General features: G+C 72.1%; 60 protein-coding genes (2 of these 60 cut by a window edge). 40 read left to right on the forward strand and 20 right to left on the reverse strand.

Translation table 11 applies throughout. The annotated features are described in order from the left end of the window. The 3 genes in view from J7E22_RS06915 to J7E22_RS06925 are tightly spaced (each overlapping or abutting the next) and all read left to right on the forward strand, a layout consistent with a single transcriptional unit that may run on beyond the window. Nucleotides 1–505, forward strand: the 3' end of a protein-coding gene (locus J7E22_RS06915) for an ROK family protein (RefSeq protein ID WP_214980151.1). 527 nt of this gene lie to the left of the window's left edge; only the last 505 of its 1,032 coding nucleotides appear in the window; the start codon falls outside the window, past its left edge; it ends in the stop codon at nucleotides 503–505. Further along, nucleotides 502–1,509 (forward strand): Gfo/Idh/MocA family protein, encoded by a 1,008-nt coding sequence (locus J7E22_RS06920; RefSeq protein WP_214980153.1) that lies wholly within the window; start codon nucleotides 502–504, stop codon nucleotides 1,507–1,509. The genes J7E22_RS06915 and J7E22_RS06920 overlap by 4 nt, the downstream gene beginning before the upstream one ends. Next, nucleotides 1,506–2,516: a Gfo/Idh/MocA family protein gene (locus tag J7E22_RS06925; protein ID WP_214980155.1), complete on the forward strand. Its 1,011-nt coding sequence runs from the start codon at nucleotides 1,506–1,508 to the stop codon at nucleotides 2,514–2,516. Before J7E22_RS06920 ends, J7E22_RS06925 begins: the two co-directional genes overlap by 4 nt. Nucleotides 2,517–2,941: 425 nt before the next feature. Here J7E22_RS06925 and mgrA read toward each other — a convergent pair whose 3' ends face one another. Beyond that, nucleotides 2,942–3,985 carry an L-glyceraldehyde 3-phosphate reductase gene (gene mgrA / locus J7E22_RS06930; protein WP_214980158.1) on the reverse strand — a complete coding sequence of 348 codons (1,044 nt, stop codon included), beginning with the start codon at nucleotides 3,983–3,985 and terminating at the stop codon, nucleotides 2,942–2,944. A gap of 186 nt (nucleotides 3,986–4,171) precedes the next feature. Here mgrA and J7E22_RS06935 point away from each other — a divergent pair, with 186 nt between their 5' ends. From J7E22_RS06935 to J7E22_RS06945, 3 genes are all read left to right on the forward strand, one after another. Beyond that, nucleotides 4,172–4,357 (forward strand): hypothetical protein, encoded by a 186-nt coding sequence (locus tag J7E22_RS06935; RefSeq protein ID WP_214980160.1) that lies wholly within the window; start codon nucleotides 4,172–4,174, stop codon nucleotides 4,355–4,357. A 46-nt stretch (nucleotides 4,358–4,403) separates the two neighbouring features. Next, complete coding sequence (locus J7E22_RS06940; protein ID WP_214980161.1) at nucleotides 4,404–4,961, forward strand: MarR family winged helix-turn-helix transcriptional regulator; 558 nt, start codon at nucleotides 4,404–4,406, stop codon at nucleotides 4,959–4,961. A 62-nt stretch (nucleotides 4,962–5,023) separates the two neighbouring features. Continuing rightward, nucleotides 5,024–5,638 (forward strand): TetR/AcrR family transcriptional regulator, encoded by a 615-nt coding sequence (locus J7E22_RS06945; RefSeq protein ID WP_214980162.1) that lies wholly within the window; start codon nucleotides 5,024–5,026, stop codon nucleotides 5,636–5,638. A 65-nt stretch (nucleotides 5,639–5,703) separates the two neighbouring features. Here the strand turns inward: J7E22_RS06945 and J7E22_RS06950 are convergent, their stop codons facing one another. The 3 genes from J7E22_RS06950 to J7E22_RS06960 form a co-directional block, all read right to left on the reverse strand. Continuing rightward, the gene (locus J7E22_RS06950; protein ID WP_214980163.1) at nucleotides 5,704–6,870 is read right to left on the reverse strand and encodes a glutamate--cysteine ligase; all 1,167 of its coding nucleotides are present in this window, start codon (nucleotides 6,868–6,870) and stop codon (nucleotides 5,704–5,706) included. A 131-nt stretch (nucleotides 6,871–7,001) separates the two neighbouring features. Next, nucleotides 7,002–8,111 (reverse strand): Gfo/Idh/MocA family protein, encoded by a 1,110-nt coding sequence (locus tag J7E22_RS06955; protein ID WP_214980164.1) that lies wholly within the window; start codon nucleotides 8,109–8,111, stop codon nucleotides 7,002–7,004. Continuing rightward, on the reverse strand, nucleotides 8,108–8,908 hold the full coding sequence (locus J7E22_RS06960; protein ID WP_214980165.1) for a sugar phosphate isomerase/epimerase: 801 nt from the start codon (nucleotides 8,906–8,908) through the stop codon (nucleotides 8,108–8,110). The genes J7E22_RS06955 and J7E22_RS06960 overlap by 4 nt, the downstream gene beginning before the upstream one ends. Nucleotides 8,909–9,064: 156 nt before the next feature. Here J7E22_RS06960 and J7E22_RS06965 point away from each other — a divergent pair, with 156 nt between their 5' ends. The 4 genes from J7E22_RS06965 (at nucleotide 9,065) to J7E22_RS06980 (ending at nucleotide 12,952) form a co-directional block, all read left to right on the forward strand. Beyond that, on the forward strand, nucleotides 9,065–10,273 hold the full coding sequence (locus tag J7E22_RS06965; protein ID WP_214980166.1) for an MFS transporter: 1,209 nt from the start codon (nucleotides 9,065–9,067) through the stop codon (nucleotides 10,271–10,273). A gap of 95 nt (nucleotides 10,274–10,368) precedes the next feature. Then, nucleotides 10,369–11,691, forward strand: a complete 1,323-nt coding sequence (locus J7E22_RS06970; protein WP_214980167.1) for a carboxylesterase family protein — start codon at nucleotides 10,369–10,371, stop codon at nucleotides 11,689–11,691. 58 nt (nucleotides 11,692–11,749) lie between these two features. Continuing rightward, nucleotides 11,750–12,337, forward strand: a complete 588-nt coding sequence (locus tag J7E22_RS06975) for a TetR/AcrR family transcriptional regulator (RefSeq protein ID WP_214980169.1) — start codon at nucleotides 11,750–11,752, stop codon at nucleotides 12,335–12,337. Nucleotides 12,338–12,511: 174 nt separating this feature from the next. Next, nucleotides 12,512–12,952, forward strand: a complete 441-nt coding sequence (locus J7E22_RS06980; RefSeq protein ID WP_214980170.1) for an NUDIX hydrolase — start codon at nucleotides 12,512–12,514, stop codon at nucleotides 12,950–12,952. Nucleotides 12,953–12,961: 9 nt separating this feature from the next. Here J7E22_RS06980 and J7E22_RS06985 read toward each other — a convergent pair whose 3' ends face one another. Then, the gene (locus tag J7E22_RS06985) at nucleotides 12,962–13,330 is read right to left on the reverse strand and encodes a VOC family protein (RefSeq protein WP_214980172.1); all 369 of its coding nucleotides are present in this window, start codon (nucleotides 13,328–13,330) and stop codon (nucleotides 12,962–12,964) included. A gap of 55 nt (nucleotides 13,331–13,385) precedes the next feature. Here J7E22_RS06985 and J7E22_RS06990 point away from each other — a divergent pair, with 55 nt between their 5' ends. Further along, nucleotides 13,386–14,084 (forward strand): nucleoside/nucleotide kinase family protein, encoded by a 699-nt coding sequence (locus tag J7E22_RS06990; RefSeq protein ID WP_308159169.1) that lies wholly within the window; start codon nucleotides 13,386–13,388, stop codon nucleotides 14,082–14,084. Nucleotides 14,085–14,107: 23 nt separating this feature from the next. Next, the gene (locus tag J7E22_RS06995) at nucleotides 14,108–14,947 is read left to right on the forward strand and encodes an SDR family oxidoreductase (protein WP_214980675.1); all 840 of its coding nucleotides are present in this window, start codon (nucleotides 14,108–14,110) and stop codon (nucleotides 14,945–14,947) included. Between the two features lie 113 nt (nucleotides 14,948–15,060). On the opposite strand, the gene J7E22_RS07000 is transcribed toward J7E22_RS06995, so the two are convergent. The 4 genes from J7E22_RS07000 to J7E22_RS07015 all read right to left on the reverse strand — a co-directional run bounded on the left by J7E22_RS07000 (nucleotide 15,061) and on the right by J7E22_RS07015 (nucleotide 19,295). Then, nucleotides 15,061–16,347: a CynX/NimT family MFS transporter gene (locus J7E22_RS07000; protein ID WP_214980174.1), complete on the reverse strand. Its 1,287-nt coding sequence runs from the start codon at nucleotides 16,345–16,347 to the stop codon at nucleotides 15,061–15,063. Further along, nucleotides 16,344–17,006 (reverse strand): HAD hydrolase-like protein, encoded by a 663-nt coding sequence (locus J7E22_RS07005; RefSeq protein ID WP_214980176.1) that lies wholly within the window; start codon nucleotides 17,004–17,006, stop codon nucleotides 16,344–16,346. Before J7E22_RS07005 ends, J7E22_RS07000 begins: the two co-directional genes overlap by 4 nt. 189 nt (nucleotides 17,007–17,195) lie before the next feature. Then, the gene (gene nucS / locus J7E22_RS07010) at nucleotides 17,196–17,891 is read right to left on the reverse strand and encodes an endonuclease NucS (protein ID WP_214980178.1); all 696 of its coding nucleotides are present in this window, start codon (nucleotides 17,889–17,891) and stop codon (nucleotides 17,196–17,198) included. A gap of 9 nt (nucleotides 17,892–17,900) precedes the next feature. Then, on the reverse strand, nucleotides 17,901–19,295 hold the full coding sequence (locus tag J7E22_RS07015) for an MFS transporter (protein ID WP_214980180.1): 1,395 nt from the start codon (nucleotides 19,293–19,295) through the stop codon (nucleotides 17,901–17,903). A 114-nt stretch (nucleotides 19,296–19,409) separates the two neighbouring features. On the opposite strand from J7E22_RS07015, the gene J7E22_RS07020 reads away from it, so the two are divergent. Then, nucleotides 19,410–20,540 (forward strand): LacI family DNA-binding transcriptional regulator, encoded by a 1,131-nt coding sequence (locus J7E22_RS07020; protein ID WP_214980181.1) that lies wholly within the window; start codon nucleotides 19,410–19,412, stop codon nucleotides 20,538–20,540. Nucleotides 20,541–20,643: 103 nt separating this feature from the next. On the opposite strand, the gene J7E22_RS07025 is transcribed toward J7E22_RS07020, so the two are convergent. Both J7E22_RS07025 and J7E22_RS07030 read right to left on the reverse strand, forming a co-directional pair. Beyond that, the gene (locus J7E22_RS07025; RefSeq protein ID WP_308159170.1) at nucleotides 20,644–21,978 is read right to left on the reverse strand and encodes an MATE family efflux transporter; all 1,335 of its coding nucleotides are present in this window, start codon (nucleotides 21,976–21,978) and stop codon (nucleotides 20,644–20,646) included. A 50-nt stretch (nucleotides 21,979–22,028) separates the two neighbouring features. Beyond that, nucleotides 22,029–23,366: a uracil-xanthine permease family protein gene (locus J7E22_RS07030; RefSeq protein WP_214980182.1), complete on the reverse strand. Its 1,338-nt coding sequence runs from the start codon at nucleotides 23,364–23,366 to the stop codon at nucleotides 22,029–22,031. 87 nt (nucleotides 23,367–23,453) lie between these two features. On the opposite strand from J7E22_RS07030, the gene J7E22_RS07035 reads away from it, so the two are divergent. Continuing rightward, a complete protein-coding gene (locus tag J7E22_RS07035) occupies nucleotides 23,454–25,418 on the forward strand; it encodes a M13 family metallopeptidase (RefSeq protein WP_214980183.1) in 1,965 nt (654 codons plus the stop codon). Continuing rightward, nucleotides 25,418–26,356: a serine hydrolase gene (locus J7E22_RS07040; RefSeq protein WP_214980184.1), complete on the forward strand. Its 939-nt coding sequence runs from the start codon at nucleotides 25,418–25,420 to the stop codon at nucleotides 26,354–26,356. The genes J7E22_RS07035 and J7E22_RS07040 overlap by 1 nt, the downstream gene beginning before the upstream one ends. On the opposite strand, the gene J7E22_RS07045 is transcribed toward J7E22_RS07040, so the two are convergent. Further along, the gene (locus J7E22_RS07045) at nucleotides 26,347–27,213 is read right to left on the reverse strand and encodes a phosphotransferase family protein (protein WP_251008749.1); all 867 of its coding nucleotides are present in this window, start codon (nucleotides 27,211–27,213) and stop codon (nucleotides 26,347–26,349) included. The genes J7E22_RS07040 and J7E22_RS07045 overlap by 10 nt on opposite strands. A 115-nt stretch (nucleotides 27,214–27,328) precedes the next feature. Between J7E22_RS07045 and J7E22_RS07050 the strand changes: the two genes are divergently transcribed. Beyond that, the gene (locus J7E22_RS07050; protein ID WP_214980185.1) at nucleotides 27,329–27,673 is read left to right on the forward strand and encodes a YciI family protein; all 345 of its coding nucleotides are present in this window, start codon (nucleotides 27,329–27,331) and stop codon (nucleotides 27,671–27,673) included. Nucleotides 27,674–27,766: 93 nt separating this feature from the next. Then, a complete protein-coding gene (locus J7E22_RS07055) occupies nucleotides 27,767–28,042 on the forward strand; it encodes a hypothetical protein (protein ID WP_214980187.1) in 276 nt (91 codons plus the stop codon). Between the two features lie 26 nt (nucleotides 28,043–28,068). On the opposite strand, the gene J7E22_RS07060 is transcribed toward J7E22_RS07055, so the two are convergent. Both J7E22_RS07060 and J7E22_RS07065 read right to left on the reverse strand, forming a co-directional pair. Next, nucleotides 28,069–28,509 (reverse strand): NUDIX domain-containing protein, encoded by a 441-nt coding sequence (locus tag J7E22_RS07060; RefSeq protein ID WP_285439860.1) that lies wholly within the window; start codon nucleotides 28,507–28,509, stop codon nucleotides 28,069–28,071. Continuing rightward, entirely contained in the window at nucleotides 28,506–29,828 is a 1,323-nt protein-coding gene (locus J7E22_RS07065) for a glutamyl-tRNA reductase (RefSeq protein WP_214980189.1), read from the reverse strand. Before J7E22_RS07065 ends, J7E22_RS07060 begins: the two co-directional genes overlap by 4 nt. Nucleotides 29,829–29,986: 158 nt before the next feature. On the opposite strand from J7E22_RS07065, the gene hemE reads away from it, so the two are divergent. The 11 genes from hemE (at nucleotide 29,987) to hemL (ending at nucleotide 39,951) form a co-directional block, all read left to right on the forward strand. Then, nucleotides 29,987–31,099, forward strand: coding sequence for a uroporphyrinogen decarboxylase (hemE, locus tag J7E22_RS07070; RefSeq protein WP_214980190.1), 1,113 nt, complete (start codon nucleotides 29,987–29,989; stop codon nucleotides 31,097–31,099). Further along, on the forward strand, nucleotides 31,096–32,475 hold the full coding sequence (locus J7E22_RS07075) for an NAD(P)/FAD-dependent oxidoreductase (protein WP_214980191.1): 1,380 nt from the start codon (nucleotides 31,096–31,098) through the stop codon (nucleotides 32,473–32,475). Before hemE ends, J7E22_RS07075 begins: the two co-directional genes overlap by 4 nt. Nucleotides 32,476–32,572: 97 nt before the next feature. Further along, complete coding sequence (locus J7E22_RS07080) at nucleotides 32,573–32,827, forward strand: hypothetical protein (protein WP_214980192.1); 255 nt, start codon at nucleotides 32,573–32,575, stop codon at nucleotides 32,825–32,827. Next, a complete protein-coding gene (locus tag J7E22_RS07085) occupies nucleotides 32,824–33,282 on the forward strand; it encodes a phage holin family protein (protein ID WP_214980193.1) in 459 nt (152 codons plus the stop codon). Before J7E22_RS07080 ends, J7E22_RS07085 begins: the two co-directional genes overlap by 4 nt. Before the next feature lie 32 nt (nucleotides 33,283–33,314). After that, nucleotides 33,315–33,545 (forward strand): DUF3618 domain-containing protein, encoded by a 231-nt coding sequence (locus J7E22_RS07090; protein ID WP_214980194.1) that lies wholly within the window; start codon nucleotides 33,315–33,317, stop codon nucleotides 33,543–33,545. Between the two features lie 91 nt (nucleotides 33,546–33,636). Beyond that, a complete protein-coding gene (gene hemQ / locus J7E22_RS07095; RefSeq protein ID WP_251008750.1) occupies nucleotides 33,637–34,413 on the forward strand; it encodes a hydrogen peroxide-dependent heme synthase in 777 nt (258 codons plus the stop codon). Further along, entirely contained in the window at nucleotides 34,410–35,645 is a 1,236-nt protein-coding gene (locus tag J7E22_RS07100; RefSeq protein WP_214980196.1) for a ferrochelatase, read from the forward strand. Before hemQ ends, J7E22_RS07100 begins: the two co-directional genes overlap by 4 nt. 95 nt (nucleotides 35,646–35,740) lie before the next feature. Beyond that, complete coding sequence (hemC, locus tag J7E22_RS07105; RefSeq protein WP_214980689.1) at nucleotides 35,741–36,727, forward strand: hydroxymethylbilane synthase; 987 nt, start codon at nucleotides 35,741–35,743, stop codon at nucleotides 36,725–36,727. Further along, nucleotides 36,675–37,568, forward strand: a complete 894-nt coding sequence (locus J7E22_RS18135) for a uroporphyrinogen-III synthase (protein ID WP_214980198.1) — start codon at nucleotides 36,675–36,677, stop codon at nucleotides 37,566–37,568. Before hemC ends, J7E22_RS18135 begins: the two co-directional genes overlap by 53 nt. Beyond that, entirely contained in the window at nucleotides 37,565–38,620 is a 1,056-nt protein-coding gene (gene hemB, locus J7E22_RS07115) for a porphobilinogen synthase (RefSeq protein WP_308159171.1), read from the forward strand. The genes J7E22_RS18135 and hemB overlap by 4 nt, the downstream gene beginning before the upstream one ends. Continuing rightward, nucleotides 38,617–39,951 (forward strand): glutamate-1-semialdehyde 2,1-aminomutase, encoded by a 1,335-nt coding sequence (gene hemL / locus J7E22_RS07120; RefSeq protein WP_214980200.1) that lies wholly within the window; start codon nucleotides 38,617–38,619, stop codon nucleotides 39,949–39,951. The genes hemB and hemL overlap by 4 nt, the downstream gene beginning before the upstream one ends. A 48-nt stretch (nucleotides 39,952–39,999) precedes the next feature. Here hemL and J7E22_RS07125 read toward each other — a convergent pair whose 3' ends face one another. From J7E22_RS07125 to J7E22_RS07140, 4 genes are all read right to left on the reverse strand, one after another. Continuing rightward, a complete protein-coding gene (locus J7E22_RS07125) occupies nucleotides 40,000–40,785 on the reverse strand; it encodes an ABC transporter ATP-binding protein (protein ID WP_214980202.1) in 786 nt (261 codons plus the stop codon). Between the two features lie 43 nt (nucleotides 40,786–40,828). Beyond that, nucleotides 40,829–41,512, reverse strand: a complete 684-nt coding sequence (locus J7E22_RS07130; RefSeq protein ID WP_214980203.1) for a GntR family transcriptional regulator — start codon at nucleotides 41,510–41,512, stop codon at nucleotides 40,829–40,831. A gap of 87 nt (nucleotides 41,513–41,599) precedes the next feature. After that, on the reverse strand, nucleotides 41,600–42,592 hold the full coding sequence (locus tag J7E22_RS07135) for an acryloyl-CoA reductase (RefSeq protein WP_214980205.1): 993 nt from the start codon (nucleotides 42,590–42,592) through the stop codon (nucleotides 41,600–41,602). A gap of 95 nt (nucleotides 42,593–42,687) precedes the next feature. Continuing rightward, nucleotides 42,688–43,716: a 6-phosphofructokinase gene (locus J7E22_RS07140; protein WP_214980207.1), complete on the reverse strand. Its 1,029-nt coding sequence runs from the start codon at nucleotides 43,714–43,716 to the stop codon at nucleotides 42,688–42,690. A 71-nt stretch (nucleotides 43,717–43,787) separates the two neighbouring features. Between J7E22_RS07140 and J7E22_RS07145 the strand changes: the two genes are divergently transcribed. The 4 genes from J7E22_RS07145 to J7E22_RS07160 all read left to right on the forward strand — a co-directional run bounded on the left by J7E22_RS07145 (nucleotide 43,788) and on the right by J7E22_RS07160 (nucleotide 48,148). After that, a complete protein-coding gene (locus tag J7E22_RS07145; RefSeq protein ID WP_374193260.1) occupies nucleotides 43,788–44,795 on the forward strand; it encodes a DNA-3-methyladenine glycosylase in 1,008 nt (335 codons plus the stop codon). A 183-nt stretch (nucleotides 44,796–44,978) separates the two neighbouring features. Further along, entirely contained in the window at nucleotides 44,979–46,439 is a 1,461-nt protein-coding gene (locus J7E22_RS07150; RefSeq protein ID WP_214980209.1) for a sugar porter family MFS transporter, read from the forward strand. Between the two features lie 27 nt (nucleotides 46,440–46,466). Continuing rightward, complete coding sequence (locus J7E22_RS07155; RefSeq protein WP_214980211.1) at nucleotides 46,467–46,847, forward strand: tRNA-dihydrouridine synthase; 381 nt, start codon at nucleotides 46,467–46,469, stop codon at nucleotides 46,845–46,847. Further along, nucleotides 46,847–48,148, forward strand: a complete 1,302-nt coding sequence (locus J7E22_RS07160; RefSeq protein ID WP_214980212.1) for a glutathionylspermidine synthase family protein — start codon at nucleotides 46,847–46,849, stop codon at nucleotides 48,146–48,148. The genes J7E22_RS07155 and J7E22_RS07160 overlap by 1 nt, the downstream gene beginning before the upstream one ends. A 98-nt stretch (nucleotides 48,149–48,246) precedes the next feature. On the opposite strand, the gene J7E22_RS07165 is transcribed toward J7E22_RS07160, so the two are convergent. Continuing rightward, nucleotides 48,247–49,098 carry an NAD-dependent epimerase/dehydratase family protein gene (locus J7E22_RS07165; protein WP_214980213.1) on the reverse strand — a complete coding sequence of 284 codons (852 nt, stop codon included), beginning with the start codon at nucleotides 49,096–49,098 and terminating at the stop codon, nucleotides 48,247–48,249. A 195-nt stretch (nucleotides 49,099–49,293) separates the two neighbouring features. Between J7E22_RS07165 and J7E22_RS07170 the strand changes: the two genes are divergently transcribed. From J7E22_RS07170 to J7E22_RS07185, 4 genes are all read left to right on the forward strand, one after another. After that, complete coding sequence (locus J7E22_RS07170; RefSeq protein WP_214980214.1) at nucleotides 49,294–49,464, forward strand: hypothetical protein; 171 nt, start codon at nucleotides 49,294–49,296, stop codon at nucleotides 49,462–49,464. Between the two features lie 79 nt (nucleotides 49,465–49,543). Continuing rightward, nucleotides 49,544–50,980 (forward strand): serine/threonine-protein kinase, encoded by a 1,437-nt coding sequence (locus J7E22_RS07175; protein WP_214980215.1) that lies wholly within the window; start codon nucleotides 49,544–49,546, stop codon nucleotides 50,978–50,980. A gap of 126 nt (nucleotides 50,981–51,106) precedes the next feature. Further along, a complete protein-coding gene (locus J7E22_RS07180; protein ID WP_214980216.1) occupies nucleotides 51,107–51,463 on the forward strand; it encodes a hypothetical protein in 357 nt (118 codons plus the stop codon). 2 nt (nucleotides 51,464–51,465) lie between these two features. Continuing rightward, nucleotides 51,466–51,789 carry an ATP-dependent DNA ligase gene (locus tag J7E22_RS07185; protein ID WP_214980217.1) on the forward strand — a complete coding sequence of 108 codons (324 nt, stop codon included), beginning with the start codon at nucleotides 51,466–51,468 and terminating at the stop codon, nucleotides 51,787–51,789. Nucleotides 51,790–51,808: 19 nt separating this feature from the next. On the opposite strand, the gene J7E22_RS07190 is transcribed toward J7E22_RS07185, so the two are convergent. Further along, the gene (locus J7E22_RS07190) at nucleotides 51,809–52,369 is read right to left on the reverse strand and encodes an MOSC domain-containing protein (RefSeq protein WP_214980218.1); all 561 of its coding nucleotides are present in this window, start codon (nucleotides 52,367–52,369) and stop codon (nucleotides 51,809–51,811) included. 230 nt (nucleotides 52,370–52,599) lie between these two features. Here J7E22_RS07190 and J7E22_RS07195 point away from each other — a divergent pair, with 230 nt between their 5' ends. The 4 genes from J7E22_RS07195 to J7E22_RS18405 all read left to right on the forward strand — a co-directional run. Next, nucleotides 52,600–53,289, forward strand: a complete 690-nt coding sequence (locus J7E22_RS07195; protein ID WP_214980219.1) for a YceI family protein — start codon at nucleotides 52,600–52,602, stop codon at nucleotides 53,287–53,289. Nucleotides 53,290–53,291: 2 nt separating this feature from the next. Next, nucleotides 53,292–53,801: a sigma-70 family RNA polymerase sigma factor gene (locus J7E22_RS07200; protein ID WP_214980221.1), complete on the forward strand. Its 510-nt coding sequence runs from the start codon at nucleotides 53,292–53,294 to the stop codon at nucleotides 53,799–53,801. After that, nucleotides 53,798–54,523 carry an anti-sigma factor gene (locus tag J7E22_RS07205; protein ID WP_214980224.1) on the forward strand — a complete coding sequence of 242 codons (726 nt, stop codon included), beginning with the start codon at nucleotides 53,798–53,800 and terminating at the stop codon, nucleotides 54,521–54,523. Before J7E22_RS07200 ends, J7E22_RS07205 begins: the two co-directional genes overlap by 4 nt. Before the next feature lie 342 nt (nucleotides 54,524–54,865). Beyond that, on the forward strand, nucleotides 54,866–55,081 hold the 5' portion of the coding sequence (locus tag J7E22_RS18405) for an alpha/beta hydrolase fold domain-containing protein (RefSeq protein WP_214980226.1). Its footprint extends 339 nt past the window's final position; 216 of the gene's 555 nt are visible here — the first part of the coding sequence; it begins with the start codon at nucleotides 54,866–54,868; its stop codon lies beyond the right edge, outside the window.

Raw genomic sequence — 55,081 nt, forward strand, 5'->3', positions numbered from 1 at the left:
CTGCGGGCAACGAGGCTGCCTCGAGGCCTACTCCTCGGCGCGCAGCATCGCCGCGCGCTACCACTTCCTCTCCCCGGAGGGACCACCACGCACGACCGAGCACCTCGTGTCGCTGCTCCAGGTAGACCCGGCAGCCGGTCAGGCATGGCACGAGGGTGTGGACGCACTCGCCTTGGCGATCGTCAACCTGACAGCGATCACGGACGGTTGCGTCGTGATCGGCGGCGGGCTGGGGGAGGCCGGCGAACTGCTGCTCCGTCCGCTCCGCCACCGCGTGGGGGAGCTCCTCACCTGGCGACCGGTCCCTGACATCCGCGGGTCGGCCTCCGGGCCCCATGCCGCATTGATCGGTGCGGCCTTGCTCGCCCTCGGCGCAGACGCGGATCACGCCGCGTTCAGCGGGAGGATGCTCGAAACGCTGTCAGGCGCACCACAGCTCGACGCCGATGCCGGCATCGCGACCGCGACCGCCACCACCACTGCCACCAGATCTGGAGCATCATGACGACGACATCCGCACTCCGAGTCGGCCTGGTCGGAGCGGGCGGGATCAGCGGCTTCCACTTGCCGCACTGGCTCCGCCTCGGCGCCGACGTCCACGTCTATTCCGACCGGGGTGCCGAGGACCTGACCGACCGGTACGGCGGCACCGTCGCCAGCTCGCTGATCGAGCTGTTCGATGCGGTCGACGTCGTGGACGTGGTCACCCCGACCCACACCCATCGCCCGATCGTCGAAGCCGCCCTGCACGCCGGCAAGGACGTCATCTCGGAGAAGCCGCTCGCGCGGAGTGTCGATGACGCCCGCGCGATGACGGAACTCGCCGCCGCGCTCGGCCGCCGCCTGTACCCGGCGCACGTCGTCCGGTACTTCCCCGAGTACCGGCGACTCCAGCAAGCCGTCGTCGCCGGGACCCTCGGCGACCTCGCCGTCCTGCGGTTCGCGCGGTCCGGTGCCGCACCCACGTCCGTGCCCTGGTTCGCGGATCGTGCGCTGTCCGGCGGGATCATCCTCGACCAGATGCTGCACGACATCGACATCGCCCGGTGGATCGCCGGACCGGTGACGCGGGTCTCGGCGCGGTCGTCAGCGGTGACCGACCGAGACGGGCGTGTCGAGGCCGCGCACGTGCTGCTCACGCACCGAGACGGCGCGATCTCGGAGATCGCCGGAGTCTGGGGGCCACCGCACCTGCGTTTCACGACCGAGTTCTCCGTGACCGGGACCGGGGGCCGACTCGAGCACAGCTCGGCGCGCGAGCGGCCCGTGTGCGCGGACCTTCCCCCGGCCGCTGGCAGTGGTGGATTCGTCCCGGAGACCGACCCGGACAACGATCCGTACTTCCTCCAGCTCCAGGAGCTCGCTGATGCCATCCGGACCGGCTCGACCCCCCGGGTCGGTCCGTGGGACGGAGTGGAAGCCGTCCGCATCGGCAACGCCGCCATCGAATCCGTCGACCTGGGCGTCCCGGTCGACCTCGTCGACACGACAACGGGAGTCACAGCATGAGCGCCGCCATCGCCATCGGGGTGATGTCCTTCGCCCATATCCACGCGCGGAGCTACCTGCAGGTACTCCTCGACACCCCCGGCGTCGAGGTCCTCTCATCGGATCCGGACGGGCCAGCCGACGACCCGTCGCGAGGAGAGCGCCTCGCCTCGGCCATGGGCGTCACGTACGTCGACAGCTACGAGGAGCTGGTCGCTCGGGTGGATGCGGTGGTGATCACGGGTGAGAACAACGAGCACCGAGCCCTCGTCGAACTCGCGGCCACCGCGGGGTGCGCGATCCTCTGCGAAAAGCCGCTCGCGACGACGGAGGAGGACGCCGAAGCCATCGACAACGCCGTCACGACCCACGGTGTCCCGTTCATGCTCGCCCTGCCGGTCCGGTTCACCAGCGCGTTCACGTCGCTCCGGAGCATGGTGGACCGGGGGGATCTCGGCCGCGTCGTCGCGTACCGCGCGGCCAACAACGGCAAGCTCGAGGCCGACTGGTTCGTCGATCCGGATCGGTCCGGGGGCGGCGCGATCATGGACCACGTCATCCACGTCGTGGACCTGATCAGCCTGCTCGTCCCCTCCGGAGTCGTGAGCGCCGCCGCCGCGACGAACCGGGTGCTGCACCGGGATGTCGCTCACGCCGAGACGGGCGCAGTGGTGAGTCTGCAGCACAGCGACGGCACGATCGGCGTGATCGACTGCTCGTTCAGCCAGCCGGAAAGCGCTCCGACCTGGGGCGGGCTCCAGCTCTCCGTCCTCGGCACCAGGGGCAGCGTCGACCTCGATGTCTTCCGGCCCCGGCTCCGCGGCCTCGACGCGAGGAGCGGTGTGCCGATCGAGTTGCCCTACGGCGCGGATGCCGACGACGTCCTCCTGCGCACGTTCATCGAGCACGTGCGAGCCGGAACCGTTCCGGTGCCGGGGATGGTCGAGGCACGTCGTCTCAACCGCACAGTCCTCGCGGCTCGCGACGCCGGGATCCGGGAAACCACGGTGGGCGTGCAGCGGGGCTGAGTCGGGAACGGCCCGCACCGCGAACGGTGCGGGCCGCCCGACCTAGCCCTTCCGCCACAGATCGTGCAGGAACCGCGCCAGGGCCACGAGCAAGCTCGCGATCCCCAGCCACGGCACCTGACGTCTGCGGTCGGACTCGTCGTCCTTGGACATCGAGGCCACCTTCCGTGTCAGCGCCGGCGGACACGAGGAGCGGAGGAGCCGGGGGCTGTGTCCGTGAGATATCTCACGTACACTGGTCCCGAGCGAGAAACTCAGGGGCGCAGTGTTCGCCCTCGGCCTTCCACTCGGAGGGCAATTCGAAGCCCACCACCGTTGGCGCGGTGGTGGGCTTCAACCTTGCCAGGGCAGCGATCCGGCGTCTCGTCACCCTGATATGTATCGTATCCGGTCGTTCGCGCTGGTCTGCGCTCGCACGTGTCTGCTCAGCTGACCTGGCCGCTCCGGGCCCCGGACCACAGGTCCACGTCGAGGACGCCGACGGTGTGCTCGTCGATGCGCGCCAGTTCGTCGTCGGTGAAGGACAGGTTGCCGAGCGCGGCGACGTTCTGCTCGAGTTGTTCGACCCGGGACGCGCCGATCACGAGCGAGGTCACGCGCTCGTCGCGGAGGGCCCACGAGAGCGCCAGCTGCGCGAGGGTCTGCCCGCGCTCCTCCGCGATGCCGTTCAGGGCGCGGAGGTGCTCGACGACCTCTGGCGTGATCCAGTCGGCGTCGAGCGACTTGCCCGCTGCTGCCCGGGAGTCCTCGGGCACCCCATCGAGGTACCTCCCGGCGAGGAGGCCCTGCGCGAGTGCGGTGAAGCCGATCACGCCGAAGCCCTCGTCGGCGGCGGCGTCGAGCAGCCCTTCGGTCTCGACCCAGCGGTTGAGCATCGAGTACGAGGGCTGGTGGATCAGGAGCGGGGTGCCGAGGTCCCGCAGGATGGCTGCGGCCCGGCGGGATCGCTCGGTGTCGTAGGACGAGATGCCGACGTACAGCGCCTTGCCCTGCTGGACCGCGGTGTGCAGCGCACCCATCGTCTCCTCGAGGGGCGTCGAGGCATCGAGGCGGTGCGAGTAGAAGACGTCGACGTAGTCCAGGCCCATCCGCTGGAGCGACTGGTCGAGGGACGCGAGGACGTACTTCCGGGAGCCGCCACCCTGCCCGTACGGGCCCGGCCACATGTCCCAACCCGCCTTCGTCGAGATCACCATCTCGTCCCGGTACGGGCGGAAGTCCTCGCGCATGAGGCGTCCGAAGTTCAGTTCGGCCGCTCCGTACGGCGGGCCGTAGTTGTTGGCAAGGTCGTGGTGCGTGATGCCGAGGTCGAACGCCCGTCGGCTGATGGCCCGCTGGGTCTCGAACGCCTTGTCGTCCCCGAAGTTGTGCCAGTAGCCCAGCGAGAGCAGGGGCAGGTCGAGGCCGGACCGACCGGTGCGGCGGTAGGGCATGGAGTCGTAGCGGTGCTGGTCGGCGGTGTACGCCATCGGGGGAGCTCCTCGTCGTTGCGGCTGGTCCCCCAATCCTGCCGTCCGGCGGGTCGGTGCACACGCATGAACTGTTCGGTGCGCGAACTGTACAGAACGGAAAAGGTTCGTTGCGCTGACGATTAACTTCGTGAAACAGTTCGAGGGTCCACGGAGGACGACAGGGTACACAAGGCGGGAGCGATCATGCACAGCAGCACGTACACCGGAATGCCCCGGCACGCGAGGCTCGCCGGGAGCCACCCGCGCGTGGGCCTCACCGATCCCGCCGTCATCGATGCGTACGTCGAACGACGCATCGCGGATCCCTCGCTGCTGTCCAGCCGCTCGGAGCCGTCCTACGCCGACTTCTTCGCCTCCATCGCGTCGTAGGATCGGGCTCGTCAGACCCGCACCACGCAGAGAGAACCGCTGAACCATGCCGTTGACCGTCGTCCGCCGCGAGCACATGCACCTGTACGCCCGGGAGCCCCGCTCACGCGCTGCGAAGAACGCGGTCGACGCCCTGCTCCGCCTGCAGCACGCCGAAGAGCAGCAGCTCGAGCAGGCCCGCAACGAGAGCCAACTGACGAAGAACGAGTTCTTGGCCGTGCGGTACATGCTCCAGGCCCACCGCGACGGGCGGGCCATGGGCCCGAAGGACCTCTCGGTGATGTTGAACGTCTCGAACGCCTCCGTGACGAAGATCGTCGACGGGCTGGTGGTCAAGGGTGACTTCCGCCGCGTCCCGCACCCCACCGACCGCCGCGCCCAGGTGCTCGAGCCGACCGTGCAGGCCGCGAAGAAGATCGACGCGTCCTACGCGCGCTTCCACGAAGCCGTGGTCGAGGTGATGGACCACCTGTCGAGCAGCGAGAACGAGATCTTGGCGCGTTGCCTCGAGCAGATCACCGACGCGCTCGCCGACGGGCGTCCGGAGCCGACGGCCGAGTACAGCGTCGATCCCGAGGGCCTGGCCGAGCCGATCGACGCCTGATCCCGCCCGTGGGAGTCCGCACGGGCCTCCCGGAAGAAACCTTCCAGCGGTAAGTTGTCTGCATGACGCTGCCCGACGACGATGCGGCCGCGCCGCGACGCGGCGGGTACCGGAAGGGCACGGAGCGTCGCGCGCAGATCCTCGACGAGATGATCCGCATGGTCGCGGAGCAGGGCGTCGACGCCTCGTCGCTGCGGTCCGTCGCCGAAGCGCTCGGGATCACCCACGCCGCACTCCGTCACTACTTCCCGAGCCGCGACGACCTGCTGCTCGCGGTGTACCGGGAGCACGAGGTGCGCGAGAAGAGCGCACCCGAGCGGATGAAGTCCGCGATCGGTGACATGCGGGAGAGCGCCGCCCGCAACCGCGAGGTCCCCGGTCTGGTGCAGCTGTACACGACGCTCGCAGCAGACGCCGTCCAAGAAGGGCACCCGTCGACGCGGGACTTCATGCGCGAGCGCTTCACCCGGTTGCGCGCGGACCTGGCGGCGCTGATCGAGGCGGACCAGCGCGCGGGACGGATCGACGCCGGGCTCGATGCGGTCGACCTGGCGAGCCTGAGCATCGCGGCGTCGGACGGGCTGCAGGTGCAGTGGCTGCTCGACCCGGAGGCCGTCGACGGCGAGCGGGTGCTCCGGCTGCTGGAGCGGCTCGTCCCCGGCGCCGGGCTCGACTGATCGACCGATCGACCACTCCACCGTTCGACGACCCGCCTGACGGACGAAGGGGGCAGGGCCAGGCGTCAGCTCCGAGCTCTGGAGACGCGCGCCGGGTCCACACGAACGGGCATCGACGACATGGGTCGACGGCCGGTGCGGGCGTCGGCGCTGGTCACCGCAGCCGAGAGCGCGACGTGCGCCAGGTCGCCGGTCGCCTTGTAGACCCCGCGCTGGCGGGCTGCTCCCGTCCCCACGGCGAAGAGCTCGGCCAGGCCGCGCTCCACGAGCTGGTCGTCGCCGTTCGCGGTGAGGGCAGGTAGGACGTGCGCGAGGAGCATGAGCACGACATCGCGCGCGGGTGCCGGGGTGCCGGTCGTGGGGTCCACCAGCTCGCCCTCGAGTCCCTCGAGCGCCGCACGCCAGTTCGCGAGCCGGATGACCTGCGCCGGGGTGTCCTGGGCAGGGCGACCGGCTGCCCAGTCGCGTGCCGCAGTGTCCACGAGGGCGCGGATGAGTCCGGCGATGGTGACCGTCACACCCGGGTCGAGGGGGACGTCGGCGACCCGGACCTCGACGGTCGGGTGGTTCTGCGAGAGTCGGGCGTCGAGGTACAGCATCCCGGAGTCGAGCAGCGCACCGGTGGCGACCATCGCCTCGGTGATCGCCCGGTACCGTGCCGGCGATCCGAACCGCTCCACCGGCCCGGAGCTCGGCCACTGGTTCCAGGAGACGGACCGGAAGCTCGCGTGCCCCGTGTCGACGCCGTCGTGGAACGGCGAGTTCGCGCTCAGGGCGATGAGGATCGGCGTCCACGTGCGGATCCGGTCGAGGACGGCCACGCCCTCCGCGGCCGAGTCGATCGCGACGTGCACGTGCAGTCCGCACGTCATGCTCCGCCGCGCCATGCTTCCGTACCGGTCCATCATGCGGTGGTACCGGGGCGAGTCGGTCGGGTGCGGGACGGCCGGGAGCGGGGACGCCGCCAGTGGTGCCGCACGCGCACCGAACTCCGCCGCGAGCACCGCGGCACGTGCCCGGTTGTCGAGGACCTGCGCACCGAGATCGGCGAGCGAGGTGTGCGGGCGCGTGATGACCTCGAGCATCTCGCGGTGCATCTCGCCCACAACGGCGCCGTCGTCGGACGCGCCGGTCGTCTTCGCCCGTGCCAACAGTCGGTCTGCGACCGGGACGGGGACACCCGTCGACCGGTCGATCAGGAGGAGCTCTTCCTCGACGCCCATGGTTCTCATGGACCGAGTGAATGCCGCGTCCACTGCGCCCGCTACCGGGGTGGCCGGAGGGCGCGGATGGGGAATCCGATGTGCGCGAGACGTCGAACGGCCGGCCCCGTCCGGGACCGGCCGTTCGACGATCGATGTGCCTATGCGGCTGCGGTGAGCACCGCGGCCGCGGGGTCGAAGTCCTCCGGCAGCGGCGGGATCGCCTCGACGGACGACGTGATCGTGACCGCCGACCCGGACTCCGCGGCGTCCCGGATGCCGAGCAACACGTCGAGCACGTGGAGCGCGAGGGACCCGGACGCACGCTCGGGCCGGTCCTCGGCGATCGCCCGGGCGAGTTCGACGACCCCGGTGCCCCGGCCCCAGGTCGACCCGACCGCGGTGAGCGTCTCGGGCTCGTCCTGGCCGTAGCTCCACAGCTGCGACGACCCCTCGAACGTGTTCGGGTCGGGCAGCGAGATGGTCCCGAGCGTGCCGTTGATCTCGACGAAGCCCTGTCGCGGCAGCGCGTGCTGGAACGAGAACGTCGACTGTGCGGACTGGCCGCCGGCGAACTCGATGAGCGCGGCGTGGTGCGTCGGGACCTCGACCGGGAACGACTCGCCGGCACGCGGGCCGGACGCGATCGTGCGCCGCTCGAGCGACTTCGACGACACGGCCTGCACGCGGCTGGCGCTGCCGAACGCGTGCACCAGGGTCGTCACGTAGTACGGCCCCATGTCGAACAGCGGTCCGGCGCCCGTCGCGAACAGGAAGTCCGGGTTCGGGTGCCACGCCTCGGGTCCGGGCACGTGGAACAGCGTCGTCGCACTGAGCGGCTCGCCGATGTCGCCCCGCGCGATGGCCCTGAGAGCCGTCTGGACGCCCGCGCCGAGCACGGTGTCCGGCGCCGTCGCGACCCGCAGGCCCTTCGCCGTCGCCGAGGCGAGCACGGCCGCGGCGGAGTCGTGGTCCGTCGCGATCGGCTTCTCGCTCCACACGTGCTTACCGGCGTCGATGATCTGCTGGTCGACCTCGGCGTGGGCGGCCGGGATCGTCAGGTTGATGACGATCTGGACGTCGTCGCGGGCCAGCAGCTCCTCGACGCTCCCCGAGGCGCCGACCCCGTAGGTGGCAGCCTGTGCGGCGGCGCGGTCGAGCAGTACGTCGGCGACGAAGCGGACCTCGACGTCGGCGAACTGCGTCAGGTTCTCCAGGTACTGCGTGGAGATGTTGCCGGCACCGATGATGCCGATCCCGACAGGGGTCACTTGTCGTTCGCCTTGAGCCACTCGAGCGACTCGGTGATGCCCTCGAAGACGTCGCCCTTGTACGCGTCGAACTCGACCACGCGGATGGCCTGCGGCGCGGCGGCGAGGATCGCTGCCACGTCGACGTCGCCCTGACCGGCGGGGGTCTGGTTCTCGAAGGCGCGCTGGAGTGCCTCAGGGACGATGAGCGCGCTCTCCGACGAGGGCAGCGCGGTGCGGATGTCGCCGTCGACCTTGCCGTCCTTCACGTGGATCGCGACGACGCGGTCGCCGAGCGAACGGAGCACCGCTGGGGCGTCGGCGCCACCGACGGTCGCCCAGAAGGTGTCGACCTCGAGGACGGTCTCCGGCGACAGCTGGGACACGAAGTGCTCGTAGACGGTCTTCCCGTCGACCTTGTTCGTGAACTCCCACTGGTGGTTGTGGTATCCGAACGTCAGCCCGCGGCTGGCGGCCTCGGCGGTGAGCACGTTGACGCGCTCGGCGATCTTCGCGACGTCGTCGGCGGTCTGCCAGCGGTCCGTCGGGATGAACGGGTCGATGACGGTCTGGATGCCGAGACGCTCGGCGGCGTCCCAGATCGGCGTGGTGTCGTCGGCGTCGATCACGGCGACGTGACCGGAGGGGGCCTTGAGGCCGGTGGCGGCGAACGCGCGCTCGAGGTCGGCGGCCCGCTCGACGAACGCGTACGGTTCGACGTTCTCGTACCCGATCTCCCGGACCCGGGCGATGGCGGCGTCGAGGTCTTCGGCGATGGCGTCGCGCAGCGAGTAGAGCTGCACAGAGGTGATGGGCATTGCGGAGGGCTCCTTCGGTCCGGTCCTGGTGCTGGTCCGTCGCGGAGCGATGCTCCACGGCGAGATCGAGGACGACGCTACCCGAGAAACCACCCGCTGTGTAGTTTTTGCGCCGGATGACGTGGCTGTGGCCCGAGGTCGTGGTTCGATTGCCGGATGCACAGTGCCGTGGCTGACCTCGACCGCCGACAGCTCGCCGGGTGGCGGAACGCGATCGTCGTCGCCTTCGCGATCGGCGGCGTCAGCCTGGCCGCGTGGGGGCCGCGGCTCCCCGAGCTCCGGGCAGAGCTCGGCGTCGACGTCGGGACCATCGGCCTGATGCTCGGCGGGGTCACCGTCGGCTCGATCGGCGGTCTGCTCAGCGCGGCCCCGCTCCTCCGACGCGTCGGGGGTCGCCGCGCGCTCACGGCCGTCGTCGTGCTCGTGCCGCTCGCGATCGCGGTGATCGGCAACGCCGCGGCCCTGCACTCCGTGCCGCTCGCCACCGTCGGCTTCGTCGTCGCCGGTGCCGGGATCGGGTCGCTCGACGTGATGGCGAACATCGAGGGCACGGCGATCGAGGCGCTCGCCGGCCGCACGCTGCTGCCGCTGATGCACGCGGCCTGGTCGGGAGGCGCGGCACTCGGCGCAGGGATCGCCGCCCTCTGCGCGTGGCTGGGCGTCACCCCGTCGGCGCAGCTGCTCGGAGAGGCCGTCGTGATCCTGGTGGTCGGCGTCCTGGCGATGCGCGCGATCCCCGACGGCACGCGGGCCGAGGAGCACGACGCGACGCTCACCCCACGGCAGCGGATCAGCCAGTGGGCGCGCGGCTGGGCAGACGTCCGACTGCTGCTGATCGGCGTGGTCATGCTCGGCGTCGAACTCGGCGAGGGCTCGGCGAACAACTGGCTCGCCCTCGCCACCACGGACGGGCACGGCCAGTCCGCCACCGTCGGCGCCCTGTTCTTCACGGTGTTCGCCGTGTCCGAGGCCGCGACCCGGGTGCTCGCCGGACCGGTCGTGGACCGGCTCGGGCGGGTCAGCACCGTCCGCTGGACCACTGCGCTCGGCATCGTCGGCGCGGTCCTCTTCATCGTCGGCGGATCGTGGTGGCTCACCCTGATCGGCGTCGTGCTCTGGGCGGTGGGCGTCTCGATGGGGTTCCCGCTCGGCATGTCCGCCGCCGCGCAGAGCGGCTCGAACCCCGCCGCACGGGTCAGCGTCGTCGCGTCGATCGGGTACTTCGCGAACTTCGCGGGGCCGCCGGTGATCGGCGCGATCGCCGAGCGCGTCGGGGCGCTCTCCGCGCTGTGGTTGGTCGCGGTGCTGTTCGTCGCGGCGTTCGCCGCGTCCGGCTCGCTCCGCCCCGTCGAGCGACGCGACTGACCGCCGGACGGCAGACGTGCCGGACGGGAGGCGCGTGGCGGGCCCGCACCGCGCCTCCCGTCCGTCCTCACCGGCAGCGGCGATACCGTCGGAGGATGCTCGACGCCGCCATCCGCACCTTCGACGCCCCCGCGGGGCGCGTCCTCGCGACGACCGACGACGGGGTGGTCCGCGCGCTCGGGATCCCGTACGCACGGGCGGACCGGTTCGCGCCGCCGGAGCCGATGCCGCCGGTCGACGGCGACCTGACGGCCTTCACGCCGGCCCCGGTCGCACCCCAGCCCGAGGCGCTGTTCGTCGACCAGCTGCTCGGCTCGATGGGCGACATCAGCGTGGACGAGCACTGCCAACGCCTGTCGGTCACGACCCCGGCCGACGTGGGGCCGGGCGAGGGGCTGCCCGTGATGGTCTGGATCCACGGCGGCTCGTACGTCCTCGGCGGCGGGGACATCCCGATCTACGACCCGCGGGACCTCGTCGTCGAGCAGCGGGTCATCGTCGTCTCGGTGACGTTCCGGCTCGGCGTCCTCGGGTTCCTGGGCGACGGTGAGCGGATCCCGGCGAACCTCGGACTGCTCGACCTGATCGAGGCCCTGCGGTGGGTCCGCACGAACATCGCGGCGTTCGGCGGTGACCCGGACCTGGTGACCGTGGCCGGCCAGTCCGCCGGGGGCGACGCGGCCGCGCACCTCATGATCAGCGAGGGGACCGCCGGGCTGTTCCGCCGGGTGATCGTGCAGAGCGCCCCGCTCGGGCTGTCCCGCGGCCGTGCCCGGATGAACCGCGCCACGATGCGTGCGGTCGGTGCGATCCACGCCGACACCCCGCTCGAGGACCTGCTCGAGCGTCAGGCGATCGGCACCCGCGCGGCCGCACCGTACGGCCTGGCCGGCGGGATGCCCTTCGGTACCCAGTACGGCTTCGCGCCGCTGCCCGCCGAGCGCGACCTGGACACCGCCTGGAGCCGGGTCGCCCCCGACATCGACGTCCTCATCGGATCAGCGTCGGACGAGACCGGCATGTACGTGCCCCTCATCCCGGGCCTCCGCGACGTCGCACGCTGGCGGACGGTCCGGCCGCTGCTCCGCTGGCTGCTCGTGCGACCGCTGTCCGAGGTCATCTACGGGCGGGACGTCCGCCGCTTCACCGCACGGCACCGGGCAGCGGGCGGCCGTGCGGTCTCCTACCGGTTGCACCGCGGTGCCACCGCCAAACCGACCGGTGCCGTGCACATGAGCGACCTGCCGCTGCTCCTCGGTGGGCAGCGGGCGTGGGCGGGGACCCGGTTCGTGCCGGAGCGGGACTGGCCCGAGGTCGAGCGGCGCGGGCGGGCGTTCCGATCGACCTGGGCCGAGTTCGTGCGCTCCGGGCGCATCACCGCGGCGGACGACGAGACCCTGTCCTTCGACCGCGGATGACCGGCCACCCCTGAACTGGCGGTCGCGTCGAAACCATCCCGGCCCCAGACTCGAGGGCATGTCCTCCGATGCCGACTTGCGCGCCCGCATCGTGACCGGCGCCATCGAGGCCTACCGGGCCCACGACTACCACTCGGTCGGGGTGGAGCAGGTCGCCGAGCAGGCGGAGCTCACCGTCGCCGAGGTGCAGCGGCTGTACCCGCTGTGGGACCTGCTCGTCGTCGCCGTCATGGACCGGTGGAACAACGGCAACCGCCGCGCCCTCTGGCACATCGCCGAGAACGAGGGTGTCGCCGCCTACCTGCGCGCACGGCTCGAGGCCGGGCTCCAGGACCCTGCGTTGGTCCGCTTGCGGTTGGCGCTGCTGAGTGCGGCGTCCAGCCCGGACCACGCGGCAGCCGGGTGGTTCCGGTCGCAGTACACCACCTCGTTCCAGGACCTCACGCTCGCCCTGGTGCGCGACGTCGTCGCCGGTCGCGAGCCCCGCGGGGCGTCTCCGCGGCACGCGGCCGAGCAGCTCCTCGCGCTGTACGAGGGCCTGCAGCTGCAGGGGATGGTGCGCGATGGCGTGGACCTGCTGTCCGGGTACGACCGAGCCGTCGGCCGCATGCGGTCGGGGTGGACAGCGGCAGCGAACGAGATCTGAGCCGTCCGCTCGGTCCGCGTCGGTTCGGCCTGCGTTGGTTGTGCCTGTGTCGGCTCGGCCTGCGATGGTTCGGCCTGGGTCGGCTCGGCCTGCGTCGGCTCGACCGGGTCGGCGCGGCCTGGAGGCGCGGCGCGGCACCCCGACGCAGGCTCGGCCACCTGGCATGGTCGGCCCATGGAGTACACGGACTACGACACCCGGCTCGCCGCCTACGGCGTGATCACGGACGGCGACCGTGTGCTGCTCGCGAAGCTCCGGTTCCCGGACGCCGGCACGTGGACGCTCCCGGGCGGTGGCGTCGAGTGCGACGAGACCGTCGAGCACGCCGTCGTGCGGGAGGTCCGCGAGGAGACCGGACTCGACGCGGAGGTCGGTGCGCTCCTGGGGGTGCGGCACCACATCATCCCGCCCCAGCGACGGATCCACGCGAACGGCCGGTCGATGAAGGCGGTGCAGGTCGTGTTCCGTGCGACGGTCGTCGGCGGAGCACTCCGGGACGAGGCCGACGGCTCGACGGACGAAGCCCGGTGGATCCCGATCGCGGAGCTCCCGCACCACCGGCACGGGTTGCTCGTGCCGATCGCGCTGGGCTGGGCGGGTGCCCTCAGCCGCTGATCGTCGCGTCTACTCCGCGAGCACGCTGAGGACGTTGCCGGACGGGTCCGTGAACCACGCGATGAGCGGACCGCCCTTCCGGTTCACGCCCTTCTCGTCGGTCATGCCCTCGTAGTGCAGGAACGTGACACCCTTCTCGGTGAGCTCGTCGACCGCGGCGTCGACGTCCGGCACCGGGAAGTTCAGCACCGTGTACGCCGCCGGCTCGTGCCCCGGGCCCTTCGGGTACACCAGGACGGCGTGCCCGCCACCGAGCTGCAGGTGGAGCATGCCGTGATCCTCGGTGACCTCGAGCCCGAGGACGTCCTGGTAGAACGCCTTCGCCTCGGGCACGTCCCGGACCGAGAACCCGCTGAACGCCTTCGTCGCATCGACCATGCGGCAAGTGAACCACCTGCACACGCTGTCCGTGCCCTCTGCGAGGATGACGTCCGTGACGGACGACGGCGAACGCGAACAGGTCGGCGCGGGTGACCGCCCGGGCACCACGGTCGATCAGGTGACCACCACGGTCGACCAGGCCGTCGCACGCGCGATCGAACTCGCCTGCGCCGACCGGCGCGCGGTGCTCGGCATCGCCGGAGCCCCAGGCGCGGGGAAGTCGACGTTGGCCCGCAGGGTGGTGGTCGCCGTCGACGCTGCCCTCGGTGCCGGCACGGCGGTCCAGGTCCCGATGGACGGGTTCCACCTGTCCAACGGCGCGCTCGATGCGCTCGGTCGCCGCGACCGGAAGGGCGCGATCGACACCTTCGACGCCCACGGCTACGTCGCACTCGTGCGTCGACTCGCCGCTCCGGACGACGCCGTCATCTGGGCTCCCGACTTCGACCGACGGGTCGACGAACCCATCGCGGGCTCCATCGCCGTGCCGCCGTCCGTGCGGCTCGTGGTGTCCGAGGGGAACTACCTGCTCGACGACACCACGCCCTGGTCCGACCTGCCGGCGATGTTCACCGAGACCTGGTTCTGCGCCGTGGACGACCGGGTCCGCGTCGACCGACTCGTCGGCCGGCACATGCGGCACGGCCGCGACCACGACGCCGCGCGGGCGTGGGCGGTGGAGGTGGACGGCGTGAACGCCGCGCGCGTCGCTGCCACGGCGACCCGCGCCTCCAGGACCGTGCAGACGTGACCACCGATGAACCAGGAGACGACATGACCATCGCGATCACCGGAGCCACCGGCAACATCGGCGGCGCCGTCGCCCGGGCGCTCGCCGCTGACGGCGTCCCGTTCCGCATGCTCGTCCGCGATCCCGCTCGCGCTCCCGAGCTGCCTGGCACCGAGGTCGCGGTGGCGTCGTTCGACGACGCCGAGGCGTGCCGAACGGCACTCGACGGCGTCGACGTGCTCCTGATGGTGTCGGCTGCGGAGGCACAGGACCGGCTCGGGCAGCACCGGACCTTCGTGGGTGCGGCTGCCGCAGCAGGTGTCCTGCACGTCGTCTACACGTCGTTCGCGGGCGCGGCGGCGGATGCGACCTTCACGCTCGGTCGCGACCACTGGGCGACGGAGCAGGCGATCCGGGGGACCTCGATGGCACACACCTTCCTGCGCGACTGCTTCTACCTGGACTTCGTCGAGGACCTGGTCGGCGAGGACGGTGTCATCCGCGGGCCCGCTGGAGACGGCGCGATGGCGGCGGTCGCGCGCGCGGACGTCGCCCGGGTGGCCACCGCGGTGCTGCGGGACCCGTCGGCGCACCTCGACCGGACGTACGAGCTGACCGGGCCGGTGGCGATCACGCTGGCCGAAGCGGCGGCGACCGTGTCCGAGGTCCGCGGGCGGCCTGTGAGGTACCAGCCCGAGACGCTGGAGGAGGCCTATGCCTCTCGGGCGGTGTGGAACCCGGAACCGTGGCAGGCCGATGCGTGGGTCAGCACCTACACGGCCATCGCCGAAGGTGCGCTCGCGCACGTCTCCGGTGACGTGGAGCGGATCACCGGTCGGCGCCCGATGACGTTGCGCGAGGTGCTGGAGGCACGCACGCGCTGACGGGAACATTCGAACCACGATTCCGACATCGAACCAGTCGCGCGCGCGGTTCGATGTCGTCTTCGTGGTTCGATCCCGACGCGGAGCGCGCGCCCGACCTGACCGGCCTGCGGTCAGGGAACGCGGCGGGCGGCGATCGTGCCGGCGACCCCGAGCGTCAGCACCGCGACGAGCACGACCAGCAGCGGGGCGGTCCAGCTGCCGGTCGCCCCGTGCAGGGACCCGGCGACGATCGGCCCGGCGGACCCGAGCAGGTACCCGCCACCCTGCACGAACGCCGACATCCGGCGCGCGTCGGCATCGCTCGACACGATCCGGACGATCACGATGAAGATCACCGTGATGCCACCGCCCTGCGCCGCTCCGCCGAGCACCGACCACAGCAGCCAGAGCTGCGGCGCGAACAGCAGGCCCAGCGGCATCGCGAGCCACAGGAAGGCGACGAGCGAGATGATCGCGCGCGGCCGCCACCGGGACGCCAGCAGCGGGACACCGAGCGCCCCGACGACCGCGAGGATCTGGAACACCGACGAGCTCGCCCCGGACGACGCCTTCGAGAAGCCGATGTCGTCGTGCAGCAGGGTCGGGATCCACGCGGTGAGCGCGTAGTACGAGAACGCCTGCCCGCCGAAGGCCAGCGTCAGGCCCCACGTGATGAGCCGGCGTGCGGGACGGATCGGCTCGGCGCTCGCGGTGGTCGCCGCCGGGGTGCCGAGCCGGAGCGATCCGGTGTCCAGGACCTGGTCGATCGGCCCGGTGACGGGCAGCGGCTCCGCGGCGGACTCCCGGGAGGGCCGGAGCCACGCGGCACGGCCGCCCACCCCGTACGTCCAGGCGCACAGGGCGATCAGGCCGAGGACGCCCCAGACGGCGATCGCCACGGGCCATCCCCAGGCTGCGGCGATCGGTGCGGTCCCGAGCGACGTGATCATCGACCCGACGTTGAGGGCCGACGTGTACACGCCGGTCACGAGCCCGACCCGTTCCGCCGAGGTGTCGCGGCGGATCACGACGGGGATCACCACGTTGCCGATCGTGATGCCGATGCCGATGATCGCGGTCCCGATCAGGAGCGCCGGGGCGGACGGCATCGACCGGACCACGGTGCCGGCCAGGACGATGACGAGCGACAGCGACACCGCACGCTCGGGGTCGGCCTTCGCGATCACCCAGCTGGCGAGCGGTGTCGCCAGGGCGAAGCACAGCACTGGGATGGTCGTCAGCAGCCCGGCGATCGTGGCCGTGAGACCGAGGTCGAGCCGGATGTCGCTGATCACCGGCGCCGGCGCGACGATCGGGCCGCGCAGGTTCAGCGCGACGAGGACGATGGCGGCGGGCAGCAGCCATGCGGCACCGCGCAGCCCGCGGCGGACGGCCTCGGGCCGGGGAGCGCTCGTCATGCGTCGGGCAGCAGGATCGGGAGGAGGTCGAGCGGCGTCGCCGCCCGGGCGATGGTGCCCTCGGCCTCCGCGGGGGAGCCGTAGCCCCACTCGGCGAAGACGACCGGGACGCCGTGCACCGCAGCCCCCTCGACGTCGTGCACGCGGTCGCCGACGAGCACCGGCCGGCTGGTGTCGAAGCCGTGGGCCTCGAGCCGGCGCAGTGCCTCGGCGACGACGTCGGCCTTGCTCGAACGGACCTCGTCGTCGCTCGCGCCGGTGATGATGTCGATGTCGTCGGTCAGGCCGTAGTGCTCGAGGATGTAGGTCGCCGGGGTCTCGGGCTTGCTCGTCGCCGTCGAGATCGGCAGACCGGCCGCGTGCAGGGTGTGCAGCACGACGTCGATGCCGGGGAACATCGCGGAGTCGAGGGCCCCGTGCGAGAAGTAGTGCTCGCGGTACGCGGCGAGGGTGTGCTCGGCCTGCGCCTCGTCCATCCCCATCGCGATCCGGAAGGTGTCGAGGATCGGCGGCCCGACGAACGACATCAGGGTCGCGCGGTCCGGCACGGGGACGCCGACCTTGCGGAAGGTGTGCGTGAGGCTCTCGAGGATGCCCGGAGCGGAATCGCTGATGGTGCCGTCGAGGTCGAAGAGGATGGCGGAGAACGGGCGCGTCATGTCCTGACCACCCTAGCCGCGCGCTGCCGGGCGCGACCCATCGTCGGTCCGCCGGACGCGGGGCAGGGCCGCACCGCGCCTCCCGGCCGGAGGAACCACGTTCCGGACACAGCACCGTGCCGCGCCGCGGTTCGCTGTCCGGAACCAGGTTCCGGAGCGATCGACCCCGCCGCGCCCCGCGCCCCGCGCTCAGAACAGCCGCGTGTGCCCGCCCTCGATGCCCCGCATCGCGTCGTAGTCGAGCACGAGCACGCGGATCCCGCGGTCCTCGGCCAGCGTGCGCGCCTGGGGCGCCACCGTCTGCGCGGCCAGCACACCCTGCACCGGACGGAGGTGCGGGTCGCGGTTCATCAGCTCGAGGTACCGGCTCAGCTGCTCCACCGCGTCGATGTTCGCGTTGCGCTTCATCTCCACGGCGACGCTCGCGCCCGCGTCGTCCCGCGCCAGGATGTCGACCGGCCCGATCGCCGTCATGTACTCGCGGCGGACCAGGGTGTGCCCCTCGCCGAGGAGCTCGATCTGCTCCGCGAGCAACTGCTGCAGGTGCGCTTCGACACCGTCCTTCACCAGGCCCGGATCGACACCGAGGTCGTGGGTCTGGTCGGCGATGACCTCGTGGATGGAGACGATCAGGCGGTCCTGCGTCTTCTTCTGCGTGACGGTCCACACCTGCGTGATGCCACCGGCGGCCTGTTCCTCGTCCGGCTCGGCCATCTCGATGGAGCACGGCGGGCTCATCCAGTTCAGCGGCTTGTAGCTGCCACCGTCCGAGTGGACGAGCAGCGAGCCGTCCGCCTTGAGCATGAGCAGGCGGGTCGCGAGCGGGAGGTGGGCCGACAGCCGACCGGCGTAGTCGACGGAACAGCGGGCGATGACGAGACGCACCCGGGAAGCCTAACGGGCGTCGTGCGACCCGTCGGACCCGGCGCGGGCCGCGTCCGCCGACTCGTGCTCCCGCGGCGCCGTGCTGTCGGCCTGGAGGCTCGGTGCGGCCCCGCCCCGCTGGTCACCGCGGGCAGGCCGCTCGGTCTCGCGGGCGGACGGGCTGGTCTCGCGGGCGGACCGGCTGGTCTCGCGGGCGGGCCGGCTGGACTCGCGGGCGGCTCCGGACGCGAGGCCAGCGGCGATGATGAACACGAACACGATCAGGAGCGCGTGCAGCAGCCCGATGTGCCCCCCGAGGAACCCGATGAGCGGCGGCCCGGCCAGGAACGCCACGTACCCGATGGTGGCGACGGCGCTCACCCGGGCGGCGGCGGTCCGGGGGTCGTCGGCCGCCGCGGACATGCCCATCGGGAAGCCCAGGCTGGCCCCGAGTCCCCAGAGCACGACGCCGACGATCGCGAGCGGGACGCTCGGCACGAAGATGAGCAGGCCGAGCCCGACGACGGCGACCACCGCCGTCGCCCGGAGCACCGGGACCCGTCCGAACCGGTCGACGAGCGGACTGCCGGCCACGCGGCCGACGGTCATGGCGGCCAGGAACACGGTGAGCACCGCCGATCCGCCGGCGTTCGACAGGCCGTGGCCGTCCACCATCGCCAGGGGCAGCCAGTCGTTCGCGGAGCCCTCGGCCAGCGCCATCCCGAGCACGATCAGGCCGATGAGGAGCGTCGAGGGCTGCGCCCACACCGCCCACCGGGACACGGGGGTCGGGACCGGGCTGGTGTCGGTCGCCACGTGGGCGGCACCGACGCGTTCGTCGCCGAAGGACCGGACGGCCACGAGCATCGCCACGCTCGCCACGATCCCGACGACGATGAAGTGCAGCGCGACCGGCACCGCGAACCGTTCGGCGAGGGCACCGAGGCCGGCGCCGGCGAGGGTCCCGACACTGAACGCCGCGTGGAACAGGGGCATGATCGTCCGGCCGCCGAGTCGCTCGGCGGTGGCGCCCGTCACGTTCATCGACACGTCGCACAGGCCGTTGCCGAACCCGAAGGCGATGAGCGCGATCCAGATGGCGGCGAAGCCCCAGTCCAGGGTGACCGCGATCCCGGCGAACACCATGCCCGCGGTCAGGCAGGCCGCGGCGATCTGCACCCCGCGCTTGGCCCCGAGGCGGCCGACGATGTGGCCCGCGAACGTCAGGCCGCCGATCGACCCGACCGACATGCCGAGGACCAGGAGTCCCATCTCGAACGTGGTGGCACCGAGTGCGTCCCGCACGCTCGGCACCCGTCCGAGCCAGGTCGCGATGTCCAGCCCGGAGAGCGTGAACACAACGAACACGGCGTTCCGCCAGGCGCGGGTGCTCGGGGCGTGTCCGGTCGAGGACGGCGTCGTCATGGTGCTTCCGATCGTGCGGGCCGGTGCGGGGTGGGTGGACGGCGGCGGTCGGGGATGCGTGTCGCACCGCGGTCGAATCGATTCGACCGCCGTTTCCGGATACGCTAACGGGCGATGGACGAACCGGCAACAGGACCCGGCGCGTCGCGGATGACCGCGGAACGCGCCGTTCCGCGGGGTCCCCGGCCGACCCTCGTCGCCGTGGCGCGGCTCGCCGGTGTGGCCCCCTCCACGGCCTCCCTCGCGTTCAGCGGCAGTGGTCCGGTGTCCGAGGACGCGAAGGCCCGGGTGCTCGCTGCCGCGGCCGAACTCGGGTACGGCGGCCCGGACCCCCGTGCACGGTCGCTGCGACGCGGGCGCTCCGGCGTCATCGGCGTGGTCATGGACGAACGGCTGAGCGACGCCTTCCGCGACCCGGTCAACGTCCTGACGCTCGACGGCATCGCCGAGGTCGCGGGCGAGGCCGGTGCCTCCCTGCTCCTCGTCCGGAGCCCCCTGGACGACGAGCAAGGTCTCGGCCCGCTCGTCGACGCCCCGATGGACGCGGTCGTCCTGGTCGGCTGCAACGTCCGGATCGACCCGGCCGTCGCCGTGCTCCGCCGCCGGAACATCCCCGTCGTCGCGATCGAGGCCGACGACATCGAGGGCGCGGTCCCGATCCAGCTCGACAACCGCGAGGCATCCCGTCGGGCGGCCGCCTTCCTCCGTGACCTCGGGCACACCGACGTCACCATCGTCACGCTCCCCCTGGACGGCTCGCACCGACGCGGTCCGATCGACGCCGAGCGTGAGGCCGAGGGGATCGGCTTCACCTCACTCGAGCGGTTGCGCGGTGTCCGCGGTGTCTACCCCGATTCTGTCGCGATCGAGGCGGCCGGCAGCTCCGTCGAAGAAGGCCGCATCGCCGGCGTCGCCCTGTTCGGCCCCGGCGGTGCACGACCGACCGCGGTCGTCGCGCAGAGCGACGTGCTCGCCGTCGGGGTGATCTCGGCCGCGCTCGACGCCGGACTGCGGGTGCCCGAGGACGTCAGCGTCGTGGGCTTCGACGGGATCCCACTCGACGACAGCTTGATGCACCGGTCACCGATCCGGCAGCTGACCACGCTCGTGCAGCCCTTCGTGCAGAAGGGGCAGGCCGCGGCCCGCGCCGCACTCGCGATGCTCGAGGGCGAGGCCCCGCAGCCCGCGTCCTTCCGCTCGCAACTCCGGGTCGGCGACACGACCGCCCCACCGCCCGGCGCGTAGGCACGCCCGTCGCGTCTCGCCCCCCCCTTGCGGACGGGAGGCACGGTGCGGGCCTGCCCCGCGCCTCCAGGCCGCCAGGGGGTCGCGGCGACCGCCGCCCGCGTCAGTGACGTGCGAGCGCGACCTCGATCCACCCCGGGCGGTGGGCCCGGAGGCCCAGGGTGACCGCCCGGATGCCGATGTACCCGAACGTGAACGCCGCCCAGAGCCCCGCGAGCGTGCCCCCGGCCCACCAGAGCAGCGGCAGGTACACGACGAGGTTCACCCCGCCCGCGATCGCGAGGTACCGGGCATCCCCGGCGCCGATGAGCACCCCGTCGAGCACGAACACGTAGCCCGCGACCGGCATCCCCACCGCGATCAGGAGCAGGACGCCGGGCAGCTCGGAGCGGACCGCCGCGGAGTCCGAGAAGACCGGGCCGAGCACCCCGCTCGCGAGCAGTGTCAGCAGGCCGAGCAGGACACCACCGGCGAGCCCGAGCCGTACCAGGCGCGTCGTCACGAGCCTGACGCGCGGAGCATCGCGTGCGCCGAGTCCGTGGCCGACGAGCGCCTGCCCCGCGATCGCGAGTGCGTCGAGCGCGAACGCGAGGGTGGAGAACACCGTGAGGGCGACCTGGGTCGTCGCGAGTCCCGTCGTCCCGAGACCAGCAGCGCTCGACACCGTGGCGAGCATCGCGACCCGGAGCGACGCGGTCCGGAGGAACAACCACGCACCCGAGCGCAGCGCGCGGACCACGCCGGACGCCCCGGGGCGGAGCGGCGCACCGACCCGGCGTGCGGCGCGGACGGCGATCACCACGTAGACGGCCGCCATCGCCCACTGGACGACGACGGTGCCGGCAGCGGACCCCTCGACGCCCCAGCCGACCCCGTAGATGAGCACCGCGTTCAGCAGGCCGTTCGCGACGAACCCGACCGTGGCGACGACGAGCGGGGTGCGGGTGTCCTGCAGACCGCGGAGGAGCCCGGTCGACGCCGTCACCACGAGGATCCCGGGCAGGCCGACGAGCGAGAGCGTCAGGTACGCGGTCGCTGCTCCGGAGACCTCGGCGGACGCGCCGAACAGGGACACCAGGGGAGCGGCGAGGGGCCACCCGACGATCGCGAGCAGGACCCCGAGGCCCAGTGCGAGCCACATGCCGTCGACACCCGCGTGCACGGCGGCCCGCCGGTCCCCGCCGCCCAGGGCCCGCGCGACCGCGGGTGTCGTCGAGTACGCCAGGAAGACCAGGAGGCCCGTGACGGTCTGCAGGACGGCGCTCGCGAGCCCCACGGCGGCGAGGGACGACGCCCCCAGGTGACCGACGAGCGCGGTGTCCGTGAGCAGGAAGAGGGGCTCGACGACCAGGGCGCCGAGCGCCGGGACCGCCAAGCGCACGATGTCCCGGTCGACACGGCGGCGCTCCTGGCGAGCGAGGACGGGGGCATCGGGCACCGGACCATTCTCGCGTCGGTGGTCCTGCCCGTGCGCCGCGGGCCGGTCGGTCAGCGCATCCGGGGCTCGGCGGGGACCGCGGCGGTGGCGGCCCGGTCGTCCTCGGACGCCGCGGGGGTCACGGGGTCGGTGCCGCGTGCCCGGCCGACCAGGTCCATGAGGTGGTAGACCACGATCGCCGCGACGGTGCCGACGATGATGCCGCCGAAGCTCGCACCGCCGAACGAGAACGTGAAGTCGGCGATGCCCATGATGAGCGCGATGCCCGCCGTGAGCTGGTTCTTCGGCTTCGCGAAGTCGACGCGGTTCTCCACCCAGATGCGGATGCCGATGACGCCGATCAGGCCGTAGAGCGCCGTCGTCGCACCGCCGAGCACCCCCGCCGGGACCGACGAGATGACCGCGCCGATCTTCGGCGAGAGCCCGAGCAGCACCGCGGCGAACGCGGCCACCCAGTACGCGGCCGTCGAGAACACGCGGGTCGCGGCCATCACGCCGATGTTCTCGCCGTAGGTCGTGGTCGCCGAGCCGCCGCCGAAACCGGCCAGCACGGTCGAGACGCCGTCGGCGAAGAGCGCGCGCCCGGTGAGCGGCGTGAGGTCCCGGCCGGTGAGCTGGCCGACGCCCTTGACGTGCCCGACGTTCTCGGCGACGAGCGCCAGCACGACGGGGACGAACCCGAGGTAGATCGGGAGCTGCGCCGGGTCGAAGGACGGGGTGGTGAACGTCGGCAGGCCGATCCACGCGGCCTTGCTCGCCGCGGTGAAGTCCACCTGGCCCGCCAGCAGCGCCGCGAGGTACCCGACGACGACCCCGATGACGATCGAGAGCCGACCGAGCAGCCCCTTGAACAGCACCGTGACCAGGATGATCGCGGCGAGCGTGATCACCGCGATGACCGGCGACTTCGTGAAGTTGTCGCGTGCCGCCGGCGCCAGGTTGAAGCCGATCAGCGCGACGATCGCGCCGGAGACCACCGGTGGCATCAGGCGGTCGATCCACCCGGCGCCCGCCAGGTGCACGACGAGCCCGACGACGGCCAGGAGCGCGCCGACCACGATGATCCCGGAGAGCGCGAGCGGGATGCCGCCGATCTTCGTCGCGGCACCGATCGGTGCGATGAAGGCGAACGACGACCCGAGGTAGCTCGGCAGGCGGTTCCCGGTGATCAGCAGGAAGAGGATCGTCCCGATGCCGCTGAACAGCAGGGTGGTGGACGGCGGGAAGCCCGTCAGGAGCGGCACCAGGAACGTCGCGCCGAACATCGCGACGACGTGCTGCACGCCGAGCCCGATCGTCCGTCCCCACGTCAGCCGTTCGTCCGGCGCCACGATCGTCGTCGCGGAGACGGTCGCGCCGTCCCCGTGCAGCTTCCACGGAAGTCCCATGCGATGACCGTACCGGCAGGGATGTGCCCGTGACGGCCGCGGTCGACGCCCACCGCACCCGTGGGGACGGTGGCTATCGTGGACCGCATGACCGACGTCGCGCGTCCCTCCGGCATCCACACCGACGAACTCGACGCCGCGGTGCGTCCGCAGGACGACCTGTACCAGCACGTCAACGGCTCGTGGGTCGCGGCGACGCCCATCCCCGACGACAAGGCACGGTACGGCTCCTTCACGGTGCTGGCCGAGGCTGCCGAGGTGGCCGTCCGCGACATCATCGAGCGCTCCCAGCTCGCCGAGCCGGGCACCGAGGCCCGCAAGGTCGGCGACCTGTACACGTCCTTCACCGACGAGCAGCGCCTCGAAGCCCTGGGCACCGCGCCCATCGAGCCGCTCCTGGCCGAGATCGCCGCGATCGACTCGGTCGAGGGCGTCGTGCGGATGGTCGGACGCTTCGAGCGACTCGGGCTGCCGAGCTTCCTGCAGCTCTTCGTCGACAACGACCCGGGCGACCCGGAGTCGTACATCGTCTTCCTCGAGCAGTCCGGGCTCGGCCTGCCCGACGAGTCCTACTACCGCGAAGAGCGGTTCGCGGACATCCGGACGAAGTACCGCGAGTTCGTCGCCGCGATGTTCCCGCTCGCCGGGTTCGCCGACGCGGGTGAGCGGACCGAGCACGTCATCGCCCTCGAGACCGCGCTGGCCGAGGTGCACTGGGACAACGTGACCACCCGGGACAGCCAGAAGACCTACAACAAGCTGCCCTGGGCCGAGGTCGCCGCGCTCGCGCGGGACATCGACCTGCGCCAGTGGTGGGAAGCGATCGACGCGCCCGTCGGGGCCTTCGAGACGGTCGTCGTCCGGGAGCCGTCCTTCGTGACCGGCCTGGCGGCGCTGCTGCAGTCGCGGTCGGTGGACGTCTGGAAGGACTGGCTGCGCTGGCAGGTGATCCGCGCCTCCGCGGCGTACCTGACCAGTGCCTTCTCGGCGACCAACTTCTCGTTCTACGGCACCGCGCTCACGGGCGCACCGAAGCAGCGCGAACGGTGGAAGCGCGGCGTCTCCCTGGTCGAGGGCGCCATGGGCGAGGCCGTCGGACGCATCTACGTGCAGGAGCACTTCGACGAGACCTCGAAGGCGACGATGGACGACCTCGTGGCGAACCTGGTCGAGGCCTACCGGCAGAGCATCACCGGACTCGACTGGATGACCGACGAGACCCGCGCCCGCGCGCTCGACAAGCTGTCGAAGTTCACCCCGAAGATCGGCTACCCGGTGCGGTGGCGGGACTACTCGGCGCTCGAGGTCACGCCGGACGACCTGCTCGGCAACGTCCGGGCCGTCGCCTCGTTCCAGGTCGACCGGGAGCTCGGCAAGATCGGGAAGCCGATCGACCGCGACGAGTGGTTCATGACGCCGCAGACGATCAACGCGTACTACAACCCGGGCTTCAACGAGATCGTGTTCCCGGCCGCCATCCTGCAGTTCCCGTTCTTCGACGCCGGGCGCGACGCCGCCGCGAACTACGGCGCGATCGGCGCGGTCATCGGCCACGAGATCGGCCACGGCTTCGACGACCAGGGCTCGCAGTACGACGGCGACGGCCGCCTGCAGAACTGGTGGACCGAGGCCGACCGGACGGCGTTCGAGGAGCGGACGAAGGCACTCATCGCCCAGTACGACGCCCTGGTGCCGACCGAGGTGCCCGACGGACACGTCAACGGGGCGCTGACCATCGGCGAGAACATCGGTGACCTCGGCGGCCTGTCGATCGCGTGGAAGGCGTACCTGCTGTCCCTCGACGGCCAGGAACCCCCGGTGATCGAGGGGATGACCGGAGCCGAGCGCTTCTTCCTCAGCTGGGCGCAGGCCTGGCGCATGGCGATCCGCCCGGAGGAGGCAGCGCGCCTGCTGTCGATCGACCCGCACTCGCCGAACGAGTTCCGGTGCAACCAGGTCGTCCGCAACATCGACGGCTTCTACGAGACCTTCGGCGTGACCGAGCGGGACGCGATGTACCTCGACCCCGCCGAACGCGTCGCCATCTGGTGATGACCGAGCCGGACGCGGCTCCGTCGTCGCGACGCAGGCGACCAGACGGCCGCGCCGGCGGAGGGGGCCGCACGCGCGGTCGTCACCGGGGCGGTGCCGAGGAACGGTTCTCGGCCACGATCGAGGCCCTCGGTGCGCTCGCGGTCGACGGCGCCGGGGTGAGTGCCTCGGTGATCGACACGTCGAGCGGGAAGGCGCTGCTCGCGGTCGACGACACCCTCGTGCAGCCCGTCGCGAGTCTCGGGCGGGTGCTGCTCCTGATCGAGGTGGCGGCGCGGCTCGAGGACGGTCGTCTGCACGGGGACCGCCTGCAGCGCATGGCACGGGACACCGCCACGGGCGCGGGGCTCTGGCAGTTCCTGCAGGAGCCGACGATGCAGGTCCCCGACCTCGCCACCCTCGTCGGCGCGAACGCTGACGCCTGGGCGATGAACGCGCTCCTCTCGACCGTCGGGATCGACGCGGTCCGCGAGCGGGCGGAGGCCCTGGGGATCGAGCGCACCGCCCTGATCGACCGCGTCCGTGACCGCCGCGGTCCGGACGACGCCCCCGACGCCTCGGTCGCGCCGACCGGGGAGCTCAGCTGGTTGATGCGGGGACTCGCGCTCGGGGAGGTCGTCGACGAAGCCGTCTCGAACCGGGTGCTCGGCTGGTTGTCGCTCGCGAGCGACCTGAGCCTGGTCGCGGGCGCCTTCGGGTTGGACCCGCTCGCGCACCGGGCGCTCGACCACGGGTTGCAGTCCGTGGCGGTCACCGGGTCGAGCACCGGGGTCCGTGCCGAGGCCGGGATCCTGCGCGGCCCCGGTTCGTCGGTGAGCTACGCGGTGACCGTGACGTTCGACGACGACTCGCTGCAGCGACGGCTCGCGGTCATCGAGGCCCTGCGCACCATGGGCACCGAGGTCCTCGAAGCCGTGCACGTCCCTGTTCAGCGCTGACCGAAGGCGACCGTGGTGCCGTCCGTCCGGCTCCCGACCAACGTGCGGACCCATTCGTCGAAGCGCTGCCGCAGCACCTGTGCCGTGATGCCGGGGTGGCCGATCCCTGCGTAGTTCTCCGCCCACGTCTCCACGTAGGTGTCCGCACGGGCTGCGGCCACGACGTCCCAGGCTCGCACGTCGGGCAGGGTGCGTCCGGCGTGCTGCTCGTAGCTCCGCAGGAACCGGTCCGCGGCGTCCGTCGAACCGAGCAGGACGAGGTCCTGCCGGCACCAGGCGACGTCCACCCCGCGCGGTGCCGATCGCGCTCCCGACCAGTCGACGATGCCGGCCAGGTGCTCGCCGGACCACACGGTGTTGCCGCTCCAGAAGTCGCCGTGGGTGAGGACCCGGTCGGTGCGCACCCCGGACCACGCCCGGTGGGCCGCCGCGGCGAGGCGCCCGGCACGCAGCGTCGGGGCGCGGACGTCGTCCGGCAGCCCGCTCGGGTCGAGTCGGTGCACGGCGGCCAGCGCGGTGCCCATCCGGAGGCCGATGGTCACCGGGTCGAGATCGGTCCCGGGCGGACCGCCGGGGAGCGCGGTGGTGACGATGAGGGGCAGTCCGTCCACGTCTCCGTGGGCGACGAGCCGTGGTGCCAGGTCGCCGAGCGGGCCGAGTCGGCGGAGGACGTCGAGCTCCCGGACGACCGCGTCGTCCCCCCGCGGGAACACCCGCACGACCAGGGAAGCGTCGGCGTCGCGCACCAGGACCGTGCGGGCGTGCTGCCCGCCGGTGAGCACCCGGTCGAGCACGAGCGGGCGCCCGACGATCCGTGCGGCGGCGTCGACGAGTCCGGGCAGCGGGATGTGGTCCATGGCGGGCGACAGCCTACGGCGCGGTGTTGGATCGGCGGCAGGTGCCGACGACGGTCGGTCCGCCGGACCCGGACGCCCTCGCGCAGCAGACGAGGCACGATGATCGGAGGCGATCGTGACGAAGTACCTCATCTCGTTCGACGAGGGCACGATGGTGTTCCCGATGGCCGACCTGCCCGCGGTGGCCGAGGCGACCCACCGGGTGCTCCGCGCCGCGAAGGCCGCGGGCGTGTGGGTCTTCGGCGGCGGCCTGCTCGAGCCGTCCACCGGCGCACTGGTCGACACCGACGGCACCGTGCACGACCCGGCGACGCGGCCCGGCAAGGAGACGTTCATCGGGGGCTTCGCCATCGTCGACGTCGCCACCCGGGACGACGCACTGCACTGGGCGGCCCGGTTCGCCGAGAGCTGCCGGTGCCAGCAGGAGGTCCGGGAGTTCTTGGACGACCCCGAGTCGTGATCACCGCGCCCTGACGGCGCGCCTCGGCCGATCCCCAGGCACCACGAGCACACTCACCAACAGTCCAGCAGACACGAGCGACGGAGGTCGGACATGGCAGGCAAGCACGAGCAGGCACGCGGCGACGAGGGTCGTTCCGACGGCGTCGAGGCGCGCGCGGGGTCCTTCACGGACAGTGAGATCCCCGGCGACGTGCCCGTGCCGAACGACGAACCGGCGGGCGAGTTCGTCTCGAGCGACATCCCGGGCGAGGTCCGCCCGACGGGTGGCGACGGCGAGGGCGAGTACGTCGAGTCCGAGATCCCCGGCGAGGTCGAGCCGACCCCGTCCGGCGAGGTCGGGCACTACACGGACCGCGACCAGGGCTGACGGTCGGTCGACACCGGGCCCGAGGCTCAGTCGATGCGCTCCGCCGCCACCAGGCGGCGGAGTGTCTCGACGCCCGCTGGCGGACACCGGCGCGCGTCGGCGGAGGTGACCCACTCGATCTCGTCGACCTCTGCCGAGGCGACGGGCGAGGCGGAGTCGAGTGCGCCTCCCGGTCGGACCAGGAACAGGGCCATCGCGACCATGGTGCCGGGTGCCTGCCCGTGGGCGGGTTCCAGGACGGTGCCGAAGGGTTCGAGGTCGGTCTCCGTGAACACGAGGCCGGTCTCCTCGCGTGCTTCGCGGATGGCGGCCTCGGCGTCCGTCTCCTGCGGTTCGGCCTTGCCGCCCGGCAGGTAGACGACGTCGCGACCGCGCGCGCGGACCATCAGGACGCGCCGGTCGCGGACGAGCAGGACCGCGCTGACACGCAGCGTGGCTGCTGCGGTCGGACCGGACGGGAGGCTCAGCTCGCGTCCGCCTCGTCGGTACGGCCCGCGGTCTCCCGCTCCGACAGGACGCGGTCGACGAAGGGCACGACGGGCGTGGGGAGCTCGGCCTCCGGTTCGGGGCGGACCCCGTAGAGGGCGTCGAGTGCCCCGATGAACTCGTCGGCGCGACCGGCACGACCGAGCTCTCGAGCCCGGACGGACGGGCGGTGCAACAACACGCCGACCAGGTGCCGGAGTGCCCGTTCGGTCTGCTCGGCGGCCTGGGGATCGCCGTCGCTCCGGCGTTTCGCCCGGTCGATCTCGTCGTCGAGGATGTCGAACACGTGCTTCCGGAACGCGACGAGCGCCGGGGTCGTGGACTGCTCGAGGGCCTGCGCGCGGAACCGGGACACCGCGTCGTCGACCATGGCGCGGGCCTCGGACTCGGCGTTCAGCTCGGCGAGCGGCGCGTGGATGCCGATGGTCTCGAGGTCGAGCAGCTCCACGCCGTCGACGTCGGCCGCGGCGGGGTCGACGTTGCGCGGCATGCCGAGGTCGATGACGATGCGTCGAGCCCCGTCGGCCAGGTGGGACGCCGTGACGACGGGCAGCTCGGTGGAGGTGCAGGTGATGACGACGTCGCTGGTCCGGATGGCCTGGTCGAGGTCGTGCGCGGCGACGAGGTCGTGCTTCGTGGCGAACCACGCGGCCCGGCCGGAGGGCGAGAAGACCTGGATGGTCGTGGCCCCGCGGTCGCGGAGCGCGGCGATCGTGGTGGCCGCGTAGCTGCCGGTGCCGATGAGCAGCACCCGGGCGCCGGCCCAGTCGGTGATGCGGGAGGACGCCAGCTCGAGTCCGAGCCGGACCAGCGAGCGACCGGCGGCGCCGATGCGCGTCCGGGTCTTCACGCCGCGGGAGGTGTGCGCGGCCTCCTGGAAGAGCCGTTCGAGGTCGGAGGTCGTGGTGCCCTTCGAGCGGGCATCCTCGAGCGAGCGACGGACCTGCCCGGAGATCTCGGTCTCGCCGACGACGACGGACTCGAGTCCGCTCGACACGGCGAACAGGTGCTGGACGACGTCCTTGCCACCGAGCACCTGCACGGACTCGACGACCTGGTCGGCAGCGAGGTCGCTCGCGGCGGCCACGGCCTGCACGGTCGCGGCCACGGCGGAGTCACGGTCGTCGCCCGCGATGTCGAGGTAGGCCTCGAAGCGGTTGCACGTGGCGAGGACGACGGCGCCGTCGAGGACACCGGATTCGGTGACGAGACGGCTCGCGGCAGCGGGGGCGCCGATGCTCAGTCGCTCCAGGAGGTCGAAGCTGGCGTTGCGGTGCGACGCCGTGAGACAGATGAGCACGTCTTCCATCGTAACTCTCGAACCATGGAGCGGCTGTTCGCTGATCGCGTGCTCAGGACACCCGCAGCCTGCCCACTCGCGGCAGGGGCCCGGGCACCGACCCGGCCGGGGTGCCCGCGCGCGGCTGTGCCCACGGCGGCCGGTGCGACAATCGTCCGGTGACCGACGCGCCCCCCACCGCCCTGCCCGCCACGCACCCGCTCGTCTCGGGGCGCACCAGCGGATCGCCCCTCGTCCGGGCACTCCGGGGCGACCGGCCCGAGACCCTGCCGGTGTGGTTCATGCGGCAGGCCGGGCGCTCACTGCCCGAGTACCGCGAACTCCGCGTCGGCACCGCGATGCTCGACGCCTGCCTGGACCCGGCGCTCGCGTCCGAGATCACCCTGCAGCCGGTGCGTCGGCACGGGGTCGACGCCGGCATCTTCTTCAGCGACATCGTCGTGCCGATCAAGCTCGCGGGCGTGGACGTCGAGATCGTGCCCGGTCGTGGTCCGGTCCTCGGCTCCCCGATCCGCACCGCGTCGGACGTCGACGCGCTCGAGGCCCTGGACCCGGCGGCGCTCGCCCCGATCGAGGAGGCCGTCCGGCGCACCGTGGACGAGCTCGGGGACACCCCGCTCATCGGGTTCGCCGGCGCACCCTTCACGCTCGCCGCCTACCTGGTGGAGGGCGGGCCGTCGAAGGACCACATCCGCGCCCGCACCCTGATGCACGCGGACCCCGAGACCTGGGGCCGCCTGCTCGCCTGGGCCGCCGACGTCTCCGGCGCGTTCCTCCGGGCGCAGGTGCGCGCCGGGGCATCGGCCGCGCAGCTGTTCGACTCGTGGGTCGGCTCGCTCTCCCGCGTCGACTACGTGCGGTCCGTCGCCCCGCACTCGGCGACCGCGCTCGCTCACGTCGCGGACCTCGGCGTCCCGCGCATCCACTTCGGTGTCGGCAGCGGCGAGGTCCTGCACGACATGACCACGCTCGGCGACCCGTCGGACGCGGTCGCCGTCGACGCGGTCGGGGTCGACTGGCGCATCCCGCTCGACGAGGCCGTCCGCCGCGTCGGTACGGCCGTGACCGTGCAGGGCAACATCGACCCGGCGATGCTGAACGCCCCGTGGCCGGTCCTCGAGGCCCACGTGCGTGACATCGTCCGCCGCGGCGGTGCGGCACGGGCGCACGTCGTGAACCTCGGGCACGGTGTCCCGCCCGAGACCGACCCGACCGTGCTGACCCGGGTCGTCGAGCTCGTCCACGAGCTGGGTGACGGGACCGCGGCATGACCGACGTGGTCGTGGTCGGCGGCGGGGTCGCCGGTCTCGTCGCGGCCCGCGACCTGGCGAAGGGCGGCGCGCACGTCGTGCTCGTCGAGGCCTCGGGTCAGCTCGGTGGCATGGTCCGTCGGCACACGGTCGGCGGCATCGACCTGGACATGGGGGCCGACTCGTTCGCGACCCGCACCGACGCCATCGCGCGGCTGGCCATCGAGCTCGGTCTCGGCAACGACGTCGTGACGCCGGACCCCCGCGGCGCGTGGTTGATGACCCGCGACGGCCGTGTGTCCCCGATCCCGGCGACCGGCCTCCTCGGGATCCCGGGCAGTCCGATGGTCGCCGACGTCATCACGGTCGTCGGGCAGAAGGGAGCGCTCCGGGCCCAGATGGACTCGCTGCTGCCGTCGCCCGTGGGTGCGAAGGCGACGTCGCTCGGCGAGCTGGTCCGCCGGCGCATGGGGGAGCGGGTACTGGACGACCTCGTCGTGCCGGTCGCCGGCGGCGTGCACTCGACCCACCCGGACAAGCTCGACCCGGACCGCGTCGCACCCGGACTCCGCGCGGCACTGCAGCGCGAGGGATCGCTCGCCCGGGCCGTGCTGGCCCTCCGGTCCCGTGCCGCAGCTGGTTCCGCAGTGCAGGGCATCCGCGGCGGGATCGTGCGGCTCGTCGACGAACTCGTGGCCGACATGGAGACGTACCGCGTCGACGTCCGGTTGCACACCCGCGCGACGGCGATCGAGTCCCACGCGGTCGAGGTCCGCTCGGCCGACGGCACGACCGAGCGCCTGGCCGCCGAGCACGTCCTCGCCTCGACGGCCGACCCGTCGCGATCGACGGCGGCGGACCGGACCGGGATCGAACTCGTGACGCTCGTCCTCGACCAGCCCGAGCTCGACGCGGGTCCCCGGGGGACGGGCATGCTCGTGCACCCGGAAGCCGCGGGCGTGGCGGCGAAGGCCCTCACGCACGCGACCGTGAAGTGGCCGTGGTTGGCCGAGGCCGCAGGGGGGCGGCACGTCGTCCGGCTGAGCTACGCCGTCCCGCCGCACTCCGACGCAGCCGGCACGACGACAGGCGACACGTCGACGGCCGACACGACGACGGGCGTTGGCGACGCGCCGGACCTGGCCACGAGCCTCCCGGTCGACCCCGGTGACCCCGTCGGGACGCGCGCCGTCCGCGATGCCAGCACCCTGCTCGGGGTGGAGGTCCCGGCCGGTCGCGTCCTCGGCGCCGCGCGGGTCCGGTGGCACGGGCCGGACACCGTCGCGGCGGGTCTCGACGCGGGCGTCGTCGGCATCGGCGAGGCCTCGACCGGTCGTGGGCTCGCGGGCATCGTCGCGGCGTCCCGTGCCGCCGCTGAGCGCATCCTGGAATCCTGAGCGGACCCACCGCGTCCCGAGGGCTACTGTTGGTTGAACCGTCGGACGTATTCCGCTCGGCGCATGACCACGCACACTGACCCTGGAGGAATCGCACATGCGAGGCAAGCTCCTTTTCGTCGCCGGCGCAGCACTCGGGTACGTCCTGGGATCGCGAGCCGGACGGGCGCGGTACGAGCAGATCAAGACCCTGAGCGGCAAGATCTGGAACAGCAACCGCGTGCAGAAGAGTGTGCACGTGGCCGAGGACTTCGTCGCGGACAAGACCCCGGACGTGGCCGAGTTCATCGGTGAGACCACGAAGAAGGCCGTCCGCAAGGTCGGCCAGAAGAAGGACTCCGCGACCTCATGACGGACACCCGCGACCGCAAGTCGCGCTCGCTGATCGGCCTGGTCGGTGACGTCCCGAAGCTCGTCAAGAGCCTCGTCAAGGGCGAACTCGACCTCCTCAAGGCCGAGATGCTCGCGAAGGCGAAGATCTTCGCCCTCGCCGCTGGCCTGCTGGTCGCGGCGCTCGTCATCGTGCTCTACGCCATCGGCGTGCTGCTGACGGCTGCCGTGATGGGGCTGGCGACGATCATGCCGGCATGGCTCGCGGCGCTGCTGCTCGCCGTGCTGATGCTCATCGTCGCCGCGATCCTCGGCTTCGTGGGGTGGAAGCGCTTCAAGAAGGGCCTGCCGCTCACGCCGAAGCAGACCATCGCGAGCGTCAAGAACGACGTCAACGCCGTCAAGGGCCTGGGCAAGAAGCCGACGCCGCGGACCCAGCGCGCGTCCCGCAAGCCCGACGTCAGCGGTCGGTTCTGACCATCGACACCCGACCCACCGACGGAGGAACCGTGACCGATCAGCACGACGACCTGGCGGACCGCGTCGCAGCGACCCGCGCGCAGCTCTTCGACACCCTCGACGCGATCGAGGACAAGCTCAACCTGCCGAAGCAGCTCGGGATCGCGGCCTCGAAGGTGCAGCGCGGGATCGACGAGAACCCCGTGCCGTACCTGGCCGGGCTCGCAGCCGGAGTGGCAGTGGTCGGGGGTATCGTCATAGCGGTGCTCCGACGGCGGTAGACCGCCCGATCGGTGGTCTTCGGGATCGAGGCGCCCGCCCGGCAAGGGGGCCGGCGACCATTCCCTGGCAACCGATAGGACAATGGATTCCATGAGCTCCACCGCGCCCGCGAACTCGGCGCCCGCACCAACCCCCCACTCGAACACGACGCCGGATGCCGCTCCGCACGACAGCGTCGACCCGGCGAGCGGGATCGACCCGAACCTGCTGACCGCCTACGCGCTCTGGGCCGTGTTCCGTCGGCCCCTCGGCCCGATCCACCGGCCGGGTGACGACGCCGTCGCGGAGCTCGACGCGGTGGTGGCCTCCGCAGCCGAGCGTGGCGTGACGATCCGCGGCTTCTACGACGTGTCGGCCTTCCGCGCCGACGCCGACGTCATGGTCTGGCTGCACGGCGACGACGCGCAGGCGATCCAGGCCGTGCTCCGCGAGATCCGGCGCACCGGGCTGTTCCAGGACGCCGAACCCGTGTGGCACGTCATGGCGATGCACCGAGAAGCCGAGTTCAACAAGCGGCACACCCCCGCGTTCCTCCGCGGCAAGGACCCCGAGGCGTGGATCACGGTCTACCCGTTCGTCCGCTCCTACGAGTGGTACCTCCTGCCCGAGGAAGAGCGCTCGACGATGCTCCGCGACCACGGCATCGCCGGCGCGAAGTACCGCCGCGTGCTGACGAACACCATCGCCACCTTCGCCCTGAGCGACTACGAGTGGATCCTGCCGCTCGAGAGCCCGGACCTCGTCGACCTCGTCGACCTGATGCGCGACCTGCGCTACACCGAGGCGCGCATGCACGTGCGCGAAGAGGTGCCCTTCTTCACCGGTCGTCGCGTGACGACCGCCGAGCTGCCGGAGGTGCTGTCGTGACCGACACCAGCCACATCACGAACGGGCACCCCGTCCTCGCCGCGACCGCCGGTGCGGCCGACGGTCCCGAGCACGTCGAGGTCCCCACCGCGTACGACGCCATCCTGCTCGCCGGGTTCGGCGGCCCCGAGGGCCAGGACGACGTCATCCCGTTCCTCCGGAACGTCACGCGTGGCCGCGGGATCCCGGACGAACGTCTCGAAGAGGTCGCGCACCACTACCGGCACTTCGGCGGTGTCAGCCCGATCAACGCGCAGAACCGTGCGCTGAAGGCGGCGCTCGAGGCCGAGCTGGCGTCGCGTGGCATCGACATGCCCGTGCTCTGGGGCAACCGCAACTGGGACCCCTACCTCAAGGACGCCTTCCTCGAAGCGGCCGACAAGGGCTACGGCAAGCTCATCGCCATCGCGACGAGCGCCTACTCGTCGTTCTCGTCCTGCCGGCAGTACCGCGAGGACTACGCGCGCGTCCTCGACGAGACCGGCCTGATCGACACGATCCAGATCGACAAGGTCCGGCAGTTCTTCGACCACCCGGGCTTCGTCCGCCCGTTCGTGGACGGCGTGCGTGACGGTCTGGCGCAGGCCATCGCCGAGAACGACGGGCTCGACCTCGCGACCGAACTGCACGTGCTGTTCTCGACCCACTCGATCCCGTCGTCCGACGCCGCCAAGTCGGGCCCGGACTACCGCGGCTTCGACGATCACGGCGCGTACGAGGCCCAGCACGAGGCCGTCGCCCAGGTCGTCCTCGACCAGGCGTGGGCCGAGCTCCTCGAGCAGCCCGAGCACGCCGCCCTCCGCGGCACGAGCACGCCCCCGTGGAAGCTCGTCTACCAGTCGCGCTCCGGCCCGCCGACGCAGCCGTGGCTCGAGCCGGACATCAACGACTACATGAACGAGACGCTCAAGGGCGGCCCGACGCGTGCCGTGCTGATCGTCCCGCTCGGGTTCGTGAGCGACCACATGGAGGTCATGTGGGACCTCGACGAGGAAGCCACCGAGACCGCGCAGGAACTCGGCTTCTGGTCGCTCCGCACGCAGACGCCCGGTGTCGACCCGGCGTACGTCGCGGGCCTCGTGGACCTCGTCCTCGAGCGCGTCAACGGCACCCCGACGGCGGAGCGCCCGCACCTGACCGACCTCGGTCCCTGGTACGACGTCTGCCGCCCGGGCTGCTGCGAGAACGTGCGCGCCGGGTTCAAGCCGGCTGCGGCCGGACTCGCACCGTGACCGGAGGCGACACCGACCCGGCTGCGACGAACGGGACCGACACCGCGGCTGCCGACCCCGCAGCTGCCGACACCGCGACCGCCGGCCCCCGCCCCATCCGTCTCGGCACCCGCGCCAGCCGGCTCGCCGTCGCGCAGTCGCAGGCGGTGGCCGACCGTCTGGCTGCGGCGGCCGGGCGACCGGTCGAACTCGTCACCGTGACGAGCGAGGGCGACACCAACCGTGCCTCCCTGGCGTCGCTCGGCGGGACCGGCGTGTTCGCCAGCGCCCTCCGCGAGGCCCTGGTCGCGGGCGAGGTCGACGTCCTGGTGCACTCGCTCAAGGACCTCCCGACCGCGCCGTACCCCGGTCTGACGATCGCGGCGGTCCCCAAGCGCGAGGACCCGCGTGACGTCCTGGTCGCCCGCAACGGTGCGACCATCGACACGCTCCCCGAGGGCGCGAAGGTCGGTACCGGGTCACCGCGTCGCGTCGCACAGCTCCGGGCGAAGCGTCCGGACCTCACGGTCGTGGACATCCGCGGCAACATCGACACCCGGCTCGGACGGGTGGACGACGACCTCGACGCCGTGGTGCTCGCCGCCGCCGGCCTGACCCGCATCGACCGACTCGACGCCGCGACCGAGCTGCTCGACCTCGGCTTCTGGCCGAGCGCTCCCGGTCAGGGGGCGCTCGCGGTCGAGACCCGTTCGGGCGAGACCGACCGGAACCTGCTGGCCGCGCTCCGCAAGATCGAGCACGCGCCGACCCGGCTCACCGTGACCGCCGAACGAGAGGTCCTCGCGAAGCTCGAGGCCGGCTGTTCGGCACCGATCGGCGCCACCGCGGTGGTCGACGCGGAACTCCTGCTCGTCTCCGCGACGGTGTACCGCCCCGACGGCACCGAGTACCGGACCGCCTCGCACGCCGCACACCTGGACGGCTCGCCGCAGGACCGGCTCGACGAGGCCCTCGACGTCGGCCGCCGGGTCGCCGCCGAACTCCTCGAGAACGGTGCGGCGGATCTCGCCGACCTCGCGAGCGCGGACGGTGTCGAGGGGTCGCACACCGCCGGCCCCGGTCTCGCCACCCCGGCGGAGTAGGACGGCGACCACGGACGACACCGCTCGCAACGCGGCCGGAGCGCGGCCACCGGTCGTCCTCGTCCCGCGCGGCGGCGCGTGGGGCGAGGAGGTCGCTGCCGCAGCCCGGGCGCGTGGGTTCGACCCGCGGATCGTCCCGCTCATCACGGACGCCCCCGCGGCCGACTCCGACGCACTCGACGCGGCGCTCGCTCGCCTCGGCCACCCCGGTGGTGCGGACGGGAGGCCCGCCCCACCTGCCGCCGACGGCTCCGTCCCCGACGTGGTCGGGTACCGCTGGGTGGTGGTGACCAGTGCGACGGCGGTGCGCGCGCTCGCCGGACGCGTTTCGAGCCTCCCGTCCGACGTCCGCGTGGCCACCGTCGGCGACGCGACCGCTCGCGCCGCTCGCGCGGCGGGGTGGCGGGTCGACCTGGTGCCTTCCGAGCACTCGGCAGCCGGGTTGGTCCAGGCGATGCCCGACGACGCCGGACCCGTCCTGTTCCCCCGCTCGGAGATCGCCGCGCCGACGCTCGTGAACGGGTTGCGCGGCCGCGGCATCGACGTCGACGACGTCGTCGCGTACCGTACCGTGGGGACGGGCAGCGACCCGATCGCCCTCGATCCGCCGGCCGACGCCGTGCTCGTCACGAGCGGGAGCGTCGCCCGTCAGGTCGCGGTACGGCTGACCCCGCTCGACCCCCGCACCCGGATCGCCTGCATCGGCCCGGGCACTGCCGACGCCACCCGCGCGGCCGGGCTGCCCGTGCACGTCGTCGCACGCAGCCGTTCCACCGAAGCCCTGCTCGACGCCGTGGTCGAGACCCTCCACCTCACCCCCCGACCAGGAAGGTCATCGTGACCGGACAGTTCCCCCAGGTCCGCCCCCGCCGACTCCGTGCGACCCCGGCCATGCGCCGGCTCGTCGCCGAGACGCGCCTGCACCCCGCCGAGCTGGTGCTGCCGATGTTCATCCGCGAGGGTGCGACCGAGGCGGTCGACATCTCGAGCATGCCGGGCGTGCAGCAGCACTCCCTCGACTCGTTCCGACGGGCCCTCGTCGAGGCCGCCGCGCAGGGCATCGGCGGCGTCAACCTGTTCGGCGTCCCGGTCAGCAAGGACGCGACGGGCACGGGCGCGACCGACCCCGACGGCATCCTCAACGTGGCGATCCGCGTGGCACGGGAAGAGGTCGGCGACGCGCTCGTCGTGCAGTCCGACCTGTGCCTCGACGAGTTCACGGACCACGGGCACTGCGGTGTGCTCGCGGGCGACGGCTCCGTCGACAACGACGCGACCCTGCTGCGCTACCGCGACATGGCCGTGGTCCAGGCCGAGGCCGGCGCCGAGCTCGTCTGCATGAGCGGGATGATGGACGGTCAGATCGCGGCAGCCCGCGACGCCCTCGACACGGCCGGGCACTCCGGGACGGCACTGCTCGCGTACGCCGCGAAGTACGCCTCGGCGTTCTACGGGCCCTTCCGCGAAGCCGTCTCGTCCTCGCTCGTCGGCGACCGTCGGACCTACCAGATCGACTCCGCGAACGGGCGGCAGGGGCTCTGGGAGGTCGATCAGGACATCGCCGAGGGCGCCGACATCGTGATGGTGAAGCCCGCGATGAGCTACCTCGACGTCCTCGCGCGCACGGCCGACACCTCGCCGGTGCCGGTGTGGGCGTACCAGATCTCGGGCGAGTACGCGATGATCACCGCGGCCGCCCAGAACGGGTGGATCGACCGCGACGCGGCTGCGATGGAGTCCCTCGTGGGCATCAAGCGCGCCGGCGCCGACGCGATCCTGACCTACTTCGCGGTCGACATCGCCCGCAAGCTCAACGACGAAGCCGGGCTCCGGACGTCCGGCAGCACCGCCGACGTCGCCGGCATCGCCTCGACCGGGAAGGCCCCCGAGTGACCACCACGAACGACCAGCTGTTCGGTCGCGCGAAGAACAGCATCCCCGGCGGCGTGAACTCGCCCGTCCGCGCGTACGGCTCCGTCGGCGGGACCCCGCGGTTCCTGGTGTCCGCGAAGGGCGCATACGTCACGGACGCCGAGGGCCGCGAGTACGTCGACCTCGTCGCCTCGTGGGGCCCCGCGATCCTCGGGCACGCCCACCCCGGCACGGTCGAGGCGGTGCAGCAGGCCGCTGCCCGTGGGCTCTCCTTCGGGGCGTCGACCCCCGGCGAGACCGAGCTCGCCGAACTCGTGAAGCAGCGGGTGTCGGTGGACGGTGACGGTCCGATCGAGAAGATCCGCATGGTGTCGACCGGCACCGAGGCCACGATGACGGCGATCCGCCTGGCCCGCGGCTACACGGGGCGGGACCTCCTGGTGAAGTTCGCCGGGCACTACCACGGGCACTCCGACTCGCTGCTGGCCGAGGCCGGCTCGGGCGTCGCGACGCTCGCGCTCCCCGGCAGTGCGGGCATCACCGCCGAGACCGCAGCGCAGACCCTGGTCCTGCCGTACAACGACCTCGAGGCCGTCCGGCGCGCGTTCGACGAGCACTCCGAGCGCATCGCCGCCGTGATCGTCGAGGCGGCGGCGGCGAACATGGGCGTGCTCGCGCCGGAGCGCGGCTTCAACCGCGCCCTCGCGCAGATCGTGCAGGGGCACGGTGCGCTGCTCATCGTCGACGAGGTCCTCACCGGCTTCCGGGTCGGCCCCGCCGGGTGGTGGGGGCTCGAGGCCTCGAAGGTGGTGCCGGACGGTGCCGGGTGGAAGCCCGACCTCATCACGTTCGGCAAGGTCATCGGCGGCGGGATGCCGCTCGCTGCCCTCGGCGGTCGGCGTGAGGTCATGGACTACCTCGCCCCGCTCGGACCCGTGTACCAGGCCGGCACCCTGTCGGGGAACCCGCTCGCGGTGGCGGCCGGCATCGCCACGCTCCGTGCCGCGACCCCCGAGGTGTACGAACGGCTGAACGCCACGGCGTCGACGATCGCCACGGCGACGAGCCAGGCGCTCACGGCCGAGGGCGTCGCGCACACGGTGCAGCACGCCGGCAACCTGTTCTCGTTCGCGTTCCTCGAGCAGGCGCCGCGGAACTACGACGACGTCCGCGCGCAGGACACCTTCCGGTACCCGCCGTTCTTCCACGCGATGCTCGACGCGGGCGTGACCCTGCCGCCGAGCGTGTTCGAGGCGTGGTTCGTCACAGCGGCGCACGACGACCGGGCCGTCGGGCGCATCCTGGACGCGCTGCCCGCTGCCGCGAGGGCCGCTGCCGCCGCGACCGCCTGACGCCGTCCGTCGCGTTGCTCCGCTGACCGGCCCGGAGGCGCGGGGCGGCTAGACCGCGCGACGTGCGTGCCAGCGACCCTCTGCACGAACGATGGCGAGGGGGAAGTCGAACGCGTGCGAGACCGCCGACGAGGTGATGACCTCGTCGGCGGTGCCCTGTGCGACCGCCACCCCGTCCCGCAGCAGCATCGCGTGCGAGGTCGAGATCGGCAGGTCCTCCAGGTGGTGCGTCACCATCACGCTGCCGAGCTCCGGGTGGCGGTGGCGCAGGGCGTCGACCGTCTCGAGCAGGTGTTCCCGCGCGGCGACGTCGAGTCCGGTGGCCGGTTCGTCGAGCAACAGCAGCTGCGGCTCGGACATGAGTGCCCGGGCGATGAGCGCACGGCCCCGTTCGCCCTGCGACAGCACCGGCCAGCGGGCGTCCCGGCGTGCGGACAACCCGACGTCGGCGATGTGTCGCTCCGCCGCGGCGACGTCGTCGTCCGTCGGGGTCCAGCGCATCATGAGGTCGGTCGTCCCGGTCCGCCCGGTCAGCACCGTCTCGAGCACGGTGAGTGGGGAGAGCATCCGGTGCCGGGGGTCGACGTGCCCGATGTGTTCCCGGAGCTCGCGGACGTCCACGCGTCCGAGCTGCCGACCGAGGACCTCCACGACGCCCGCGGTCGGGTGCGCGTTCGCGCCGAGCACCGACAGCAGCGTGGACTTGCCGGCGCCGTTCGGCCCGAGCAACGCCCAGTGCTCGCCGCGTCGGACGGTCAGGTCGATGTCGTGCAGCAGGTCGCGTCCGGACCGGGTCACGCGGACGCCGGTGGCACGGATGAGGAGGTCGGTCACCCCTTCATCGTGCCGCACCGGCGCTGTCCGCCGCGTCGGGTGGTCAGCTTGCGGCTGCTGCGGCTGCAGCGGCGCGCGCGGTGCCGAGGTGTTCGGCCATCGCGCGGCTCAGTGCGCGGACCACGGCCCCACCGGCCTCACCGTCACGGCCCTTCGCCGCGGCCCGGAACGCGTCGAGGGAGTCCTTGACGTCCCAGAAGACGAACTCGGGGGCGCCGATGCGCACGAACTTCGCGCGGTTGACGATGCCCTCGGCGGTCTTGATGAGCAGCTCGTTGCCGGAGTGGGCCACGAGGAACCCGATCAGGGCGTCGATGTCGTCGTTGATCGCACGGTCCTCGGCGTCGGCGTGCGCACGGATGGTGTCGAGGATGGACCCGAGCGTGCGGACCTCGTCGTCGTCGAGGCGCGGCATCGACCACCGCGCCGCCAGCTCGGCGAGACCGAAGAGCATCTGGAACGCGTCGTCGTACTGCTCGAGCGTGGGGGAGGCGACGCGGGTGTACCGGTTGGCCTCCATCTCGACCAGCCCGTAGTCGACCAGCTTCGCGATGGCCTCACGGATGGGCGTGCGACTGACCCCGAGCCACTGCACGAGCTCGTCGTCGTTGAGGCGTTCGCCCGCCTGCAGCGTGCCGTCCTGGATCGCGACGAGCATCTTCTCGAGGACGACGTCCCGCAGGAGCTTCCGGGGCGAGTTCTCGACGGTCGACTTGGGCACCGGCATCGGTGGGCTCCTCACGCGTTCGGGTGTGCTGTACTGCAATCCTAACGTGCCAATATGCAAACGGTTGCTAAATAACAACCGCCCGTGTCAGCGCCCCAGACTGCCCGCGACGTCGACGACGGTCCGGCCGTGCACGGCGCCCGCGACGACCTCGGCCCCGACGGTGATCGCGTCCCGCAGGCCCACCGTGCGCGTCACACCGGCGAGGAGCGCCGGATCGAGGTCGGTGGCGAGCCGCTGCCACGCCCGCTGCCGGAGCTCCTGCGGGGCGTTCACCGAGTCGATGCCGAGCAACGAGACCGCGCGCAGGATGAACGGCAGCACCGTCGTCGGCAGTGCCGAGTCCTGTGCCAGCCCGCACGCGGTGACGGCACCGCCCCACTGCGTCGAGGCGAGGACGTTCGCGAGCGTGCCACCCCCGACGCTGTCCACCGCTCCGGCCCACGTCGCACGCTGCATCGGCTTGCCGACCTCGGACAGCGTGTCGCGGTCGATCAAGTCGACGGCCCCGAGCGCACGGAGCGATGCCTCGTTCGCGGCCCGCCGGCCCGACGAGGCGGTCACCGCGTACCCGCGTGCGGTGAGCAGGGCGATCGCGACCGTGCCGACGCCGCCGGACGCGCCGGTCACCAGGACGGGGCCTGCGGCGGGGTCCACGAAGCGTTCGAGCGCCAGCACGCTGAGCATCGCGGTGAACCCGGCGGTGCCGATCGCCGCCGCGAACGAGTCGTCCATGTCGTCCGGCAGGACCACGAGGGCAGCGGACGGTGCGACCACGTGCGCGGCCCACCCCCCGTACCGGTTCTCGCCGAGGCCGCCACCGGTGCACACGACCCGGTCGCCGATCGCGACGCCGTGCACGCCCGGTCCGACTGCGGAGACCGTCCCGACGGCGTCGATCCCCGGTACGAGCGGATCGAGCCTGGCCACGCCGGGGTTCCGCGCGAGCGCCAACCCGTCCTTGTAGTTGACGCTCGAGTACGTCACGTCGACGAGCACCTCGCCCTCGGTGGGGTCGGGGACGTCGACCTCGGTGACGGCGGGGGCTGCGGAACTGGAGACGAGGACTGCGCGGGTCACGTGACGGACGCTACCCGTGCCTCCCGGCCGACGCCGCAGCGACGTGCGCGCCTAACGCGCCGCGCGTGACCGCGACGGCCGCGACTTCGCTCGTCTCAGCCGAACATGATGGCGGCCTCGTCGAAGCGCGCCTGCGGCACCGTCTTCAACTCGCCGAGCGCGTCCGCGAAGGACACGTGCACGATCTCGGTCCCGCGGAGCGCGACCATCCGGCCCCACCGCTCCTCGATCACCGCGTCGATCGCCGCGAGCCCGAGCCGCGTCGACAGCACCCGGTCGTACGCGGTGGGGGTGCCGCCGCGCTGGATGTGGCCGAGCGTGGTCGCGCGCGTCTCGATCCCGGTCATCTCCTCGATGAGCGGTGCGAGCCGTTCGCCGATCCCGCCGAGTCGCGGTCGCCCGAAGGCGTCGAGTCCGCGTTCGGTGTGCGCGTTGTCCTCGTGGTCCGGCACGAAGCCCTCGGCCACGACCACGAGCGGGGCGCGCCCACGGTCGTACGCCGACCGCACCCAGGCGGCGATCTGCTCCATGCTCGTCTTCTGCTCGGGGATCAGGATCGCGTGGGCGCCCGCGGCCATCCCCGAGTGCAGGGCGATCCACCCCACGTGTCGGCCCATCACCTCGGCGACCATGCACCGCGAGTGCGACTCACCGGTGGTCCGGAGTCGGTCCATGGCCTCGGTCGCGATGGCGACGGCGGTGTCGAACCCGAACGTGTAGTCGGTGGCGCCCAGGTCGTTGTCGACCGTCTTGGGCACGCCGACGATCTTCATCCCGGCGTCCGTCAGGCGCTTCGCGGCTGCCAACGTGCCCTCGCCGCCGATCGCGACGATGGCGTCGATGCCGTGCCGCTCGAGGACCTTCTCGATGTTCTCGACCCCGCCGTTCGGCCCCTCGAACGGGTTCGTCCGACTGGTGCCGAGGATCGTGCCGCCCTGCTTCGCGATGCCCTGGATGTCCTTGCGGCCGAGGGGCACGATGTCCCCGTCGACGACCCCGCGCCAGCCGTCCCGGAACCCGACGAAGTCGTGCCCGTAGATGGCGATGCCCTTCAGCACGATGCCGCGGATGACCGCGTTGAGGCCGGGGCAGTCGCCTCCGGAGGTGAGGATGCCGATGCGCATGGGAACTCCGTCGTCGCAGGTGGTGGGTGCCCCCATCATGACTGACGGTGGTTCCGCATTACCATCCCGGTGTGTCCCTGCTCGCTTACGTCGATCCCGCCGACGCCCCCGCCGGCGACTCGGCCGACGACCCGGCCGACGCCTCTGCCGAAGCGTCGGCTGACGTTCGGCGCGTGGAGACCGAGTACCGGCCGGGAGGCGCGGTGGACGTGACCGCGACGCTCCGGCCCCTGCAGCGCGGCTCCGGCGACCCCGCCTTCCGCGTGGTCGGCTCCGATACGTGGCTCGGGCTGCGGACGCCCTGCGGACCCGCCTCGGTCGTCATCCGTCGCGTCGGGTCGTCGATCGCGGTGTCGGCGTGGGGAGCGGGCGCGGAGTGGGCCGTCGAGCACGCCCCGGACCTGCTCGGCCGCGGCGACGACTGGTCCGGGTTCGACGCCTCCGGGCACCCGTTCCTGGCCGACGCCCGGCACCGGCAGCCCGGGCTCCGACTGCTGCGCACGAACACCGTGGTCGCGATGCTCGTGCCGGCGATCCTGGAGCAGAAGATCACGTCGCAGCAGGCCTGGCGTGCGTGGCGGTACCTGCTGCGGCGGTTCGGGACGCCTGCACCCGGTCCGGCCCCGGTCGACATGGTCGTCCCGCCCGCGGCCGACGAGTGGGCGCGGATCCCGAGCTGGGAGTGGCACCGGGCCGGCATCGAACCGGGGCGCTCGGCGACGGTGATGCGTGCGGTGCAGGTGGCGCCGGCGCTCGAGCGGACGCTCGGGCTCGGGCGGGGCGGCTCGGTCGTCAGCGCCCGGCTGCAGTCGATCCCGGGCGTCGGGAAGTGGACAGCGGCCGAGACGGCCCAGCGCGCGCACGGGGACCCGGACTCGCCGAGCGTGGGGGACTTCCACGTGCCCGCGCTCGTCGGGTGGGCGCTGACCGGCGGACCGGTCGACGACGACGGGATGCTCGAGCTCCTCGAGCCCTGGCGGGGGCACCGGGAGCGGGTCGTGCGGCTGATCGGGGGCTCGGGCTTCCGGAAGCCGTCGTTCGGACCGCGGATGACGATCCAGGACCACCGCGGTCACTGAAGCCGCCGGGCACTGAACCCGCCGGTCACCGACCGCGTTGCGTCGCGCTCCGGAACCAGGTTCCGCACGCACCGGCGACCGGCGTCCGCGCGCGGTGCACATCCTCCGCCGTCACTTGCCGACGCTCGCATACCGTCTCCAACCGGCTCGGGACCCGCCCGGCACGGAGAGGACGACGCACCGATGACGACCACCACCACCGACGACGACCACGTCGCCGGCGTCCCGACCGCGATCCCCGACGACACCGGAGCGGCCGAGACGGCGCAGCGAGCGAAGCGGCACGTCACGCGGGTGGCGTTCGTGGCGGCGCTCGGCGGGCTGCTCTACGGCTACGACACCGGTGTGATCTCCGGCACCCTGATCGAGATCGGCAAGGAGTTCTCGATCAACTCCGGCGTGCAGGAACTCATCACGGCGTCGATCCTCGTCGGCGCGATCCTCGGCGCCTTCCTGACCGGCCCCGTGTCCGCCAGGATCGGTCGGCGACGCGCGATCCTCATCATCGCCGGGGTGTTCGCCCTCGGGGTGCTGTTCGCCGCCCTCTCGCCGAGCCCGCTGTTCCTGATCCTCAGCCGGCTGTTCCTCGGGCTCGCGGTGGGCGGGTCGACCCAGACGATCCCCACGTACATCGCCGAGATCGCCCCGGGACCCCGCCGTGGCAGCCTCGTCACGGTCTTCAACTGCGCGATCGGTGTCGGCATCCTCGCCGCCGCCCTGGTCGGGGTGACCCTGAACGGCGCGGTGTCCTGGCGGTTCATGATCGGCGTCGCTGTTGTCCCGGCGATCGTGCTGCTGCTCGGGATGCTGCGGCTGCCGGAGAGTCCTCGCTGGTTCGTCGCGCAGGACCGCATCGGCCCGGCACGGCGGGTGCTCCGCTGGCTGCGCCCCGACGACCGCACGGCGGAGGACGAGCTCGACGAGATCCGGGAGCTCGACGACGCCGAGCCGCACGGCGGTGCCGGGCAGTGGGCGCAGCTCCGGAAGCCCTGGGTGCGGCCGGCGCTCATCGCCGGGCTGATCGTCGCCGCGTTCACGCAGCTGACCGGCCTCGAGATGATGATCTACTACACGCCGACGATCCTGACCACGGCCGGGTTCCCGCACGTGTACTCCCTGTGGGCGAACGTCGGCGTCGGGGTCGTCTACCTGGTGATGACGTTCGTCGGGTCACGGATGGTCGACCGGATCGGTCGGCGTCGCCTGACCCTCGTGATGCTGCCCGGCGCTGCGGTGAGCATCGGGCTGTTCGGAGCGCTGTTCGCGGCCAACGGCGGCAAGCTGTCGCCCGTCGTGACGATCGTGCTCATCCTGGCGTTCATGTTCTTCCAGGCCGGCGGGATCCAGGTCGTCGGATGGCTGGTCGGCTCCGAGATGTACCCGCTCCGCATCCGTGCCGCGGCCACCAGCCTGCACGCCATGGTCCTGTGGGGCGCTGACCTGCTCGTCACCTCGACCGCGCTGTCCCTGACGGGGTGGATCGGCCTCGGCGGCACGATGCTGCTCTACGCGGCCCTCAACATCGTCGCCTGGATCCTGGTGTTCCGCCGCGTGCCCGAGACGAAGGGGAAGTCCCTGGAGCAGATCGAGAAGTCGCTCCGCAACGGGACCTTCCTGCCGCACCGCACTCGCAGCGAGGGCTGACACCTGCGGGGGCTACCCTCGACGATCGTGAGTTCTCATCGGAATCGTCGTCGTGCCTCCCGGGTCGTCTCGATCGGGGTGGTCGCCGCGCTCGCCGCGTCCCTGACCGGCTGCGGCGAAGGAGCCGGCGTCGGCGCGGACTACGCGAAGATCTGCCGCGACAACTCCACCCAGAAGCGGCTGCCCGACAACGACTGCAACAACCACGGTGGCCACGCGGGCTGGTACTACCTGCACGTCGGCGGCAACCGCTCGACGAAGATCCCCGCGGTCGGCCGAACGGTCTCGGGCGGCGTGACGACGCTGCCGTCCGGCAAGACCGCGAAGTCGGGCATCTCGTCGCGGGGGAGCTCGGTGTCGAAGGGCGGCTTCGGCGGTTCCGGCGAGCACGGCGGGTTCGGCGGCTGATGGAGCGCGTCGCCTTCACCGAGCGCCCCGACTGGGAACGACTGATCCAGCAGACCGGACTCATCTACTCCCGGTCCGTGCGTGACGACGGCACGACCGTCGACTACTGGAACGACCGTGCCGCGTACGTCTTCACCCTGCCGGAGGTCGAGGCCCTCGAACAGCAGACGGAGGAGCTGCACCGGATGTGCCTGGAGGCCGCCCGGTACCTCGCGAGCGGTGCGCTCGGCACGCTCGGGCTCACCCGCGAGGGGTTCGACCTCGCCGCGTGGTCGCTCGAGCAGCACGAACCCGACGTGTACGCGCGGTTCGACCTGGCGTACGCCGGGGACGGTTCGCCCGCGAAGCTCCTCGAGTACAACGGCGACACCCCGACAGGCCTGATCGAGGCCTCCGTCACGCAGTGGCACTGGCTGCAGGACCGGATCCGGTCCGGGGAGCTGCCCGCCGACGCCGACCAGTGGAACGGCATCCACGAGGCGATGGTCGCCCGCTGGCGCACCCTGTTGCACGAGTCGCTCCGCGCCGAGGAGGGCGGTCGTCTCTTCGTCGCGCACTCGGACCTGGACACCGCGGGCGAGGACTGGGACACCGTCGCGTACATGCGGGACCTCGCCGCCGAGGCCGGGTGGGAGCACACCGGCATCGAGATGAAGGACATCGGGTGGCACGCCGGTGCGCGACAGTTCGTCGGGAACCCCGAACCCGCCGGGTCGTCCCGCAGTATCGCCGCACTGCCCGGCGACGAACCCGGCACCCAGTACCCCGTGATCCGGAACATCTTCAAGCTCTACCCGTGGGAGGACCTGGTCTCCGGCGAGGACCGGGCGCAGGGCGACCAGGAGTTCGGCGCGTTCCTTGTCCGCGACCGGGGGCGGCTCGGCCACTGGTACGAGCCCGCGTGGAAGATGTTCCTGTCGAACAAGCTGCTGCTCGTGGCGCTCTGGCGGCTGTTCCCCGGGCACGACAACCTGCTGCCCTCGTACGCCGACGGACCGCACGGCATGACGGACTTCGTCGTGAAGCCGGTGTTCGGGCGCGAGGGTGACGGCATCCAGGTCCACCGTGCGGACGGCTCGGTGACGTCCAACGGGCGCGAGTACCGGCGTCCGGGGACCGGCGGCGAACGGGTCTGGCAGCAGTACCACGAGTTGCCGGACTTCCCGGGACCGGACGGCCACAACCACCCGGTGCTCGGGTCCTGGGTGGTCGACGGCGAGTCGTGGGGCGTGGGCATCCGCGAATCCGACGGCCCGATCACCGACTACTGGTGCCGGTTCGTGCCGAACCTCATCCGCTGAGACAGGTCGCTGAAGCGACCCACCGACGGACGGGAGGCGCGTGGCGGCGCCGCCACGCGCCTCCCGTCCGGCACCTGGTCCGGACGCGGACGCCGCGGCTACGCGTGTCGGACGCCCGTGCCCGCCAGCACCGCGCGGTAGCCCTCACGGAACGTCGGGTACCGCGGTGCCCAGCCGGTGGACCGCAGCAGCGCGTTCGACAGTCGTTTGTCCCCGCCGGTCTGTCGTCCGCTGGCGGCTGCCCGGGCGGGGACCGGCACGTCGAGCGCGTCGGCGAGGAACCGGAGCACGTCGTCGAGTCGTGCCGGTTCGTCATCGGTCCCGAGGTACAGCGGTGCGGGGTCGGGCGTCGTGGCGAGGTGCACGAGGGCCTGGGCGGCATCGTCCCGGTGGATCCGGTTCGTGTGCGGGGAACGGTCCGGTTCCGGAGCGAGTCGGGCGCTGCCGGATCGCACCTGCTCGATCAGGCGCTCGCGTCCGGGGCCGTAGATGCCGGACAACCGGACCAGCACGGCCCCCGGGGCGCGGTGGCGGAGGAGCTGCTCGGCCTCGAGGAGGACGTCCGCCGTCGGTGTCCCGCCCCGGGCCGCGGTGCCCTCGGTGACGGTACTGCCGTCGTCGGCGTCGTAGACCGCGGTCGACGAGACGACCAGCACGCGCGGGTCGGACCCAGACGCGGCGATGCCGTCGAGCACGTTCCGCAGCCCGTCGACGTACGTCGCCCGGTACTCGTCGACGTCACGACTGCCGGCGGCGAACGCCACCACGACGACGGCCGTGTCCGGGTCGATCGTCGGGACCTCACGCCGGAGGTCGATGCTCCGGCCGGTGATCGGGGCAGGGATCAGCTCCGCGCGTCGGCGGAGTCCGACGACGTGGTGGCCGGCGGCGGCGAAGCGGAGGCCGGTCTCGATCCCGAGGTCGCCGCAGCCGGCGATGACGATGCGCATCCCGTCATCGTGCCAGCCGGCGCCGTGGTGAGGCTGCGGGCCCTCGCGGTGCCGGAAGCGGCCTGTCACGGTGCCGAAATAGGACGAAATGCGCGGAACGGACAGTTCACGGCGTGAACTATTAACCAAGGCAACGACTTGGTGCCACGGTGGTGGGAGGGCTGCACATCCGCAGCCACGTGAAAGGACATCGTCATGAACCACGCACTCTGGGTCACCCTCGCCATCATCGGCATCGTCCTGCTCCTCATCGGAGCGTTCGTCACCACGCTGAAGTTCCTGATCACCGTCGGGATCATCGTCCTCGTGGTCGCAGCGATCCTGCTCGTCCTCCGTCTCGTCCGTGGCGGGGCATCGCGCGTCTGAGCGCGACCCCGGCTCGCGTCGCCGTCGCGCGCCTGCGCGTGACCGCGGCCTGAGCCGCAGTGATCTGAAGGAGCTCCACGTGGTGGAAGAGCAGCAGAGCCCGACGCTGCTCGCTGGGCGGTACCGCCTCGGTGCGGTCATCGGCACGGGTGGCATGTCCACCGTGCACCGTGCCCACGACGTGCAGCTCGGGCGCGACGTCGCCGTGAAGATCCTCCGCGCGGGGACCGGTCAGGACATCGACCGGACCCGCGCGGAACAAGAAGTGCGACTGCTCGCGCGGGTGAACCACCCCGGGTTGGTCGCGCTCTACGACGCCACCATCACCGCGGACCCGTCCGAGGGTCCGTCGTTCCTCGTGACGGAACTGGTCCGCGGGTACAGCCTCGGGCGCCACCTGCAGCAGGGCCCGTTCCCGCTCGACGCGGTGCGGTGGATCGGCCAGCGGTTGGCCGCGGCGCTCGCTGCCGTCCACCAGAGCGGCATCGTGCACCGGGACGTCAAGCCCGGCAACGTGCTCGTCGAGGGCGACCCGCGCCAGGCCGGCAGCACCGTCAAGCTCACCGACTTCGGCATCGCCCTGACCGGGGGCACGACGCGTCGGACCGAGGTCGGCACGATCATCGGGACCGCGGCGTACCTCAGCCCCGAGCAGGTACTCGGCCTCCCGATCACCGGGGCGGCCGACGTCTACTCGCTCGGACTGCTCCTGCTCGAACTCGCGACCGGGCGCCAGGCGTACCCGGGCAACCCCGTGGAATCTGCCATCGCGCGGTTGAACGCCCCCGTCCCGATCGACTCGTCACTCGACCCCGCGCTCACGGACCTGATCCGCAGGATGACCGCGAAGGACGCGGACGGGCGGCCCTCCATCGAGGCCGTCGAGAGCAAGCTCCGTGCGATGGAGTTCACTTCCGCTGCCGCATCCTCCGTCGGTGCTCCGACGGAGCGCATCGTCGACCCGCTGCCGCTCGCGGAGACCCGGGCGATGCGGGCTGCGGTGCCCGTCGGTGCGGCGGCCGGTGTCGCTGCTGCTGATGACGGAGCCGCGCCGGTGTTCGTCCGTCGTCGCTTCGCGGTCAGCGGCCGCAAGGGTCTGGCCGTGGTGGCGGGCGCCGTCGTCGTCGCCGGTCTGACCATCGGTGCTGCGCTCGCGCCGCACCACGGCTCCGCTCCGTCGAGCTCGCCCTCGAGCTCCGTAGCGACACCGTCAGTCTCGCCGTCGCCGTCGCCGTCGCCGACGCACTCGCCGTCCCCGACGGGCTCGGCATCGCCGTCCCCCTCGCCGAGCGCGGTCCCCGTGCCGGCCACCGTCGGCGCCACGACCGACCCTGCCATCGTGCAGACGACGACCGCCCCGAGCACCGTCGCGACGTCGTCCGGAGCGGGCGCCGGGACGGGCGCGGTCGTCCGGCCGCCCGCCGCCGTGCCGAACCCCGCCGCGAAGCCCGGCCCGGTGCAGCAGGTGCACCCGCCGAAGCACGTTCCGCCGGGGAAGGCGAAGCACGGGAAGTAGCGGGGTTCCGATCCGTCTGCTCCACAGGGCCTCGGGCGTTCCGGCAGAGCAGGCGTACGCCATCACCAGCCGAGGATCACCTCGTGACGCCGGTGAGCGGCGGGACCCTCAGGGTACGGTGGCCGCATGAAGCGCATCACGTTCAGCGGCGGGTCGATCGTCACCGGCAACGCCATCACGGCGGCACTGATGGAGTACACGACCACCGTCGCGAACGCCGAGCACAGCGTCACCGTCGACGTCCCGGTGCTCGAGGAGAACGGCGCGATCAGCACGCACACGCTGCTGCTCAGCCCCGCGAGCCAGTTCGACATCGCCGACGTCGGCGGGATCAGCGCGGAGGAAGAAGCCGAGCGGTTCCCGGTCCCGGAGCTCCCCAGCGTGGGAGTGACCGGCAGCGTGGAGAGCAATGACGACGCCAAGGACGCCGCGGCTGACTTCAACCGCATGAGCGCGGAGATCGACGAAGGGCTGGGGGAGTAACGGTGGGCAAGTTCATCTACGGCACGCCGTCGATCGCCGTCGACTTCGACGACCGCGTCCTCGCCCACCTCAAGGTCGTGATCCTCGCCAAGGTGCGCCGAGGGGAGAGCTTCTCGTTCTCGTGGGACTACGAGGCGGCCGCCGGGAGCGGGAACAGCTCGATCTGGATCAACCCCACCATCCCGCTGCAGTTCGACTTCCTCGGGAGCCGGCAGCCGCACCTCAACCGCGTGTGGGTGGAGGAGCTGATGCGGCTCGCGAACACCCCCGCCGGACTCCGGGTCACCCCAGAACCTCCAGAGCCCCACGAGTCCGCCGGCAGCTGACGGTCATCGTCCGACTGCCTCACACCGGGATGAGCGGGCTCCGCTCACCCGTCGGGAGCTCCACGCGGATCCGGTCACCGCGCCGGACGGCCCCGCCGGTGACCACCACGGCCATAACGCCGCCCTTCCGCTCCACCGCCCCGTCGTCGTCGCGCCCGAGGACCTGACGCAGCAGCCCCGGTTCGAAGGCGTTGATCTGCTGGCACGGGTTCCGCAGACCCGTCAGGCGCACGCACGCCTCGGCACCGAGGTGCAGCAGCGTGTTCTCCGGCAGCTCCAGCAGGTCGATCCCGCGCGTGGTGACGTTCTCGCCCATCTGCCCGGGTGCGACCTCGTACCCGGCCGCGGCGAGCTCGTCGAACAGCTCGGCGTGCAGCAGGTGCACCTGCCGCAGGTTCGGCTGCGAGGGGTCCCGCGCGACCCGGGAACGGTGCTGCACGGTCGTCCCGGCGTGGGCATCACCCTCGATGCCCCAGCCTTCGACGAGGACGACCTCGTCGACCACGGGCTTGCTGAAGTGGTGGGCGGGGTCCCTGCTCACGTCGACGACGAGGGGCTGGTCTTCCTGATCGTTGCTCACCCTTGCAGTCTGGCGCGGACGGAGCCGCTCTGCACGACCTGCACAGGACCCGGTCGCCCGTGCCCGGCGACCTCCGTTCGTGGCCGGGCCTACGCCGAGGGCGTCCCGGGTCGGTTCAAGCGGTCCGCTGCCCGGCCGAGCAGCCAGTTCACGGCCCACCCGAGGACGCCCGGGCGTCACCCTGTGGGCTGACATCTGAACGATCCGCCCCCGCACCTCGTCGTCCAGGTATGGGACTCCGCACACGCACGAAGGTCATCATCGGCATCTCCACCGGTGTCGTCGTCATCGGCGCCGCCGCTGCCATCGCCGGGCCGGCCATCTACGCCGACACCGTCAACGGGCAGGCCGCCGCCGCACCCTCGCTCAGTCCGAGCGCCGCGGGGTCGCTCGCCGCCTCCGACGCCGACGGCACCTGGACGACGCGCGGGTCGTCGTTCGCCGGGTACCGGGTGCACGAGGTGTTGCAGGGCAATGATGTGAACGTGGTCGGACGCACGAAGGACGTGACGGGCACCGCCGAGGTCGACGGCGGGTCGCTCGCGAAGGCGACGGTCACGATTAAGGTCGGCACGATCGCCACGCCGGAGGCCGCCCGGGACGCCTACTTCCGCGACACCGCGCTCCAGACGGACAAGTACCCGACAGCCACGTTCACGCTCACGAAGCCGGTCGACGTCGCGAAGGCCCTCGCCGGCACGACGCAGGACGTCACCCTCACCGGGACGATGGACCTGCACGGCACCACGAAGCCCGTCACCGCCGACGCGCAGGTCGCCGTCGGCACGGGTCGCACGGTGCAGGTCGTCGGCTCGGTGCCGATCACCTTCGCCGACTACGGCGTCACGGCGCCGTCGCTCGGGTTCGTGACCGTGGACGGGAAGGGCTCGGTCGAGTTCTCCCTCGACCTGCAGAAGTGACCGTGACGAGCCGTTCCGCGGACGAGTTGCTCGCGACCCTGTACCGGGAGCACGGCGACGCGCTGACCCGGTACGTCCGGCACCTCACGCGGGACGGCTCGATCGTCGAGGACGTCGTGCAGGAGGCGATGGTGCGGGCCTGGCAGCGCCCCGCCGTCCTCGAACGGGCACCGGACAGTGCCCGCGCGTGGCTGTTCACGGTCGCGAGGAACCTGGTGGTCGACGACGCGCGATCAGCCCGCAACCGCCGTGAGTTCGGCACCGAGGACCCCGTCGACCGCGTCGAGTCGGACCGGACGGACGCCGTCCTCGACCGCATCGTCGTCGCGGACGCACTCGCATCGCTGAGCGCGGAGCACCGACGGGTGGTGGTGGACGCGTACTGGCTCGGTCACACCGTCCCGGAGATCGCGCGACGACACGACATCCCCGAGGGCACCGCGAAGTCGCGGTTGCACTACGGGCTACGGGCCCTCCGGCTCGCACTGCAGGAACGAGGGGTCACCCGATGAGTGAGGACCGCATGGCCGACGACCGCTACGTGGAATGGGACGCCGCGTACGTCCTCGGCTCGCTCCCACCGGACGAGCGGCTCGAGTACGAGCGACACCTCGAGACGTGCGATCGCTGCGCCGCCACGGTCGCCGAGCTCGCGGGCCTGCCCGGACTCCTCGGCAAGCTGCCGGCCGACCAGGCGATCGAGATCGCCGAACCGGACGGGAGGCCCGACACCCGTTCCGAGAGCACGCTCGCCTCCGTCACGCACCGCGTCCGCCACCGCCGCCGTCGTCGCCGCGTGCTGGTCGCCGCGACCGCTGGCCTCGCGCTGGTCGCCGCCGTCCTGGGCGGACTCGCCGTCGGCACCGCCGGTGAGCGGAACGGCACGGTGCAGGCGGCTCCGACCGCCTCGACCACGACGTCGGCGGATCGCTACGCCATGGTCGGCGCGCAGGGGCTGGACGTCGACCTGGCGGTCAGCGGCGAACAGTGGGGCACCCGCTTCGACTGGGGCTGCTCCTACGGCGGCAAGGAGTGGTCGACCGACCGATCGGTCCGCTACGACCTGGTGGTGGTCGAGACGGACGGCACGGAGCAGACCGTGGCGTCGTGGACGGCGGCCGGAGCCGACGCCCGGGGGCTGTCCGCGTCGACGGACATCCCGCGGAACGCCATCGCGAGCGTGCAGGTGCGACTCCGTGGCGCGAGCGGCGTCCTCGCCGGCGTCGACCTCTAGGCTGCGGCAATCAGGGACGTTGTCCCCGTACTCCGAACCTCGGTACGCGCCCGAAGACCTGTCCTTCAGGGGGCGGGTCCTGAGCTACGTCGCGATCCTCAACGAGCTCGAGCAGCGAGTGACCCGCCTCACCCAGGCCCGCCGCTCGGCGACCTTGCCGAGAGCCTTTCGGTGCCCGCGTCCGGCCGGGCGCTCGCTCCCAGCTCCGAGAAGGGGTACGACCGTGTCGCCACCTTCGTTGATCGTCTTGGTGGCGCCGGCACGCGGGTCCTCTAGGGTCGCAAAGGGCGTCGAGCATCCCGAATGGCGTCACGACGAAGCCGGAGGTTCGGAGTGGTACTCATGCGTGGAACGAAGGACGAGGTGCGTACGGAGGACCGATCGGTCGACGGACGCCACGGTCCGCTCCCGGTTCGTCTGTACCGAGGGACCGGGCCCGAGCGTGCGTCGCTCGTCTGGGTGCACGGGGGAGCGTTCAGCGGCGGCAGCCTCGAGCAGCGCGAATCCGACGCGGTCGCTCGGGCACTGGCCCGCCGGGGGTACGTCGTGTTGACGGTT

This window comes from Curtobacterium sp. ISL-83 (assembly GCF_018613895.1).
Lineage (GTDB): Bacteria > Actinomycetota > Actinomycetes > Actinomycetales > Microbacteriaceae > Curtobacterium.

Bases quoted from the DNA above. Each gene is read 5' to 3' on its own strand.
- J7E22_RS06920 (WP_214980153.1), top strand. From the start codon at position 502: ATGACGACGACATCCGCACTCCGAGTCGGCCTGGTCGGAGCGGGCGGG.
- J7E22_RS06925 (WP_214980155.1), top strand. From the start codon at position 1,506: ATGAGCGCCGCCATCGCCATCGGGGTGATGTCCTTCGCCCATATCCAC.
- mgrA (WP_214980158.1), bottom strand. From the start codon at position 3,985: ATGGCGTACACCGCCGACCAGCACCGCTACGACTCCATGCCCTACCGC.
- J7E22_RS06935 (WP_214980160.1), top strand. From the start codon at position 4,172: ATGCACAGCAGCACGTACACCGGAATGCCCCGGCACGCGAGGCTCGCC.
- J7E22_RS06940 (WP_214980161.1), top strand. From the start codon at position 4,404: ATGCCGTTGACCGTCGTCCGCCGCGAGCACATGCACCTGTACGCCCGG.
- J7E22_RS06945 (WP_214980162.1), top strand. From the start codon at position 5,024: ATGACGCTGCCCGACGACGATGCGGCCGCGCCGCGACGCGGCGGGTAC.
- J7E22_RS06950 (WP_214980163.1), bottom strand. From the start codon at position 6,870: ATGAGAACCATGGGCGTCGAGGAAGAGCTCCTCCTGATCGACCGGTCG.
- J7E22_RS06960 (WP_214980165.1), bottom strand. From the start codon at position 8,908: ATGCCCATCACCTCTGTGCAGCTCTACTCGCTGCGCGACGCCATCGCC.
- J7E22_RS06965 (WP_214980166.1), top strand. From the start codon at position 9,065: ATGCACAGTGCCGTGGCTGACCTCGACCGCCGACAGCTCGCCGGGTGG.
- J7E22_RS06970 (WP_214980167.1), top strand. From the start codon at position 10,369: ATGCTCGACGCCGCCATCCGCACCTTCGACGCCCCCGCGGGGCGCGTC.
- J7E22_RS06975 (WP_214980169.1), top strand. From the start codon at position 11,750: ATGTCCTCCGATGCCGACTTGCGCGCCCGCATCGTGACCGGCGCCATC.
- J7E22_RS06980 (WP_214980170.1), top strand. From the start codon at position 12,512: ATGGAGTACACGGACTACGACACCCGGCTCGCCGCCTACGGCGTGATC.
- J7E22_RS06985 (WP_214980172.1), bottom strand. From the start codon at position 13,330: ATGGTCGATGCGACGAAGGCGTTCAGCGGGTTCTCGGTCCGGGACGTG.
- J7E22_RS06995 (WP_214980675.1), top strand. From the start codon at position 14,108: ATGACCATCGCGATCACCGGAGCCACCGGCAACATCGGCGGCGCCGTC.
- J7E22_RS07000 (WP_214980174.1), bottom strand. From the start codon at position 16,347: ATGACGAGCGCTCCCCGGCCCGAGGCCGTCCGCCGCGGGCTGCGCGGT.
- J7E22_RS07005 (WP_214980176.1), bottom strand. From the start codon at position 17,006: ATGACGCGCCCGTTCTCCGCCATCCTCTTCGACCTCGACGGCACCATC.
- J7E22_RS07015 (WP_214980180.1), bottom strand. From the start codon at position 19,295: ATGACGACGCCGTCCTCGACCGGACACGCCCCGAGCACCCGCGCCTGG.
- J7E22_RS07020 (WP_214980181.1), top strand. From the start codon at position 19,410: ATGGACGAACCGGCAACAGGACCCGGCGCGTCGCGGATGACCGCGGAA.
- J7E22_RS07030 (WP_214980182.1), bottom strand. From the start codon at position 23,366: ATGGGACTTCCGTGGAAGCTGCACGGGGACGGCGCGACCGTCTCCGCG.
- J7E22_RS07035 (WP_214980183.1), top strand. From the start codon at position 23,454: ATGACCGACGTCGCGCGTCCCTCCGGCATCCACACCGACGAACTCGAC.
- J7E22_RS07040 (WP_214980184.1), top strand. From the start codon at position 25,418: ATGACCGAGCCGGACGCGGCTCCGTCGTCGCGACGCAGGCGACCAGAC.
- J7E22_RS07045 (WP_251008749.1), bottom strand. From the start codon at position 27,213: ATGGACCACATCCCGCTGCCCGGACTCGTCGACGCCGCCGCACGGATC.
- J7E22_RS07055 (WP_214980187.1), top strand. From the start codon at position 27,767: ATGGCAGGCAAGCACGAGCAGGCACGCGGCGACGAGGGTCGTTCCGAC.
- J7E22_RS07075 (WP_214980191.1), top strand. From the start codon at position 31,096: ATGACCGACGTGGTCGTGGTCGGCGGCGGGGTCGCCGGTCTCGTCGCG.
- J7E22_RS07080 (WP_214980192.1), top strand. From the start codon at position 32,573: ATGCGAGGCAAGCTCCTTTTCGTCGCCGGCGCAGCACTCGGGTACGTC.
- J7E22_RS07085 (WP_214980193.1), top strand. From the start codon at position 32,824: ATGACGGACACCCGCGACCGCAAGTCGCGCTCGCTGATCGGCCTGGTC.
- hemQ (WP_251008750.1), top strand. From the start codon at position 33,637: ATGAGCTCCACCGCGCCCGCGAACTCGGCGCCCGCACCAACCCCCCAC.
- J7E22_RS07130 (WP_214980203.1), bottom strand. From the start codon at position 41,512: ATGCCGGTGCCCAAGTCGACCGTCGAGAACTCGCCCCGGAAGCTCCTG.
- J7E22_RS07140 (WP_214980207.1), bottom strand. From the start codon at position 43,716: ATGCGCATCGGCATCCTCACCTCCGGAGGCGACTGCCCCGGCCTCAAC.
- J7E22_RS07150 (WP_214980209.1), top strand. From the start codon at position 44,979: ATGACGACCACCACCACCGACGACGACCACGTCGCCGGCGTCCCGACC.
- J7E22_RS07160 (WP_214980212.1), top strand. From the start codon at position 46,847: ATGGAGCGCGTCGCCTTCACCGAGCGCCCCGACTGGGAACGACTGATC.
- J7E22_RS07165 (WP_214980213.1), bottom strand. From the start codon at position 49,098: ATGCGCATCGTCATCGCCGGCTGCGGCGACCTCGGGATCGAGACCGGC.
- J7E22_RS07170 (WP_214980214.1), top strand. From the start codon at position 49,294: ATGAACCACGCACTCTGGGTCACCCTCGCCATCATCGGCATCGTCCTG.
- J7E22_RS07180 (WP_214980216.1), top strand. From the start codon at position 51,107: ATGAAGCGCATCACGTTCAGCGGCGGGTCGATCGTCACCGGCAACGCC.
- J7E22_RS07195 (WP_214980219.1), top strand. From the start codon at position 52,600: ATGGGACTCCGCACACGCACGAAGGTCATCATCGGCATCTCCACCGGT.
- J7E22_RS07205 (WP_214980224.1), top strand. From the start codon at position 53,798: ATGAGTGAGGACCGCATGGCCGACGACCGCTACGTGGAATGGGACGCC.